Source organism: Caballeronia concitans, assembly GCF_001544615.1.
GTDB classification, from domain to species: Bacteria; Pseudomonadota; Gammaproteobacteria; order Burkholderiales; family Burkholderiaceae; genus Caballeronia; species Caballeronia concitans.
In genome coordinates this window covers 56175-112495 of record NZ_FCNV02000008.1, presented here as the reverse complement: position 1 = coordinate 112495, position 56321 = coordinate 56175, and the positions used below count along the sequence as shown (strand labels likewise).

At 62.8% G+C, this 56321-nt stretch carries 54 protein-coding genes and 2 pseudogenes (2 of these 56 cut by a window edge); 27 read left to right on the top strand and 29 right to left on the bottom strand.

Going from position 1 to position 56321, the window contains the following annotated elements:
• Together AWB72_RS18575 and AWB72_RS29190 are read right to left on the bottom strand one after the other, a co-directional pair.
• Positions 1-5 carry the start of an NADPH-dependent FMN reductase gene (locus tag AWB72_RS18575; RefSeq protein WP_040049587.1) on the bottom strand. Its footprint begins 550 nt before the window's first position, so the window shows 5 of its 555 coding nt (coding positions 1-5); its start codon is at positions 3-5; the stop codon falls past the left edge of the window.
• 308 nt (positions 6-313) lie between these two features.
• Positions 314-451 (bottom strand): hypothetical protein, encoded by a 138-nt coding sequence (locus AWB72_RS29190; RefSeq protein ID WP_167550967.1) that lies wholly within the window; start codon positions 449-451, stop codon positions 314-316.
• Between the two features lie 287 nt (positions 452-738).
• Between AWB72_RS29190 and AWB72_RS18570 the strand changes: the two genes are divergently transcribed.
• Positions 739-975: a DUF4148 domain-containing protein gene (locus tag AWB72_RS18570; RefSeq protein WP_040049586.1), complete on the top strand. Its 237-nt coding sequence runs from the start codon at positions 739-741 to the stop codon at positions 973-975.
• Positions 976-1068: 93 nt separating this feature from the next.
• On the opposite strand, the gene AWB72_RS18565 is transcribed toward AWB72_RS18570, so the two are convergent.
• Positions 1069-2022: an AEC family transporter gene (locus AWB72_RS18565; RefSeq protein ID WP_040049585.1), complete on the bottom strand. Its 954-nt coding sequence runs from the start codon at positions 2020-2022 to the stop codon at positions 1069-1071.
• 393 nt (positions 2023-2415) lie between these two features.
• Between AWB72_RS18565 and AWB72_RS18560 the strand changes: the two genes are divergently transcribed.
• Positions 2416-2985: a lipocalin family protein gene (locus AWB72_RS18560; protein ID WP_040049584.1), complete on the top strand. Its 570-nt coding sequence runs from the start codon at positions 2416-2418 to the stop codon at positions 2983-2985.
• A 7-nt stretch (positions 2986-2992) separates the two neighbouring features.
• Here AWB72_RS18560 and AWB72_RS18555 read toward each other — a convergent pair whose 3' ends face one another.
• Together AWB72_RS18555 and AWB72_RS18550 are read right to left on the bottom strand one after the other, a co-directional pair.
• Entirely contained in the window at positions 2993-3256 is a 264-nt protein-coding gene (locus tag AWB72_RS18555) for a hypothetical protein (RefSeq protein WP_084592768.1), read from the bottom strand.
• Between the two features lie 103 nt (positions 3257-3359).
• The gene (locus tag AWB72_RS18550) at positions 3360-4805 is read right to left on the bottom strand and encodes a sigma-54 interaction domain-containing protein (RefSeq protein WP_040049583.1); all 1446 of its coding nucleotides are present in this window, start codon (positions 4803-4805) and stop codon (positions 3360-3362) included.
• Between the two features lie 263 nt (positions 4806-5068).
• Here AWB72_RS18550 and AWB72_RS18545 point away from each other — a divergent pair, with 263 nt between their 5' ends.
• The 4 genes from AWB72_RS18545 to AWB72_RS18530 all read left to right on the top strand — a co-directional run bounded on the left by AWB72_RS18545 (position 5069) and on the right by AWB72_RS18530 (position 9292).
• A complete protein-coding gene (locus tag AWB72_RS18545) occupies positions 5069-6469 on the top strand; it encodes a GntP family permease (protein WP_040049582.1) in 1401 nt (466 codons plus the stop codon).
• A 24-nt stretch (positions 6470-6493) separates the two neighbouring features.
• The gene (locus tag AWB72_RS18540; RefSeq protein WP_040049581.1) at positions 6494-7285 is read left to right on the top strand and encodes a 3-hydroxybutyrate dehydrogenase; all 792 of its coding nucleotides are present in this window, start codon (positions 6494-6496) and stop codon (positions 7283-7285) included.
• 139 nt (positions 7286-7424) lie between these two features.
• Entirely contained in the window at positions 7425-9002 is a 1578-nt protein-coding gene (locus AWB72_RS18535) for a methyl-accepting chemotaxis protein (RefSeq protein ID WP_087128433.1), read from the top strand.
• 56 nt (positions 9003-9058) lie between these two features.
• Complete coding sequence (locus AWB72_RS18530; protein WP_040050611.1) at positions 9059-9292, top strand: hypothetical protein; 234 nt, start codon at positions 9059-9061, stop codon at positions 9290-9292.
• A gap of 24 nt (positions 9293-9316) precedes the next feature.
• Here AWB72_RS18530 and AWB72_RS18525 read toward each other — a convergent pair whose 3' ends face one another.
• Positions 9317-11320 (bottom strand): AI-2E family transporter, encoded by a 2004-nt coding sequence (locus AWB72_RS18525; RefSeq protein WP_040050632.1) that lies wholly within the window; start codon positions 11318-11320, stop codon positions 9317-9319.
• A gap of 160 nt (positions 11321-11480) precedes the next feature.
• Between AWB72_RS18525 and AWB72_RS18520 the strand changes: the two genes are divergently transcribed.
• The 6 genes from AWB72_RS18520 (at position 11481) to zwf (ending at position 17478) form a co-directional block, all read left to right on the top strand.
• Complete coding sequence (locus tag AWB72_RS18520) at positions 11481-11663, top strand: DUF1289 domain-containing protein (RefSeq protein WP_040050610.1); 183 nt, start codon at positions 11481-11483, stop codon at positions 11661-11663.
• Between the two features lie 19 nt (positions 11664-11682).
• Entirely contained in the window at positions 11683-11985 is a 303-nt protein-coding gene (locus AWB72_RS18515) for a hypothetical protein (RefSeq protein WP_040050609.1), read from the top strand.
• Between the two features lie 159 nt (positions 11986-12144).
• On the top strand, positions 12145-12765 hold the full coding sequence (locus AWB72_RS18510) for a glutathione S-transferase family protein (protein ID WP_040050608.1): 621 nt from the start codon (positions 12145-12147) through the stop codon (positions 12763-12765).
• Between the two features lie 23 nt (positions 12766-12788).
• Positions 12789-14837, top strand: a complete 2049-nt coding sequence (locus tag AWB72_RS18505; protein WP_040050607.1) for a 2Fe-2S iron-sulfur cluster-binding protein — start codon at positions 12789-12791, stop codon at positions 14835-14837.
• 81 nt (positions 14838-14918) lie between these two features.
• Positions 14919-15818, top strand: a complete 900-nt coding sequence (locus tag AWB72_RS18500; protein ID WP_040050631.1) for a LysR family transcriptional regulator — start codon at positions 14919-14921, stop codon at positions 15816-15818.
• A gap of 184 nt (positions 15819-16002) precedes the next feature.
• Positions 16003-17478: a glucose-6-phosphate dehydrogenase gene (gene zwf, locus AWB72_RS18495; protein ID WP_040050606.1), complete on the top strand. Its 1476-nt coding sequence runs from the start codon at positions 16003-16005 to the stop codon at positions 17476-17478.
• A 1-nt stretch (position 17479) separates the two neighbouring features.
• Here zwf and AWB72_RS18490 read toward each other — a convergent pair whose 3' ends face one another.
• Complete coding sequence (locus AWB72_RS18490) at positions 17480-18730, bottom strand: FUSC family protein (RefSeq protein WP_084592882.1); 1251 nt, start codon at positions 18728-18730, stop codon at positions 17480-17482.
• 194 nt (positions 18731-18924) lie between these two features.
• Between AWB72_RS18490 and wrbA the strand changes: the two genes are divergently transcribed.
• On the top strand, positions 18925-19527 hold the full coding sequence (gene wrbA, locus AWB72_RS18485) for an NAD(P)H:quinone oxidoreductase (RefSeq protein WP_040050605.1): 603 nt from the start codon (positions 18925-18927) through the stop codon (positions 19525-19527).
• Between the two features lie 86 nt (positions 19528-19613).
• Here wrbA and AWB72_RS18480 read toward each other — a convergent pair whose 3' ends face one another.
• The gene (locus AWB72_RS18480; protein ID WP_040050629.1) at positions 19614-20384 is read right to left on the bottom strand and encodes an IclR family transcriptional regulator domain-containing protein; all 771 of its coding nucleotides are present in this window, start codon (positions 20382-20384) and stop codon (positions 19614-19616) included.
• A gap of 244 nt (positions 20385-20628) precedes the next feature.
• On the opposite strand from AWB72_RS18480, the gene AWB72_RS18475 reads away from it, so the two are divergent.
• Positions 20629-22038: an MFS transporter gene (locus tag AWB72_RS18475; protein ID WP_040050604.1), complete on the top strand. Its 1410-nt coding sequence runs from the start codon at positions 20629-20631 to the stop codon at positions 22036-22038.
• A 294-nt stretch (positions 22039-22332) separates the two neighbouring features.
• Here AWB72_RS18475 and AWB72_RS18470 read toward each other — a convergent pair whose 3' ends face one another.
• Positions 22333-22854, bottom strand: coding sequence for a flagellar biosynthesis protein (locus AWB72_RS18470; protein ID WP_244285678.1), 522 nt, complete (start codon positions 22852-22854; stop codon positions 22333-22335).
• 540 nt (positions 22855-23394) lie between these two features.
• Between AWB72_RS18470 and AWB72_RS18465 the strand changes: the two genes are divergently transcribed.
• The 4 genes from AWB72_RS18465 to AWB72_RS18450 all read left to right on the top strand — a co-directional run bounded on the left by AWB72_RS18465 (position 23395) and on the right by AWB72_RS18450 (position 25980).
• Positions 23395-23673, top strand: a complete 279-nt coding sequence (locus AWB72_RS18465; protein ID WP_040050602.1) for a hypothetical protein — start codon at positions 23395-23397, stop codon at positions 23671-23673.
• 295 nt (positions 23674-23968) lie between these two features.
• A complete protein-coding gene (locus tag AWB72_RS18460; protein ID WP_208863156.1) occupies positions 23969-24490 on the top strand; it encodes a phospholipase D-like domain-containing protein in 522 nt (173 codons plus the stop codon).
• Positions 24477-24776: a cyclic-phosphate processing receiver domain-containing protein gene (locus AWB72_RS18455; protein ID WP_244285677.1), complete on the top strand. Its 300-nt coding sequence runs from the start codon at positions 24477-24479 to the stop codon at positions 24774-24776. Before AWB72_RS18460 ends, AWB72_RS18455 begins: the two co-directional genes overlap by 14 nt.
• 286 nt (positions 24777-25062) lie before the next feature.
• A complete protein-coding gene (locus AWB72_RS18450) occupies positions 25063-25980 on the top strand; it encodes a LysR family transcriptional regulator (RefSeq protein ID WP_040050599.1) in 918 nt (305 codons plus the stop codon).
• An 8-nt stretch (positions 25981-25988) separates the two neighbouring features.
• On the opposite strand, the gene AWB72_RS18445 is transcribed toward AWB72_RS18450, so the two are convergent.
• From AWB72_RS18445 to AWB72_RS18435, 3 genes are read right to left on the bottom strand one after another with little or no spacing between them, the layout of a single operon-like run.
• Positions 25989-26201, bottom strand: a complete 213-nt coding sequence (locus AWB72_RS18445) for a hypothetical protein (RefSeq protein ID WP_040050628.1) — start codon at positions 26199-26201, stop codon at positions 25989-25991.
• Positions 26202-26212: 11 nt separating this feature from the next.
• Entirely contained in the window at positions 26213-27598 is a 1386-nt protein-coding gene (locus tag AWB72_RS18440; RefSeq protein ID WP_040050598.1) for an ATP-binding protein, read from the bottom strand.
• A complete protein-coding gene (locus AWB72_RS18435; RefSeq protein ID WP_040050597.1) occupies positions 27595-28257 on the bottom strand; it encodes a response regulator in 663 nt (220 codons plus the stop codon). Before AWB72_RS18435 ends, AWB72_RS18440 begins: the two co-directional genes overlap by 4 nt.
• Positions 28258-28728: 471 nt before the next feature.
• Here AWB72_RS18435 and AWB72_RS18430 point away from each other — a divergent pair, with 471 nt between their 5' ends.
• On the top strand, positions 28729-29712 hold the full coding sequence (locus tag AWB72_RS18430; protein ID WP_040050596.1) for a bifunctional helix-turn-helix transcriptional regulator/GNAT family N-acetyltransferase: 984 nt from the start codon (positions 28729-28731) through the stop codon (positions 29710-29712).
• Positions 29713-29719: 7 nt separating this feature from the next.
• On the opposite strand, the gene AWB72_RS18425 is transcribed toward AWB72_RS18430, so the two are convergent.
• The 6 genes from AWB72_RS18425 to AWB72_RS18400 all read right to left on the bottom strand — a co-directional run bounded on the left by AWB72_RS18425 (position 29720) and on the right by AWB72_RS18400 (position 36309).
• Positions 29720-30049 (bottom strand): GlpM family protein, encoded by a 330-nt coding sequence (locus AWB72_RS18425; protein ID WP_040050595.1) that lies wholly within the window; start codon positions 30047-30049, stop codon positions 29720-29722.
• A 51-nt stretch (positions 30050-30100) separates the two neighbouring features.
• A complete protein-coding gene (locus AWB72_RS18420; protein ID WP_208863155.1) occupies positions 30101-31069 on the bottom strand; it encodes an NAD(P)-dependent oxidoreductase in 969 nt (322 codons plus the stop codon).
• A complete protein-coding gene (locus AWB72_RS18415; RefSeq protein WP_040050594.1) occupies positions 31066-32298 on the bottom strand; it encodes an alpha-hydroxy acid oxidase in 1233 nt (410 codons plus the stop codon). Before AWB72_RS18415 ends, AWB72_RS18420 begins: the two co-directional genes overlap by 4 nt.
• A gap of 60 nt (positions 32299-32358) precedes the next feature.
• Positions 32359-33654, bottom strand: a complete 1296-nt coding sequence (locus AWB72_RS18410) for an MFS transporter (RefSeq protein WP_040050593.1) — start codon at positions 33652-33654, stop codon at positions 32359-32361.
• An 82-nt stretch (positions 33655-33736) separates the two neighbouring features.
• A complete protein-coding gene (locus AWB72_RS18405) occupies positions 33737-34660 on the bottom strand; it encodes a dihydrodipicolinate synthase family protein (protein WP_040050592.1) in 924 nt (307 codons plus the stop codon).
• 53 nt (positions 34661-34713) lie between these two features.
• A complete protein-coding gene (locus AWB72_RS18400) occupies positions 34714-36309 on the bottom strand; it encodes a D-arabinonate dehydratase (protein WP_040050591.1) in 1596 nt (531 codons plus the stop codon).
• Positions 36310-36424: 115 nt separating this feature from the next.
• Here AWB72_RS18400 and AWB72_RS18395 point away from each other — a divergent pair, with 115 nt between their 5' ends.
• The gene (locus tag AWB72_RS18395) at positions 36425-37354 is read left to right on the top strand and encodes a LysR family transcriptional regulator (protein WP_087128441.1); all 930 of its coding nucleotides are present in this window, start codon (positions 36425-36427) and stop codon (positions 37352-37354) included.
• Between the two features lie 101 nt (positions 37355-37455).
• Here the strand turns inward: AWB72_RS18395 and AWB72_RS18390 are convergent, their stop codons facing one another.
• Positions 37456-37773: a hypothetical protein gene (locus AWB72_RS18390; protein ID WP_040050590.1), complete on the bottom strand. Its 318-nt coding sequence runs from the start codon at positions 37771-37773 to the stop codon at positions 37456-37458.
• A gap of 383 nt (positions 37774-38156) precedes the next feature.
• On the bottom strand, positions 38157-38696 hold the full coding sequence (locus AWB72_RS18385; RefSeq protein WP_374728902.1) for a hypothetical protein: 540 nt from the start codon (positions 38694-38696) through the stop codon (positions 38157-38159).
• A 169-nt stretch (positions 38697-38865) separates the two neighbouring features.
• On the opposite strand from AWB72_RS18385, the gene AWB72_RS18380 reads away from it, so the two are divergent.
• Positions 38866-39519 (top strand): YceI family protein, encoded by a 654-nt coding sequence (locus AWB72_RS18380; RefSeq protein WP_040050589.1) that lies wholly within the window; start codon positions 38866-38868, stop codon positions 39517-39519.
• Positions 39520-39630: 111 nt separating this feature from the next.
• Here AWB72_RS18380 and tdh read toward each other — a convergent pair whose 3' ends face one another.
• Complete coding sequence (tdh, locus tag AWB72_RS18375; protein WP_040050588.1) at positions 39631-40662, bottom strand: L-threonine 3-dehydrogenase; 1032 nt, start codon at positions 40660-40662, stop codon at positions 39631-39633.
• Positions 40663-40750: 88 nt separating this feature from the next.
• Complete coding sequence (locus AWB72_RS18370; protein ID WP_040050587.1) at positions 40751-41953, bottom strand: glycine C-acetyltransferase; 1203 nt, start codon at positions 41951-41953, stop codon at positions 40751-40753.
• 135 nt (positions 41954-42088) lie between these two features.
• Here AWB72_RS18370 and AWB72_RS18365 point away from each other — a divergent pair, with 135 nt between their 5' ends.
• Entirely contained in the window at positions 42089-42691 is a 603-nt protein-coding gene (locus AWB72_RS18365) for a helix-turn-helix domain-containing protein (RefSeq protein WP_040050586.1), read from the top strand.
• 130 nt (positions 42692-42821) lie between these two features.
• On the opposite strand, the gene AWB72_RS18360 is transcribed toward AWB72_RS18365, so the two are convergent.
• Positions 42822-43010 carry a CsbD family protein gene (locus AWB72_RS18360; RefSeq protein ID WP_040050585.1) on the bottom strand — a complete coding sequence of 63 codons (189 nt, stop codon included), beginning with the start codon at positions 43008-43010 and terminating at the stop codon, positions 42822-42824.
• 254 nt (positions 43011-43264) lie between these two features.
• Between AWB72_RS18360 and AWB72_RS18355 the strand changes: the two genes are divergently transcribed.
• Both AWB72_RS18355 and AWB72_RS18350 read left to right on the top strand, forming a co-directional pair.
• The gene (locus AWB72_RS18355; RefSeq protein WP_040050584.1) at positions 43265-43621 is read left to right on the top strand and encodes a DUF2471 family protein; all 357 of its coding nucleotides are present in this window, start codon (positions 43265-43267) and stop codon (positions 43619-43621) included.
• A 365-nt stretch (positions 43622-43986) separates the two neighbouring features.
• Positions 43987-44988: a tyrosine-type recombinase/integrase gene (locus AWB72_RS18350; RefSeq protein WP_052449877.1), complete on the top strand. Its 1002-nt coding sequence runs from the start codon at positions 43987-43989 to the stop codon at positions 44986-44988.
• Between the two features lie 52 nt (positions 44989-45040).
• On the opposite strand, the gene AWB72_RS18345 is transcribed toward AWB72_RS18350, so the two are convergent.
• Positions 45041-46237, bottom strand: a complete 1197-nt coding sequence (locus tag AWB72_RS18345; protein WP_040050583.1) for a DNA-binding protein — start codon at positions 46235-46237, stop codon at positions 45041-45043.
• Positions 46238-47965: 1728 nt separating this feature from the next.
• On the opposite strand from AWB72_RS18345, the gene AWB72_RS18340 reads away from it, so the two are divergent.
• Positions 47966-49330: a replication initiation protein gene (locus AWB72_RS18340; protein WP_040050582.1), complete on the top strand. Its 1365-nt coding sequence runs from the start codon at positions 47966-47968 to the stop codon at positions 49328-49330.
• Between the two features lie 24 nt (positions 49331-49354).
• On the opposite strand, the pseudogene AWB72_RS18335 reads toward AWB72_RS18340, so the two are convergent.
• From AWB72_RS18335 to parA, 3 genes and pseudogenes are all read right to left on the bottom strand, one after another.
• Positions 49355-50236, bottom strand: a pseudogene (locus AWB72_RS18335) (ParB/RepB/Spo0J family partition protein); the annotation flags it as partial.
• 77 nt (positions 50237-50313) lie between these two features.
• Positions 50314-50419, bottom strand: a pseudogene (locus AWB72_RS29800) (ParB/RepB/Spo0J family partition protein); the annotation flags it as partial.
• Between the two features lie 24 nt (positions 50420-50443).
• Entirely contained in the window at positions 50444-51106 is a 663-nt protein-coding gene (gene parA / locus AWB72_RS18330) for a ParA family partition ATPase (protein WP_040050580.1), read from the bottom strand.
• A 291-nt stretch (positions 51107-51397) separates the two neighbouring features.
• Here parA and AWB72_RS18325 point away from each other — a divergent pair, with 291 nt between their 5' ends.
• Entirely contained in the window at positions 51398-53824 is a 2427-nt protein-coding gene (locus AWB72_RS18325; protein ID WP_040050579.1) for a bifunctional acetate--CoA ligase family protein/GNAT family N-acetyltransferase, read from the top strand.
• On the opposite strand, the gene AWB72_RS18320 is transcribed toward AWB72_RS18325, so the two are convergent.
• Entirely contained in the window at positions 53821-54366 is a 546-nt protein-coding gene (locus AWB72_RS18320; RefSeq protein ID WP_040050578.1) for a hypothetical protein, read from the bottom strand. The two genes, AWB72_RS18325 and AWB72_RS18320, sit on opposite strands and share 4 nt — an antisense overlap.
• An 88-nt stretch (positions 54367-54454) precedes the next feature.
• Positions 54455-55255: an IclR family transcriptional regulator gene (locus AWB72_RS18315; RefSeq protein ID WP_040050577.1), complete on the bottom strand. Its 801-nt coding sequence runs from the start codon at positions 55253-55255 to the stop codon at positions 54455-54457.
• 264 nt (positions 55256-55519) lie between these two features.
• On the opposite strand from AWB72_RS18315, the gene AWB72_RS18310 reads away from it, so the two are divergent.
• Positions 55520-56321, top strand: partial view of an aldo/keto reductase gene (locus tag AWB72_RS18310; RefSeq protein ID WP_040050576.1) — the 5' portion only. The gene runs 248 nt beyond the window's last position; only the first 802 of its 1050 coding nucleotides appear in the window; its start codon is at positions 55520-55522; its stop codon lies off the right edge, out of view.

Here is a 56321-nt window from a genome sequence, read left to right as displayed (position 1 = left end):
GCCATGAGCTGTTCTCCGTCGATGAAAGTGAGTGACCCGCTGCCCGCTCTTCCGGGCGCGAGGAGACATCATATTCGTAACGATGAAAGCGCGTGACCCGACGCGGATTTGAGCGATTGCACCTATTTTTGTGATGAATCGCGCAGTCCAGTTCGTGCCGCGTGAATACTCGGTTTGCGGCCAGCTATCCCCAAGTTTATCCACAGAATCTGTGGATAAGTCGGGGAAAGCGCCGGCGCCGTTCAGTTTTCGATTCATTAGCGAAACAAAGCTGCCGACTGTTCCCCGAACGCGGCACGAAAACGGCCTGTTTTTACTGCCCGAAAAACACGTTGCATTGCGATGCCGGGCCCTGGCAGCTCGACGGCTGCTGCGACTCTGCCGCTTGCGCTGCGCCGGCAGCGGCAAAAAGGGCGACGGATGCGATGAGAATGGAAAGAATGCGCTTCATGTGACACCTCCTGAGGTTCGTTCGACGATCATTGCCGATCGGTGAGCGAACTTTAGCTATGGAGCGTCCGCATAAAAAGCACTGAAACCTGAAGTTATCTTTGTTGTCGACGTAATAATCGGTTCACGCCGCAGAAAGCGCCAAGCAATGGCGCCAAGCAAAGCGGCGCCCCATTCCTCCAAACCGAACAACAATGTGTTGGCGCAACCGGCGTTTCTGCCGGACGGGATTCACCCTAGACTCGTTGCCAAGCGTCAACCGGACGTAAGGCACACAAGGAGTCCACCATGAATCGCTCGCTCACCATTGGCATCGTCGTATCGGCGCTTCTCGCGGCTGCGCCTGCTTTCGCTCAATCGACGTACGGCGCGAAGTCGCGCGCGGAAGTGAAGGCAGAACTCGCGACTGCGCGCCGCGCCGGCGATCTCGACCCCATCAATCAGTTGAGCTATCCGCAGTTGCGTCCGTATCAGCAACGGCATGCCGAGTTGCGTGCCGATGCGCGTGATCGCGCGGCTCAGTAAGCATCGAACGAGGCAGTCGAACGGCCCCTCCACCACCGTCGGATAGAAGGTGGTTTTGCCCGGCGTCATGCGCGCCGGGTTTTTTTGCGCGATTCAGAGCATCACGGCCAGACAAAGCGTCACCGTGATGAGCGAAAGCACGGTCGAAAAGAGAATGGTGCTCGACGTCACGCTTCCGTCGCGCCGATAAAACTCCGCGAGCATGAACGGCCCGGTGCCCGTCGGCAGCGCGCTCAGGATCACCGCGGTTTTCGCCCAGAGCGCCGGCAACGGGAAGACGTGAACCGCGAGCCACCACGTCAAGAGCGGCTGCGCGATCAGCTTCAACGCGACGAGCACGCCGGTCGTGCGGGCATCGTGCGCCTCGCCTTTCGCGCCGAGAAAAAGCCCGAGCGCCACGAGCGCGCACGGACTCGCCGCGCCGCCGAGCAGTTTGATGAGCGTCTCGCCGCCCTGCGGCACCGTCAATCCGGACGCGTTGAACAGCGCACCCGCGACCGGCGCGACGAGCAGCGGATTCTTGCCGAGCGACTTCGCGACGCGCCACAACGTCGCGCCGATATGCTTCTCCGTCTGCAAGCCGAGTTCGATCAGCACGATCGCGACGCCGAAGAGCACGCACACGGTCAGAATCGTCGCGATGACGGCGGGCGCGAGCCCTTCCTTGCCGAACGCGAGCAGACACAGCGGCAAGCCGACGAAGCCGGTATTCGGATAGGCCGCGTTGAGCCCGTCGATGCTGGCGTCGGCGAGCGAACGCGACTGCATGCGCCGCACGCCGAGCGTCATCGCGAAAACCGCCGCCGAGCCGATGCCGAAGACCGCGATGAACGCGGGCTGATCGAGCATGGCGAGCGGCGTTTTGGCCATCGTGTCGAAAAGCAGCGCGGGCAGCGCGAGATACACGACGAAGCGATTCAGCTCCGATGCCGCCGCCGGCCCGAGCTTGTCGAGCTTGCGGCACGCATAGCCGGCGAAGATGAGACCGAAGACCGGCAGGATGATGGAGAAGAGCGGAGCGAGAAGCGCTGAAACCGGCGATGACATGTGAGCGTTTGCGGGACGCGAAAGGAGAAGAGCGCAAGGATACCGGCGATCGCCAAGGTGAGAGCTTTCGGGAGCCGCGCGACGGTGAGCGTGTGATGGCGATGCCGCCTCACTCATCTGCATCGCGAAACATTAAGAAGCGATTGCAAGTGGTTGATGCATAACGTTTCGTCCATCCGGCGCGCGATTGCGCCACGCTCGCGATTCACGTGATGACGCAACGTCAAGCATGCCCAAGTCGTTTTGCGGTGAGACGATACGGGAGCCGTCTGAAAGGCGCAGTTTGTCGATGCATGGAGCACGGCGCGGCCAAAGGTGAGAACTTTCGGGAGGCGCGGAACGCCACTTGCTCCCCAAGCCGTCCCAACGGACGCAAACAACACGCGAACATCGATGAAATTGAAAAGACCTTGGACCTACGGCGCGACGGCGCTCGTCCTGCTCGGGGGCATCGGCGCGCTGGCGGCGTATGCCTCGCAGAGCGCGAAGCAGCGCGGCAACGACCACGTGCCGAAACCGTCGAAGGCCGTGGATCTCGATCGCTATCTCGGCCACTGGTTCGAATTCGCGCGCTACGAGAATCGCTTCGAACGCAATTGCGAAGCGGCCACCGCGAACTACGCGCGTCGCGAGGACGGGCTTATCTCCGTCATCAACGCGTGCCGCCAGGGCAGCCTGTCCGGGCCGTATCGCGCGGCAGAGGGACGCGCGAAGGTCGTCGCAGGCTCCAACGGCACGAAGCTGAAAGTGTCGTTCTTCGGGCCGTTCTATGTCGGTGACTACTGGATTCTCGATCACGCCGACGACTACACGTGGTCCATCGTCGGCGAACCGTCGGGGCGCTATCTATGGATTCTGACGCGCGAGGCGCGCCCATCGGCGGAACTGCGGCGCACGCTGCTCGCTCGCGCGAGTGCGCTCGGCTACGACGTCACGATGCTGCGCGAAACGCAGCACGGCTGAAGCGCGTTCAGTTCGCCTTGCACGCAAACAGCAGCGCGTTCTGATTGTTCTCGCTCGATTGCTCGAGCGCGTCGTAGCCGCTCGGGCATGCGACTTTCGCGTTGTCGGCGCACAGTCTCCAGCCGCCATACGCAGGGCAGGTGACGAGCTGCGTGGGCCGGCCATCGGCGGAAAAAAGCGGCGGCGCGCTGCTGCATCCGCCAAGCGCCAAGGCGCCTGACGCGCCCGCCGCGAGCATCACGAATAGGCCAGTTGCTTTGCCGAGCTTCATCCCGCACCCCTTGTTTCAGGTCGTTATTTTTGATTCCGATGGATTTCGCGAGTATGCCACGCGCAGCGTTCGCGTCGATTCGATCGCGCCATCGCGGCCGATGTCACACGGCGATTCCCAGCGCCGCGATCTTCTTGTACAGCGTCGCGCGCCCGATGCCGATGCGCTGCGCCGCATCCGCGACGCGTCCGCCGCTCGCGCGCAACGCATCGGTAAGAAAGCGCCGCTCGAAGTCGTTCATTGCTTCGGCGTAGGGCATGGACGGCGCGCTTGCATCGGCCGGGGCGGCGAGCGCCGGCAGCGTCGCGGGCTTCGAATCGATGAACGGCGCGAGCGCGCGCGCATCGATATGCTCGCGCTCCGACAGCATCAGCGCGCGTTCGAGCGTGTTGCGCAGCTCGCGCACGTTCCCGGGCCACGCGCAGGACATGAGCAGGCGCAGCGCGTCGTCGTGCAGCACGAACTGGCTGATGTGGCCGGTACGCGCTTCGCCGGACAGCTCTTCGAGAATCGCATAGGCGAGCGCTTCGATATCGCCGAGACGTTCGCGCAACGGCGGCGCGTGAATCGTCAGCACGTTGAGCCGATAGAACAGGTCCGCGCGAAAGCGCCCCGCCGCCACGAGCGCCGGCAGATCCGCCGACGTCGCCGCGATGATCCGCACATCCGCGCGCACGATGCGATTCGACCCGAGCGGCTCGAACTCCTTGTCCTGCAGCACGCGCAGGAGCTTGCCCTGCAAAGGCAGCGGCATGTCGCCGATTTCGTCGAGGAAAAGCGTGCCGCCGTCCGCCAGCTCGAACTTGCCGACGCGCCCTTTGCGTTCCGCGCCCGTGTACGCGCCCGGCGCCGCGCCGAAGAATTCGACTTCGAGCAGTGTGTCCGGAATCGCCGCGACGTTCACGGTGACGAGCGGCTTGGCCGCGCGCGTCGATGCACCGTGGATCGCATGCGCGAGCAGTTCCTTGCCGGTGCCCGTCTCGCCGAGCAGCAGCACGGGCGAATCGACGAGCGCCGCACGCCGCGCCTGCCGCTTCACTTCGAGGCTCGCCGGACTCGTGCCGACGAAACTCGCGAACGTGTACTTCGCGCGCCGCGCCTGCGCGAGCGACTGCCGCGTCGCGATCAATTCCTGCTGCACGCGCGAGTAGTGCGCAAAAAGCGGCGTGAGCGCCTTCATCTCGTCGAAGAGCGCAAAGCCGATCGCGCCGACGGTCACGCCCTGATCGTCCTTCAGCGGCAGGCGCGTGACGACGAGCGGCTCGCGATCCGTTTCGAGCACGTCGAGCAGAATCGGCTTGCCAGTCGCGACGACTTCGCGCATCAGGCTGTTCGGGATCACGGCTTCGCAGTCGAGACCGATGGCGTCGTTCGGATCGGAGAAGCCGAAGCGCGCCGCATAACGCTTGTTGATCCAGACGACGCGAGCGTCCGCATCGACGATGAACGTGCCTTCGCTCGAATTCTCGAAGGTCTTGAAGAGCGATTCCATCGCGCGGCGCAGCACGTCGCCGTAATCCGCGGGCACGTTGATCCAGTCGTTGCGCATAAGCGCCGTCTCCGTTTTTCTCATAGTGGCGACAGCCTATCTCAATATCGAGACAAGAAAAAGCCTGCGACGACAAGACCAGGTGCGAATCGTTGTCTCGATTCATAGACTTTCGCTATCCCGAGACGCATAATTCCGCCACCGATGCCCGCCCGCTGGGCCTCACGGCCGTTGGCACGGAAGCTGCATTCAGCCGCCCGCCGACTGCGCCTTCACAAGAGGCGACGCGGAATCAGTGCAAAAAACAACCATTTGGAGACTCAATGTCGTTCCTCATCGTGCTCGCCGCCCTGGCGTTCCTGATGCTGGCCGCCTATCGCGGATACAGCGTCATCCTCTTCGCGCCGATCGCCGCCCTCGCGGCCGTCCTCCTGACCGATCCCGCCGCCGTCGCACCGGTGTTCACGGGCATCTTCATGGAGAAGATGGTCGGCTTCGTGAAGCTCTACTTCCCCGTCTTCCTGCTCGGCGCGGTCTTCGGCAAGGTAATCGAACTGTCGGGCTTCTCCGAGTCGATCGTCGCGGCGGCGATCCGCTACATCGGCAAGTCGCGCGTGAATGCGGTGATCGTCGCGGTGTGCGCGCTGCTCACCTATGGCGGCGTGTCGCTGTTCGTCGTCGTGTTCGCGGTGTATCCGTTCGCGGCGGAAATGTATCGCCAGAGCAATATTCCGAAGCGGCTGATGCCCGGCGCGATCGCGCTCGGCGCGTTCTCGTTCACGATGGATTCGCTGCCCGGCACGCCGCAGATTCAAAACATCATCCCGACGACGTTCTTCAAGACGACCGGCTGGGCCGCGCCGTGGCTGGGCGTGATCGGCTCGGCGTTCATCATCGTGGTCGGTCTGTCGTTCCTCGAATGGCGACGCCGCTCCGCGATGGCCAAGGGCGAAGGCTACGGCACGTCGCTCGTGAACGAGCCGGAGCGCGTCCAGTCGACGAATCTGCCGAGCCCGCTGCTCGCGATCGCACCGCTCGTGCTCGTCGGCGTCGCGAACTTCGCGCTCACGCGCTGGATTCCGACGTGGTACGGCGCGAGCTACACCGTCGCGCCCGAAGCGCTGCCGGGCGTCCACACGCCGGTTGTGACGGCGATCAAGCCGGTCATCGCGATCTGGGCCGTCGAAGGCGCGCTGCTGCTCGGCATCCTGCTCGTGTTGCTGACCGCGTTTTCGCGCGTGAAGGAGCGTTTCGCGCCGGGCACGCGCGCGGCGGTCGCGGGCGCGCTGCTCGCGGCGATGAACACCGCGTCGGAATACGGCTTCGGCGGCGTGATCGCGGCGTTGCCGGGCTTCCTGGTCGTATCCGATGCGCTCAAGAGCATTCCGAATCCGCTCGTCAACGCGGCAATTTCCGTGAGTTCGCTGGCGGGCATCACGGGGTCGGCGTCGGGCGGCATGAGCATCGCGCTCGCGGCGATGTCGGATGTCTTCGTCAAGGGCGCGGAAGCGGCGCATATTCCGCTGGAAGTGCTGCACCGCGTGGTCGCGATGGCGTCCGGCGGCATGGACACGCTGCCGCACAACGGCGCGGTCATCACGCTGCTCGCGGTGACGGGCCTGACGCACCGCGAGTCGTATCGCGACATCTTCGCCGTGACGGTCATCAAGACGCTCGCCGTGTTCTTCGTGATCGGCGTGTACTACGCGACCGGCATCGTCTGATAACTAAACAAGAGGAAGGCGCTCATGACTCAAACCGCATCGAAAACGCTCGCCGGCAAGACGGCGCTCGTGACCGGCTCGACGAGCGGCATCGGCTTAGGCATCGCCACGGCGCTCGCGAACGCGGGCGCGAATCTCGTGCTGAACGGCTTCGGCGACGTGGCCGGCGCGCTCGCGCAGATCGAGGCGACCGGCGCGAAGGCCGTGCACCATCCCGCCGACATGACGAAGCCCGACGAGATCGAAGCGATGATCGCGTTCGCGAACGAGACCTTCGGCGCGCTCGACGTGCTCGTGAACAACGCGGGCATTCAGCACGTCGCGACCATCGACGAGTTCCCGGTCGATCGCTGGGACGCGATCATCGCGATCAATCTGACTTCGGCATTCCACACGATGCGCGTCGCCCTGCCCGCGATGCGCGCGCGCAACTGGGGCCGCGTGATCAACATCGCGTCGGTGCATGGGCTGGTGGGATCGGCGGGCAAGTCGGCGTATGTCGCGGCGAAGCACGGCATTCTCGGCCTCACCAAAGTGGCCGCGCTGGAAAACGCGCGCACCGGCGTGACGGTCAACGCGATTTGCCCCGGCTTCGTGCTGACGCCGCTCGTGCAAAAGCAGATCGACGATCTCGCCGCGCGGGAATCGCTTTCGGCCGATGCCGCGCGCGCGAAGCTGCTCGGCGAGAAACAGCCGTCGGCGCAGTTCGTGACGCCGCAGCAAATCGGCGATATGACCGTGTTCCTCTGTTCCGATGCCGCGAGCGAGATGCGCGGTTCGGCGCTGCAGATCGATGGAGGCTGGAGCGCGCAGTAAGCGCGCCGGCGGTTGCGGCGTGAGTCATTCCGCCGCATTCCCCTAAAGACTGTAGGGCCATCTGCCGTTATGTCCTTGTAATGCAAAGCGCGCCGCCCGTCGTCCGGCGGCGCGCGCGAATCGAACGCACAAGGACATCATGCGCGACAACCAGCCCGTCACCCAGCAGGAATTCGACTACCCCGCCTCGGAGATGCTCGTCTCCGCGACCGATCTCTCCGGCAACATCCAGTACTGCAACCCGGCCTTCGTCTCCGTGTCGGGCTTTTCGCGCGACGAACTCATCGGCCAGCCGCACAACATCATCCGCCATCCGGACATGCCGCGCGATGCGTTCGCCGATCTCTGGTCGACGGTGCGCTCCGGCCGTGCATGGACCGCGCTCGTCAAGAATCGGCGCAAGAACGGCGATCACTACTGGGTGCGCGCGAACGTCACGCCGGTGATGGAGCACGGCAAGGCGGTCGGTTATCTGAGCGTGCGCGTGAAGCCGAGCCGCGCCGAAATCGACGAAGCCGAAGCGCTCTACGCGGCGATGCGCGCCGGGAATTCGCCGCATCGGCTCGTGCGCGGCGCGCTCGTGCGGCGCGGCATCGCGGGCAAGATCGCGGCGATCGCGCGCATGCCGGTGAGCGCGCGCGTCGCGACGGGTTTCGCCGCCGTGCCCGCCGCCACGCTGGTCGCGGCGGTGGCCGCCTGGCGCGGCGCGCCGCCGCTGCCGTTCTGGATCGCGTTCGGCGCGGGCGCGGCGGTGAGCATCGCGGGATGGCTCGCGCTCTCGCGTCAGCTCGATACCCCCGTGCGCACGATGTCCGGCTTCGCCGCGCGCATGGCCGCAGGCGATCTGACCGCCGACATTCCGGTCGCGCGTCACGACGATCTCGGCGAAGTCCAGCGCGCGCTCGGCCAGTTGAAGGCGAATCTCGCTGCAATCGTGTTCGACGTGCGCGGCCAGATCGGCGGCATGCTCGACGCCGCGCGCGAAATCTCCAGCGGCAACACGGACCTGTCGCGCCGCACCGAATTGCAGGCGGCATCGCTCGAACAGACGGCCGCGACGATGGACCAGCTCACCACGACCGTGCAAGGCAACGCCGACGCCACCGTGCGCGCGCTCGAACTCGTGAAGGAAGCGCAAGCCGCAGCCGACGACGGCGGGCGCATCGCGAGCCAGGTCGAGCAGACGATGGAGCGCATCACGGCGGCGTCGCGGCGTATCGCGGACATCACCGACGTGATCGACGGCATCGCGTTCCAGACCAACATCCTCGCGCTGAACGCCGCCGTGGAAGCCGCGCGCGCGGGCGAGGCGGGCCGCTCGTTCGCGGTCGTCGCAACCGAAGTGCGCGGCCTCGCGCAGCGCTGCGCGGCATCGGCGAAGGAAATCGAGAACGTGGTGGCGACGAGCGTCGCTGAGATCGCGGAAGGCACGAGCCTCGTGTCGCGCACGACGAGCCAGATGCGCGCGATCGACGAAGCGGTCAACCGCGTATCGACGATCATCATGGAAGTGGCGAAGGCGAGCGGCGAACAGGCCGACGGCATCGCGCAGGTGAATCAGGCCGTCGCCCATCTCGATGACTCCACGCAGCAAAACGCCGCGCTCGTCGAGCAGGCGGCGGCGACGGCCACGCGCCTGGCCGAGCGTGCCGTGGTGCTGGACGAAGCGGTGCGGCTCTTCACGGTCGCGCCGGCGCGCGAGCGGACGACGGCGTAGCCTGCAACGGCGCGTCGCTTGGTACTATCGGAGCATTGCCAACGAGGAGTGCCCCGATGACCGCTGAGAACAACCGCGTGGAAGAAGCGCGAGCGATGGAACGGATCGTGAACGCGACGAAGCAGGTGCAAACCGCGTTTCTCGGTTTGCAAAAGCAGTTTCCGCCGGAAGGCGACGGCCGCCCGTCGCAAATGGCGCTGCAGACTTTCGACGCGGCGCTGCAGGAACTGGAAGACGCCCAGGCCGCGTTCGACACCATGCTCAACGATCTCTTCGACGGAAATCGCTGACCGCGCCTCGCGGCTTCGACGCTGTCAGGCGTTGCGCAGCGCCGCGACATCCGCGCGCAAGTCGCTCTGCGCGGCATCGGCGGGCGGCAGGTCGGGGCTGGCCCACGCGACGCCATCGGTGGACTGACGACGCGCGGCGGCCACGGACGCATCGACCAGTTCCTTGAACGACACCGCCGCCGAACTCGTGCGCACGAGCACTTCGCCCTGCAGCGGACTTTCCGCGAACACGAGCCCCACGATCAGTTCCGCCGACGGCGCACGCTGATGCAGCCGGCGCAGCAGATTGCGCAGATACGGCGGCGACTCGGCGGCATCGAACGACACCACGCAGATGATCGTCACGCCGGACAGATCCACTTCGCCGAAGCGCCCGCGCGAGAATCGCTCGTAGCCCGCGAGATCCGCGCCCAGTCCGTGCTTGCGGAAAAGCTGCACGGCGATGGTCGCGGCGAGATCGTCCAGCGCGCTTCTCCCCGCGATGCACAGCACCGACGCCGTATGCCCTTCCGATTGCGCATCGAAGCGCTCGGGCGGCGTCTCGGACGCGATCTTCGCCACATCGTCCGAGGACATCGGGCTCGCGGGCGGCTCTTCCTTGCGCAACACGGCCGGCGCGATATCCTCCGTGTCCTCCAGTCCCTCGATGACGTCCAGCGCCGACTCCTTGATGCGCTTCAACTGGTCGTTCGTCACCACGCCGCGCTGCACGTCGTTGTGCGCGAGGCGCAAGCCTTCGAGCGCGACTTCATCGTAATAAGCGATCAGCGAGCGCTCCTTCAGAAGCGATTCCGCCTGCACGAGCGCCTCGTCCGGATCGTTCGCCAGGAGCCGCTGATAGAAGTTCTCGGCAGGTGTGAGCGCGGGTCGGTCGCCGAATAGCACGTCGAGAAATTCCAGGCGATCCACATGCCGCCCGAGAATCACGAGACACAGCGTGAGCGGCGTCGAGAGCACGAGGCCGATCGGCCCCCAGATCCAGCTCCAGAAAATCGCCGCGACGATCACTGCGAACGGCGAAAGCCCCGTGCTATGCCCGTACAGCAGCGGCTCGACGATCTGCCCGGCCGCGATATCGGTGACGCCGTAGAGCACGATGGTCCAGATCAGCATCGTCCATCCGGGGCCGACCGCCGCCGCGAACACCACGGCGAGGATCGCCGCGATCCACGTGCCGACATAGGGCACGAAGCGCAGCAGCGTCGTCATCACGCCGAAGAGCAGCGCGCCGGGCACGCCGATGATCGCGAGTCCGATCGCGATCACCGTCCCCACGCCCACGTTGATGCCGAGTTGCGCCAGGAAATAGCGCGAGAGGCGGCGCGCGGCCTCGTCCATCGCGGTGGTCGCGCGGTGCAGGTCGCGTGAGCCGAACAGGCGGATCAGCCGGTCGCGCAAATCCTCGCGCTGCAAGAGGATGAACACCGCGACCACGAGCACGATGCCCGTCGTCTCCAGCGGGCTGATCACCGGCGACAGGAAGCGTTGTGCGAGTTCGAGCGGCGTGGGCGTCGGCTCGTGGACTTCGACGGGCATCGGCTGATCGATCGGCGATGCAGCCGGATTGTTCTCGTCGGAGCGCGGCTCCTGCTCGCGCGCGGGCGAAATCCGCTTCAGCGCACGCGATGCGCGCCCGAGGAAGGCGTCGGCGCGGCCCACGGTCATGCGCTGGATGTTGTCGACCTTGCGCTCGACGGCCACCTGATACTTCGGCAGATCGCTTGCAAGCTGTGCCACCTGCGCGCCGATCAGCGCGCCCACTGCCGTCAGCACCGAGAGCGCGATGACCACCGCCACGATCACCGACGGCACCTGCCCGAAGCGCAGGCGTCGCAGAAAATCGACGAACGGCGCGAGCAGAAAACTCAGCAGGATGGCGAGGATGATGGGGATCATCACCGCGCGCCCGAAGTACAGCGCGCAGATGACGACAACGCCCGTCACCAGTGACGCAAGCGCGCGCAGGCCCGGCGCATCGGGCGGCAGGACTTTCGTGGGTGGCCGGCGCGGACCGGGAAGCTGGGGCATGGACATTGCGCTCGTCGGGGTGAGTCGACGATTTAAGCAAGGCATGTGCCGGTGAGCATTTTCGGGAGCGCTATCGCTGCCATCGAAACAATCCGTTGGATGCTTGCGCGTCGGCATGGGACATTGCCTATCCTTCGTTCAAAGCCGAGGTACGAAACACATGGCCGTCGATTCACCCTGCATCAACATCTGCAAATTCGATGACAAGACCGGGTTCTGCATCGGCTGCCTGCGCACCAAGGACGAATGCAAGAAGTGGAAGAAGATGAAGGACAAGCATCGCGTGTGTATCATCGATGAACGAGCCGAGCGCAAAGCGAAGCTCAAGAAGCACAAGAAGTAGCGCTTCAAAGGAGGCGATCATGCGGTCACTGGTTCATGTCTGCGGCGTCTTGCTGACGGTCGCATTGCCCGTACACGCGCAACTGCATCCGAGTCCCGAGACGGACATGCACGCGCCGAACAACAGCACGCGCATCATGCCGAACGCGCCGCTCGGCAGCGAGTATCCGACGCACGGCAACGCGCAAGCCGGCGAACTCAACCTCAATCCCACCGATCCGCGCGCGCAGTTGTCCAACGGCCTGCCGAACAACGCGAACAGCGGCGGTTATGGGTCGCCGCTGGCGGGCAGCAAGGTGAACGTTCCGACGCGCGCGGAGTAGGCAGAACGCCGCCGCTCGGCTGTGCCTTGCTGCGCTCCCACTGTTCTCGAAACGAGAATAGTCATTTGAATTTCGCTGATATTCACCTCGAAACGGCAAGAACCGATACTGCTTTCCATCGGGCCGGGACGTCTCCCGGCCGACCACTCGGGAATTGCCATGAAGCTCTATCACCATCCGCTTTCCGGTCATTCGCATCGCGCCCGCCTCTTCCTGCATCTACTGAACATCGCGCACGACGAAGAACAGGTCGATCTCGCCGCCGGCGCGCACAAGTCGCCGGAATTCCTGCGCATCAACCGCTTCGGCCAGGTGCCGGTGCTCATCGATGGCGATCGCGTCATCGCCGATTCCAACGCGATCCTCGTCTATCTCGCGAAGCGGGCCGGCGCGACGCAATGGCTGCCCGAGACGCCCGATGGCGCCGCCGCCGTGCAGCGCTGGCTCTCGGTCGCGGCGGGGCAGATCGCGTTCGGACCGGCGGCGGCGCGGCTCATTACCGTGTTCGGCAGCAAGTTCGATGCAGACGAAGTGATCGCCCGCGCGCATGCCGTGCTCAAGGTCATCGACGCGGAATTGCAAAGCCGCGAGTGGATTGCGGATACCGGCAGCGCGCATCCGACGATCGCGGATATCGCGCTCTACAGCTACATCGCGAGCGCGCCGGAAGGCAATGTCGATCTGTCCGGCTATCGCAACGTGAACGCGTGGCTGCGGCGCATCGAGGCGTTGCCCGGTTTCGTGCCGTTCCAGAAGACGGCCGCCGGACTGGCCGCCTGAATCCGCGCCGGGAGGCCACGATCATGTCTGCACCGTCTTCCACGGCGACGCCCTGGCATCGCGGCGAAATCGCGCTGCAAAAGGCCGCGGGCGCTTACGACCGCATGCGCGCGCTCGGTCAGCGCGTCGTGCGCGATTACATGCCGGAGCAGCATCGGCAGTTCTTTGCGCAGTTGCCGTTCGTCGTTGCCGGTACGGTCGATGAACACGGCGACGCGTGGGCGACGTTCCTGACCGGCCGCCCCGGCTTCCTGCACACGCCGGATGCCACGACGCTTTCCGTCGATCACACGCGCGATCCGTTCGATCCCGCCGATGCCGGCCTGCGCGATGGCGCATCGGTCGGCATGCTCGGCATCGAATTGCATACGCGCCGCCGCAATCGCGTGAACGGCGTGATTCATCGCGCGGGCGATGAAAACGCGTTCGATGTGAGCGTCGAGCAGAGCTTCGGCAATTGCCCGCAATACATTCAGCTGCGCGACTTCGCCTTTGTGCGCGACGAGCCCGCGCCGTCGAAGCCCATCGCGCTCGATGCGCAATCGCCGCGCATGCGGTCGATGATCGAGCGCGCGGATACGTTCTTCGTGGCGTCGTACTTCGACCGCGAGGACGGGCATCGCCAGGTGGATGTGTCGCATCGCGGCGGCAAGGCGGGATTCGTGCGCGTGGCCGACGACGGCGCGCTCACCATTCCCGACTTCGCGGGCAATCTGTTCTTCAACACGCTCGGCAACATTTCGGTTAACGGCAAGGCCGGCCTCGTGTTCGCGGACTTCGCCACCGGCGACGTGCTGCAACTCACCGGCGACGCGCACGTGCTTACCGATTCCCCCGAAACCGCCGCGTTCCAGGGCGCGGAGCGGTTGTGGCGCTTCACGCCGCGCCGCATCGTGTTGCGCGAGGACGCGCTGCCGCTGCGCTGGACGTTTCGCGACGAAGGCTGGTCGCCGAATTCGCTGATGACAGGCGACTGGAACGAAGCGGCGCGGCGCATGAAGGCGGCGGCGCTCGCGGATGCGTGGCGGCCGTATCGCGTGAGCAGGATCGTCGAGGAAAGCGATGTCATCCGCTCCTTCTGGCTCGATCCCGCCGATGGCGCGGGCATCGTGCCGCACGCCGCCGGCCAGCACTTGCCGGTGCGCGTGACGCTGCCGGGCGCGGCCAAGCCGCTCGTGCGCACGTACACGCTCTCGGTTGCGCCGGGCGATGGCGTCGCGCGCATCAGCGTGAAGCGCGAAGGACGCGTGTCCGCGCATCTGCACGACACGCTGAACGTGGGCGACATCGTCGAGGCGCGCGCGCCGGCGGGCAGCTTCACGATCGATGCGTTCGAAGCGCGCCCGGCCGTGCTGCTCGCGGCGGGCGTCGGCATCACGCCGATGCTCGCCATGCTGCGGCACATCGTCTACGAAGGGCTGCGCACGCGGCGCGTGCGTCCGACGTGGCTGATCGCATCGGCGCGCACGCTGGCGAATCGCGCGTTCGCCGCCGAAATCGACGCGCTCGTGCAAAGCGCAGGCGGCGCGGTCCACGTGATCCGCGTGCTGAGCGACACGCAAGGCGCGCAATTGAAGCGCGATTACGACGTGTCGGGGCGCATCGACATCGACTTGTTGACGAGCCACCTGCCGTTCAACGACTACGACTTTTATCTGTGCGGTCCGGGCGCGTTCATGCAGTCGCTCTACGACGGCTTGCGCGCGCTGAACGTCGCCAACGCGCGCATTCACGCGGAAGCGTTCGGCCCGGCGTCGCTGAATCGCGATGCCGATGACAAGCCGATGCGCCCACCCGCCACGCAAGCCGTCGCGGTGCGCTTCGCGAAGTCGGGCCGCGATGCAGCGTGGCGCCCCGAAAGCGGCAGCCTGCTCGAACTCGCGGAAGCGTGCGGTATCGATGCCGAATCGAACTGTCGGGGCGGAACGTGCGGGACATGCAGAACGCGCATCGTGAAAGGCGCGGTGACATACGACAAACAACCGGCGTTCGAAGCCGGCGAGAACGAAGCGCTGATCTGCTGCGCGATGCCGTCCGCGGACTCGAACGGCGCGCTCGAACTCGATCTCTAAACGCATAGGTTCGCGATTGCGACCCGCGCTCGCATGCCCGAGAATGCACGGCAACTCATTCGCCCGCTTCTCGCATCCGACATGGACCGCTTTCAGGCAATGTCGACCTTCGTCACGGTGGTCGAAACTGGCGGCTTCGCATCCGCCGCGCGCAAGCTGGATGTATCGCCTTCGGTCGTGAGCCGCGTCGTCACCGAGCTGGAAGAGCGGCTCGGCGTGCGGCTGCTCACGCGGACCACGCGCGTCGTGCGTCTCACGGATGCCGGCAGTGGCTTCTTCGAAGACTGCCGCCGCATTCTCGGCGAAGTCGATAACGCCGAACTCTCCGCGCGCGGCACGCACGCGGCGCCGCGCGGCGTGCTTTCGCTGACCGCGCCGACGATGTTCGGCCGCCTGCACGTGACGCCTATCGTGCTCGACTATCTCGCGCGCTACCCCGAAGCCGATGCGAACTGCTGGTTCATCGACCGCGTGGTGAATCTGGTGGATGAAGGCATCGACGTGGCCGTGCGGATCGCGCAATTGCCGGATTCGTCGTTGCAGGCGATTCCGGTAGGGCACGTGCGGCGCGTGCTGTGCGCATCGCCCGGTTATATCGCGAAGCACGGCGCGCCCGCGCATCCCGACGATCTCGAAGCGCACACAATCATCGCATCGACGGGATCGTCCACGCCGCCCGAATGGCGGCTTCGCGACGGCGACCGTCCGATTCTCGTGCGCACGCATCCACGCTTCATGACGACGACGAACGACTCCGCCATCGATGCCGCGCTCGCGGACTTCGGCATCGCGCGGCTTCTGTCGTATCAGGTCGCGCAGCATATGAGCGACGGCCGGCTCGTCATCGTGCTGCCCGAATACGAACCGCCGCCGCTGCCGATTCATCTCGTGCATCGCGAAGGACGGCACGTGACGCAAAAGGTCCGCGCGTTCCTCGATCTCGCGGTCGCCACGCTGCGCGCGGATGCATCGTTGCGCTGATCGGGCTAAACAGACGCGGGGCGCATCGCTTCGTGAATCTTTGAGGAAATCGAACGGCCGTTAGGGCGCGGGCCGTGCAAAATGACGGCAAACCATGCAACATAGCTCTCTTGCGCGTGTTGCGCCGGGCATCGTTTCCGGCGCGATGCAACGGCTCTTCCGAACTCCAACGGCTCAACGCACCATGACGAACCCGACTTCTCCCACGAACGAACGCCCGCTCGACATGATCATCTTCGGCGGCGGCGGAGACCTGGCCGCACGCAAGCTGCTGCCCGCGCTCTACATGGCGCACACGCACTGCAACCTGCCCGCCGATACGCGCATTCTCGCCATCGGCCGCAAGGACTGGACGCGCGAAGATTACCTGAAGAACTTCATGGAAAAGCAGTCGCGCCCGTTCATCGACGCGAACGCTTTCGATGCCCAGCAGTGGGACAAATTCCTCGCGCTGTTCGACTACGTGCGCGTGGATGTGGAAAACCCCGAGGACTTCAAGCGCCTCGCGGAAGCATCGCGTGACGGCGCGCAGCGCGTGTTCTATCTCTCGACGTCGCCGGAGCTTTTCACGACCATCTGCGACAACCTGGCGGCTGCCGGTATCGTCGACGATCACGCGCGCGTCGTGCTCGAAAAGCCGCTCGGTCACGATCTGGCGTCCGCGCGTGCCATCAACGACGCGGTCGGCAAGCGCTTCAAGGAAGAGCAGATTTATCGCATCGACCATTATCTCGGCAAGGAAACGGTGCAGAACCTGATGGTGCTGCGCTTCGGCAACGCCATTTTCGGTCCGCTGTGGCAGGCGCCGTATATCAAGAGCGTGCAGATCACGGTGTCGGAAACGGTGGGCGTCGGCAGCCGCGCGGGCTTCTACGACCACACCGGCGCGCTGCGCGACATGGTGCAGAACCACTTGCTGCAACTGCTGTGCATCGTCGCGATGGAGCCGCCCGTATCGCTCGATCCCGACGCCGTGCGCGACGAAAAGCTGAAGGTGTTGAAGTCGCTGCGCCCGATGAGCGTCGCCGATATCGCCCGCGACACCGTGCGCGGCCAGTACGCGGCGGGCGCGGTCGGCGGCGAGCCGGTCAAGGGCTACTTGCAGGAAGAGAACGTGCCCGCCGACAGCCGCGCGGAAACCTTCGTCGCGTTGCGCGCGCATATCAACAACTGGCGATGGGCCAACGTGCCGTTCTTCCTGCGCACCGGCAAGCGCATGCAGACGCGCAAGTCTGAGATCGTGATCGACTTCGCGGACCTGCCGTTCTCCATCATTCCGAGCGGGCCGCGCAATTACGGCAACCGTCTGATCATCACGTTGCAGCCGGAAGAGTCCATCCAGTTGCAGATGCTCGCGAAGGAACCCGGCAGCGGCATGCAGATGCTGCCCGTGAACCTCAATCTGGACTTGCAACAGGCGATGACCCAGCGTCGCGCGGAAGCGTACGAGCGCCTTCTGATCGATGTCATTCGCGGGCGTCTCACGCACTTCATGCGCCGCGACGAACTCGAAGCGGCGTGGGCGTGGGTCGAGCCGATTCTGAACGGCTGGAAGGAACTCGGCGACAAGCCGCGCGGTTATACGGCGGGCACGTTCGGTCCGGCGGCTTCGTCGGCGCTGATGGCGCGCGAGAATCTGGCCTGGGCGGAAGAGGCGTGATCTAGCGCATCGACGGTCGCATCGCGCGCCGTTTTTCGATGGCGGCGCCCGTCGCGATCACCGCAGCCAGCACCGCGATGCCGCCCACGATGCCCGCGAGCCGCATGAGCGCGGGCATCGGATCGGACGACCAGTGCGCGTCCTGCACGAACACCATGATGAACGCGATGGTGAACTGCCGTCCCACGTAGCTCGCGCCTTGCGTGCCCGTCTGCACGTGACAGCCGATCCACACGCCCGCGCAGAGCGCGAGCATGCACGCGATGGCGTTATCGCCGATGAGCGGCAACAGCGCCATGCTCGCCGCGCCCGCCAGCAGGCAGCCGACGAAGCGCTGAACCATGCGCGCGGCAATCGGCTTGCGCGTCGGCTGACCGAGCGCCGATGCGGGCAAGATCAGCACGGCGATGGCCGTGACCATCGCTTGCGGAAAGCCGGGCAAATCCCACGCATACGCCAGCGACGCGAGTATCGCCACGGACCACGCGGCGTGCCATGCGAGGCGCTTGCGCATGGCGTGCGTTGCGGCTTGCGTGTCTTGTACAGCAACGGCAGGCATGACAGGAACGACCGCCGTTTCGATGCTTGCGCTATCCACGCGATCCGCCGTCGATGCCGCCTGCGCATCATGCATCGGCGCGCCGCCGCGCGACTTGCGGTAGTGCTGCACGCTCGCATGAAAGAGCGCGGAGACGGCGACGCACGCGAACGTCCCGACGATCACCTCGGCCACGCGCAGCAACGCGAACGATGCCGTCGCGGATGCGGACGCGAGCCGATGCGCCTCGAACGTGACCATGAGCGAGGTCACCGCGCCGAGCACCCACGCATAGCCCGCATCCGACACGAACGCGCGATACACCGACACGCCCGCGATGAGCGCGAGCAGCGGCACGAAGAGCCACGGCGCGTCGCCGATGAGCGGCCCGGCCGTCGCGCCGAGCAACGCGCCCGCGACCGTCCCGAGCACGCGATGCACGCCGCGCTGCGCGGACGCGGAGAACTTCGACTGCATCACCGCGAAGCCGCTGATCGCGGCCCACCAGATGTTCGTGAGATGGAACGCATGAGCGAGTGCGACGGCGAGCGCGACGGACAGCATCGCCTGCGTGGCGAAGAGCGCGCGCGCCGACGACGGCCTGATTGCGATCAACTCGCGCCCGACCGATGCGAACGCGTCGCGCACGATATGCCCGAACGCGTCGAGGCGGTCGCTGCGGTGCGCGCGGCTGGCGGGATGATCGTTGGGCATCGTTCGTGCGATTGTCTTTGCGTCTGACTTGAGCGTAGCCGCGTATCGGCGGGGACGCAAAAAAAGGAATCGGAACAGTTGTTAAAGCGCGAATAACGTGAATGATTGCTGGTTCTGCAGCGTGCGGATGCCAGTGCTATCTTGTGCATTCGCGTCACGAAGGACTGAAGAAATAAGGGACGAAAGGACATCTCATGGCGAAAGTACTGGTTCTCTACTATTCAATGTACGGCCACGTCGAGACGATGGCGCAAGCCGTTGCCGATGGCGCGCGCGGCGTGCCGGGCGTCGAGGTGACGGTCAAGCGCGTGCCCGAAACGATTCCCGCCGATCAGGCTTCGGTCATCGGCGTGAAGCTGGATCAGCAGGCGGCGGTCGCGAGCGTCGACGAACTCGCGAACTACGACGCCATCATCTTCGGCACGCCGACGCGCTTCGGCAACATGGCGGGCCAGATGCGCACGTTCCTCGATCAGACCGGCGGCCTGTGGGTGAAAGGCGCGCTCATCGGCAAAATCGGCAGCGTGTTCACGTCGACTGCTTCACAGCACGGCGGACAAGAGACCACCATCACCTCGTTTCACACGACGCTGCTGCATCACGGCATGGTGATCGTCGGCGTTCCGTATGCGTGCCCCGCGCTCACGAACATGCAGGAGATCACGGGCGGCACGCCCTACGGCGCGACGACGATAGTCGGACCCGACGGCCAGCGGCAACCGACGCAGAACGAACTCGAGATTGCGAGCTATCAGGGCAAACATGTGGCCGAGCTTGCGGTGAAGATCGCGGGATAAGGGAGCATATTTGCTGCGTATGCATCTGAACGCGCGCCGGCTCCCGGAAACGCTCACCATCGGAGCGCTCCCGTAAGTCCTCACCGTTAGATCACGTTCAGCATGGCGAGCGCGGTCTCTTGCAAAGGCTGCAGCACGCGAGCGAGGGCGGCATCGTGCGACTCCTTTCCTATCGGCATGTTCACCGACAACGCCGCGACCACTTGCCCGTGCCGATTCTTGATCGGCACCGCCACGCCGCGCACGCCAACCTGCAACTGCTGTTCGATCGCGACGAAACCATCCGTGCGCGCCTGACGAATCTTCTCGTGCAGCTTCTCTTTGTTCGTGATGGTGAGCGGCGTGAACGGCTTGAAGTCGGTGGCGTCGAGCCACTGGCGGACGGCATCCTCGTCCGGCTTGTAGGCGAGCATCACGAGCCCGCCCGACATCAGCGCGGCCGGCACGCGCGCGCCGAGCACGAAGCCGGTGGTCATCACGCGCGTAGAGCCGTTTCGCGCGATGATGACGAGATCCCATTCGTCGAGCACGCTCACGTAGACGGATTCGTGGATGGTCGCGCTCAGCTGTTGAAGATAAGGCTGCACGATGCGCGGGAGCCGCGCCGAATCGAAATACGACCAGCCGACGCGCAACACGCGCGGCGTCAGATTGAAGAGCTTGCCGTCCGTCTGGACGTAGCCGAGATGCGCGAGCGTCAGCAGATAGCGGCGCGCCGCCGTGCGCGTCATGCCCGTGCGGGCGGCGGCTTGCGTCGGCGTCATGCGCGCGTGCTGGTCGTCGAAGGCTTCGAGGATCGCCAGGCCCTTTTCCAGCCCCGCGATCCAGTCGCGCTTGTCGAGTGCGGGTTTGTTCATCGTCGAACCTTGCAAAGAGCTAGTGCTAACCCCCAAAGCGATCGATTATCGGACACGCGCGTGCGATAATCGCGCACAATCTATTATAAATCGTTGCTGCGGAAGAGCCGCGCCCCTATTCTCCAATCACCCGGAGCGACGCGCTCGCCAACGCCGAAAGTAGGAAGTATCGGCGGACGACGAATTAGAAGAATTAAAGGCGGCACGCGAGTTCAATCGATAAACCCATTGTTCGGAGACACATATGGCTAGCCCTAAGGAAGAGGCACACGGCGGCCGCCAGGCGAAGAAGGCGACGGCGAGCGGCTGGATCGGCTCGGCGCTCGAGTACTACGACTTCTTCATTTACGCGCAGGCGGCGGCGCTGATCTTTCCACAGTTGTTCTTCCCGTCGGGCAATCCGAAGGTGGCGATCGTCGCATCGCTTGCGACATATGGCGTCGGCTATGTGGCGCGGCCGATCGGCGCGTTCGTGCTCGGGCATCTCGGCGACACGCACGGCCGCAAGAACGTGCTGCTCATCTGCATGTTCCTGATGGGCTTTTCGACGATGGCGGTCGGTCTTCTGCCGACGTATCACCAGATCGGCATGGCGGCGCCGGCATTGCTGGTCGTGCTGCGGCTGATTCAGGGCTTTGCGGTGGCGGGTGAAATCTCCGGCGCGAGTTCGATGATTCTCGAGCACGCACCGTTCGGCCGACGCGGTTATTTCGCGAGCTTCACGCTGCAGGGCGTGCAGGCGGGCCAGATTCTGGCGGCTGCCGTGTTCCTGCCGCTCGCTGCGTTCATGCCGGAAGACATGTTCAATTCGTGGGGCTGGCGCGTGCCGTTCCTGCTGTCGGCGTTCGTGCTGGTCGCGGGTTACATCATCCGTCGTGAAGTGCATGAGACGCCGGCGTTCACGGCCGAAGGCGCGCATGGCGAACTGCCCAAGTCGCCGATCAAGGAAGCGTTCGCGAACAGCACGCCCGACATGATCCGCGTGGTTTGCATGGCGCTGATGAACGTGATTCCCGTGGTCGCGACGATTTTCGGGGCGGCGTATGCGGTGCAGGCTTCGTATGGCATCGGCTTTCACAAGAGCGTTTATCTGTGGATTCCGGTCGTCGGCAATATTCTGGCGGTGGTGGTGATTCCGTATGTCGGCAATCTGTCGGATCGCATTGGACGTCGCATGCCGATGATCGTCGGATCGCTGCTCGCGGGTCTGCTTTCGTTCGCGTATCTGTATGCGATCAGCATTCGCAACGTGCCGCTTGCGATCGTGATGTCGCTGTTGATGTGGGGCGTGGTGTATCAGGGATATAACGCGATTTTCCCGAGCTTCTTCCCGGAACTGTTCCCGACGCGGTCGCGCGTCTCGGCGATGGCGATTGCGCAGAACATCGGCACGACGATCACGGCGCTGCTGCCGGCGCTGTTCGCGACGGTTGCGCCGCCGGGATCAGCGAATATTCCGATGACGATCGGGGCGCTGGCTTTCGGTGTGACGATCATCGCGGCGATTGCGGCGTGGTCGGCAAGGGAGACGTATCGGGTAAGGTTGGATGATCTCGGCAAGAAGGATGCAGTGCCGATGACCGAGCAGGAGTATGAGCGCCTGCGGGCCGATTCGATGGCGGAGACCCGGCGAGGGGGGAAGGTGCATGCTTGAGGGGTGCTGCTGACGGTGGTGAAAAAGACGGGTCCTGCGGGACCCGTTTTTGTTTGGGGGGCGGCGCGGTGGTGGACTTGAGGGCGATGGGATGAGCGTCGCAGATTGGCGCCGTCTCCGCCTTTACCAACATTGCGCTATCGACGCACGGACGGTAGCCACGTAGAGCGGACCAAAGCGACCTAGGGACATCCTCGCACGGCCGCTTGCTGGAAGACTGCGAATGCTGCGTCCATGCGTGGTGGCAGCATTGAAAGCGTTCACACCTGAACGCTTTCCTACCGGCGAATAGCGTTACTTCCCGCTAATGAAGTTCTTCGTCTGAAGCGTGATGGCTGACAAGCCCTTTTCGACGATCTCCTGCCAGTCACTCGCAGTCACCATTTGCTTGGATTCGCTCACCCGTGTCTTCAAGAGTTGATCACCGTGCAAACCGCCGACATCGCCAGACAGTCGCAGCTCTGATTTATGGTTGGTTGTTACGGACCAGAAGCCGGGCTGAAACCAAGCCCAGAAATCGATGATTTCGGCATTCACTGGAATCGCGGAAGCAAAGTTAGGATCGCCTTGCTTGACGACGATGTAACCCGCCTGCTGGAAACCGGTGGTCAGCGCGCTCTCGACCAAGCCGGACACAGTCTTTCCCTGAGGAAGCACGATGTCGCCAAGCGCCTTGCCGTAGCCGTTTCTTTTTCGACCGATTGCTCGCGCTTTAGACGCGTCGCTGGAATCCTCGTCGGGATCGAGTGACGCTATATCAGCGCTGCGGGGCGCGACGATGAAGGTTCGTTTATCCTGAGCGGTATCGATGCGCACATATTTTCCCGTGGAAGGGTTAGTGCCTTCGGGCGCCGAGACGTCGACAGTTGTACGACCCGCTGCGCATCCAGCGAGAATTGACACGATCAAGCTGCAGACAGCGATACGACTTACCAACATCTTGTTTTTCTCCCGGTTGTTTTAGACACGAGGCGGAAGTCCCATGACGTCCACTCGCTTCTACCGGGGTTTAACGGAAGCTCGCCAAAGAACTTGAGGTCGACGTTTCAGGGTTCTTGATATGTCGCTATCGCCAATCGAGGAGAACATCTCACGGGATACGAACTCAACCGCCTGCTCTTTCGTGCGTATGTCGCATTGCGCACTTTGTTTCTGAAGGCGGTACTGCACCGGCCGCGGCCTCAACTCGGCATCGTGGGCATAGGCGGACCTTTAGCGCAGAAAGGCGGCGCTAAAGATCAGACTGAGAAAGCCGTTATGCGTGAACAAGGACTCGAATCGCCGATGGGCGAACTGCTGGCGTCCCGTCCATGTCGCGCTGGATGCAGTCCTCCAACCTACATCGATACAAGCAAGATGAAACTCCCTGCCGCTCTCTCTGCGTTGGCCGTTCTGGCCGCCTGCACATCAATCTCGGAAGTTGCACCCGCTGGCGACGCAAATTACACCGTGACTACACAAGTACGCGGCGGCATGACTCCTTGGGGAGAGATCAAGGCGTCAAGCCTGAAGCGCGCCGATGAATACTGCAAGCAGCAAGGCAAGCGGATGCATCAGGTCACTATGCAGACGCATGGCGTTCGCGGTTGGACGCCGCAAGAGGCGGAACTCACGTTCGCGTGCGTCGCTGACTAACAGGCTGATGGCTTGGGCGAGGCGGAAATGGCAGCGGCGTGAGATCTATCACCGAAAGCTGCGACACAGGCGATCCCGCTATTTGTGAAGGAACGTTCTGTGTCGCATATGGCGAAGCGACAGGCGCGGGACTGTCCAGACAAGAAACGTCCGGTGCGAGTCATCGCAACGCCTCAGATCGTTCGAGCCGATAAAGCGCAGCCACGCACAGTGCCTTTCTTTCAGAAAGACGCACCGTTTCTTTCCAGCACGTCTCTTAAGGGCAAGCGTTTCCAGATAAAGGAGTAGTCAACTCATGTCGCAATTCATTTGGAATCAATCGAAAGCAGGCAACGACGGTCATCTCACGACTATCAAGAAGGAGTTGGCTGGCGCGCACATCATCTCAATGTGCTCTGGTCATTTGAAGCGCGGGGGCGTTGAAGCGCTGGCGGACGAACTGAAGATGGCCATCGACCGAGAAGCCCGCGTCATCTTCTACTCCAATGACAAACACACAGAACAGGACGCCGCTGACCGGCTAGCCACGCTCGGCGTAGAACACATTGTTGTCGATCACAGGCGAATGTATCTCCATACTAAGCTTTATTACTTTGAAGTAGGGCAACAGTATTCGGCAGTCTTTGGCTCGGCTAACATCACGGAAGCTGCACTTACGTCGAATGAGGAACTGTCTTATGTTGTTCACGGCACCAAGCAAGATTCTCAGCGCCAACAAATCGCTGCGTATCTGGCACGGTTAGACCGCAGATGCCGTCGTTACCAAGCTCCGAGGGTCGACAAAAATGGCAATGCGATACCGCTTGTTTATCGATGACATTCGCGACCCCATCGCATCCGATTGGGTGATTGCACGTACATCTTCTGACGCCCTTTCAGTTCTCGAAGCCCACGGCTGCCCATTCGAAATTTCTTTCGACCACGACCTCGGCGGTGACGACACTGCAATGATTGTGGCCAAGAAACTCGTGTCGATGGACCTCGACGCTGGCGGTGCATTTATCCCTGTCGATTTCGTCTACTCGGCTCACAGCGCGAATCCCGTCGGCAAAGCCAACATTGAGGGGTTGCTTGAGGCTTATCTGCGCCAGCGCAGGTCATAGTCGATCGTCCTCCAGCGTGCTGACCTCGGTGTCGTTGAGTACCATTGCCTCTCTACTCGATGCACGTCGATGACATGATCGTTACTCGACCGGCATAGGGGCGTCGTTTGCTGTGAATCGGTCGAGCTATCGCTCGGGCCAGCGAAATTCTTCGGTGGGCATATCTAAAGGGCAACGTGCTTTGCTGACTGGCTCAATAGGATTGTGCAGCCGCACAATGACGGTTAAACATAAGCGCCCGCTACGCGGGACCAGCCGCCTCATTCTCTCGCCGTTCCAATCCCCCATGCCCGCCCCCACCCTCATCCTCCCCGGCATCACCATCTTCACCGCCATCGTTGACACCGGCACCTTCGCCGCCGCTGCCGACAAGCTCGGCATGTCCGCACCGGGCGTCAGCCGCGCGATCGCCCGTCTCGAGACCAGACTCAACATCCGCCTTTTCGATCGCACCACGCGCACCGTCACGCTCACCGACGACGGCCGTCGCTTCTACGAGCAAGTCATGCCGCATCTCCTCGGACTCGAAGAAGCCGCCGCCACCGCATCCAGCAGCACCACCGCCGTGCGCGGCCGCTTGCGCGTCAACGTCGATCCCATCTTCTCGCGGCTCGTGCTCGGCCCGCTCCTCGAAGCATTCATGAAGGCGCATCCCGAACTCGATCTCGAACTCCTCACGCGCGACCGACTCGGCGACATCATCGCCGACGGCTTCGATCTCGCCGTGCGCTTCGGCGAGCCGCGCAATTCGAGCCTCGTCGCACGCAAGCTGCTCGATACGCCCGTGCGCACCGTCGCCGCGCCGTCCTATATCGCGCGATGCGGACGGCCCGCCACACCGCAAGCGCTCGCCACCGACGCGCACACGTGCATCGAGTTCCGCGATCCCGAAACGGGACGGCCATTCGCGTGGGAGTTTCATCGAAAGAAGAAGCGCATGACAGTGCAAACGCGCGGCCACCTCACGCTCAACGATCCCGGCACGCTGCTGAGCGCATGTCTTTCCGGCTATGGCATCGCGCAGATTTTGGAGTTGGGCCACGAGCATCTGATCGCCGAAGGCAAGCTCATCGACCTCTTTCCCGACTGGCCCGACGAACGCTTTCCGCTCTATGCGTTCCATCCGTCGCGGCATCATCCGCCCGCTAAAACAAGGGCTTTTCTCGACTTTGTGATTGCGCTGACCGGCACGCGCATCGACTGACACGCGTTCTATTGCGCACACGCATCGGGCCGGATTTTCGCGCCACGTTTATCCGGCGGCACCTTGCAATTGTCGACGCGCTGTTCATCGCTCGCCTTGTCGCCCAGGCGCTCCTTCAGCGTCTTCGCTTCCGACGCAGCAGGCGCGCTCGCGGCATCGTCGGCATGCGCGACGTTGGCCGAAAGCAATGCGATGACGACACACGGAACGATGAGCTTCATAACATCGAGCATCAACGCATCGCGACAGCCGCGCTTCCCGTTTCTTGCGCTCTTATCTCGAGCGGTGCCACCGCGCGCAATCCATGCACGGACACCGCGAGACCGCCGCCATCGCGATTGATCACCCTGAGCCGGGCATGATGCCGCTGCGCCACACGCAGCGCGATGGCAAGGCCAAGTCCGCTGCCCTGTCCTTGCGTGCCGACGCATCGATAGAAACGGTCGCACGCGCGATCGATCTCGTCTTCCGGAATGCCCGGACCCGTATCGAGCACGGTCAGCGCGATGCCGTCGGTCTCGCGCCGCAAGGTCACATCGACGTATCCGCCGGGCGGCGTATAGCGAATCGCGTTGTCGAGCAAATTGTTGACGAGAACCGAGAGCGCATGCGCGTCGCCGAGTATCGTGAACGCGTCGCGGTCGTCGTGCGTGTCTTCGAGCACGAGGCCGAGATCGATCGACTTCGCCTCCGCAATCAGCGAGAAGTCCGACACGCGCGTTTCGCACAACGAGCGCAGGCTCATCGGCGCGAAGGCGGCCTCGCGCGCCGCGTCCTCGCGCGCCATGCTGAGCAACTGCTGCGCGAGATGAATCAGCCGATTCAGCCGCCCTTCGATCTTCGCGAGCGTCGCGCCGTCCACGTTCAGCGATCCATCGCCAATCGCGCCCTGAATCTGCAGCTTCAGCGCGGTGAGCGGCGTGCGCAGTTCATGCGCGGCATCGGCGACGAAGACGCGCTGCGCCTCGGACGCATCGTTGAGGCGCACGAGCAGGCCGTTCAGTTCATCGACGAGCGGACGCAGTTCGTCCGGCAACGGCGTCGAAGCGGCAACCGGCTCGCGCGATTCAGGCGAGCGCGCGGCAAGCGATGCCGAGAGCCGGCGCACCGGCGCAAGACCGCGCGCGACGACAATGAGCACGATCACGACGATCGCCGGTATCAGCAACGCAAGCGGCCACACGATGCGCAGCGCCAGCTCGGCCGCCATATCGTCGCGTATGTAGTACGGCTGCGCGACTTGCACGAAGCGGTCCGGTAGCGAGACGCCGAACGCGCGCCAGCGATACCCTTCGCGGTCGGCATCGCGAAAGCCGTCGCCGAAGCGCGGCAGCGCGGGCTCATGCGGCGAGTGATAGACGAGACGCCCCGACAGATCCCATATGTCGATGACGAGCTGATCGTCCGCAATGCCGTGCAGGTCGTGAGCACGCCCTTCGGCGGCATCGGCAGCGGTGATGTTATGAGGCAGCGAGAGCGCGACCGTGCGCAGCTCGTAATCGAAGAGTTCGCCCGCCTCGACGCGCGCCGTGCGGAAAATACCGTAGCCCGCTATCACGCAGGCAAGCGCCAGTCCGCAGATGAGCCAGCCGAGCAGCCAGCGGCGGATGGAGTTCATCCGATCCTCTTTAATCGATACCCCACGCCGCGCACCGTCACGATCTGCTCCGCGCCGATCTTGCGCCGCAAGCTGTGCACGTGCACTTCGATGGCGTTGCTGCCGACTTCCTCGCCCCATCCATAGAGTTTCTCTTCGAGTTCGCGGCGGCGAAAGACACGCGACGGCTCTTCGATCAACGCCTGCAGCAATGCGAATTCCCGCGGCACGAGGTTAAGCGGCACGCCGTCTTTCGCGGCTTCGTGCGCGGCCGGATCGAGCGTGAGTTCGCCGTGCGAATACACGAGCTGCTTGTGGCCCGTGCGGCGCCGGAGCAGCGCGCGCACACGGGCGGCAAGCTCGTCGAGATCGAAGGGCTTCATCAGGTAATCGTCGGCGCCGGCATCGAGACCGCGAATGCGATCGTCGACGGCATCGCGCGCCGTGAGAATCATCACCGGCGCATCGCCGCCGTTCTTGCGATAAGCGCCGAGCACATCGAGGCCATCGCGCTTCGGCAACGTGAGATCGAGCAGCACGAGGTCGTACACGCCGTTCGCAAGCGAGAGTTCGGCGGCCCGGCCGTCCTGCGCCCAGTCGACGGTATAGCTTGCGTGACGCAACGCGGCCAGCACAGTTTCCGCGATCATCTCGTCGTCCTCCACCAATAGCAGGCGCATGTACGTCTCCAGGGCTTGAGTATCCCCGCCGATTGTCCTCGACGCTCGCTTAAGCGCGCCTTAACCGAGGGTTTTCCGGCGTCGAACCCGCATTGTTTCGCGCCTTGTCGCTCAAACGCTTAAGCATCGCATAAGCATGAACGCCGCACTATACCGCCTGACTCTCGGGCCTGCCGCTCCCCGGCGGCGCCAACCGGCTCTTTCAACGGATTGTCCACGCGGATGGGCGTGACTCGGAACGCGCCCGATCCGGTTCAAGCCCGGCTTCGGCCGGGCTTTTTTTTCGCCTTTCAATCGCTAAAGGTGAGCGTTTTCGGGATTCGCAGAAATCAACCGCCACGCGAAAGGCGTCCCGGCGTGCTCAAGGTGAGCGTTTTCGGGACCTCAGCAATTCGTGCTCCGCTTGCGAAAGTTGCGTATCGCAACTAAATTGGAAGACGATCTACTTCGGTTGTCTTTCAGGGAGCCGGCATGGACATCATCGATACCCCGCCGCAGTCGCGCGACAAGACCATCCTCGAACTGCGGGAGTTCTCGCGCAAGCTCGTGCGCGAACTCGGCTTCATGCGCAACACGCTCGCGGACAGCGGGCTCGCGCCATCGGCGGTGCACGCGATCATCGAGATCGGCGCGACGCCCGGCATTCCGGCACGCGACCTCGCCACGCTTCTGCGGCTCGACAAGTCCAACGCGAGCAGGCAGATCGCGCGGCTCGAAGCGGAAGGGCTCGTCGCGCGGCAGACATCGATCGACGACGCGCGATCGTCCGAGCTGTATCTCACCGCGTCCGGCCAGAAGCTGCGGCGCAAGATCGACAAATTCGCGACCGATCAAGTCTCCGATGCGCTCAGGCGTCTCGTTCCCGCCGATCAGCAAGCCCTCGTGCGTTCCCTCGCGCTTTACGCCGATGCGCTCTCGCACGGTCACGATCATGGCGACGCGCGCACGACGCCACACGCCGCGCATACGGAGAGCGCGCATATCGTCGAGGGATATCGGCCGGGATGTATCGGTGACATTGCGAGCCTGCACGCGCGCTTCTATGCGCAGCATGCGGGCTTCGGCGTGTTCTTCGAACGCAAGGTCGCCACGGAACTGGCATCGTTCGCCGAAGTGCTGCCCGCGGATGGCAAGGCGCTCTGGCTCGTGATGGAAGGCGAACGCACGCTCGGCTCGCTTGCAATCGATGGCGATATGAAGAAGCGCGTGGCGCATTTGCGCTGGTTCATCATCGACGATAGCTTGCGTGGCACCGGCATGGGCCGCCAGGTCATGTCACGCGCGATGGCCTTTGTCGATGATCAGTATCACGAAACATATCTGTGGACATTCAAGAGCCTCGACGCGGCACGGCATCTTTACGAATCGTTCGGCTTCGCGCTGACGGAAGAGGCCGAAGGAAGTCAGTGGGGCACGAAGGTGATCGAGCAGCGGTTCACGCGGCGCAAACCGTGACCGATGCTTACATGAAGCGCGGCGCAAGAAAGATGGCCAGCGCCACGACCAGCCATGCCGCGAGTCCGCCGAGAATGGCGAGCCGGTAATCGACGTAATGGATCAGCACGTAGCACGTGCCGAGAAAGACGAGATACGCGGGAATGGTCCGCGCGCCGGAGAGGCACGCGGTCGTGAAGCCGCCGCGCTCGCCTTTCGCGCCCACTGCAAGCAGCGCGATGATGGCGAAGGTGGGCGCGAGAGGCAGGATGCCGGGCAGTACGCTGCCGCGTTTCGAAGCCGTGACGATCAACGCGGTGACCAAGCCGCCGATGATGCCCTTCCACAATACGTCCATCGCGTTTCCATCGAGTGTTCAAATGCGAAGGGCGAATTATGCATCGGCGGTTCAATGCGTGTCGTTGCTCTCGCCGCGCGTCGGCGGCAAACCGTTGAGCTGCGCGAGCGCGTCGAACATGTGCGGCACGTACTTGTCGCCGTGACCGAGGTTCGTCGCGAGCACATAGATCTGTCGCACGGCTTCCGCGATGATCGCCGTCGACGACTGCGCCGACGCCAGTTGCGCATACGATCGCATGTCCTTCGCGGCATTGCGGATGGCGAACTGCTGGCCGCTGTCGTCGCCTTCGAGCAGATACGGAACGATGCGGTCGAACGTCTTGCTGTGCGCGCCGCTCAGACGGCACACCGCCGCGAACTCGTGCAAGTCGAGCTTCGCCTTCGCCGCCGTGCCGAACGCTTCGGCGAGAATCGCGCCGTTGGCCTGCGCGATGAAGTTATGAATCAGCTTCGCGCGATATCCCGACCCGTGCGCGCCCAGATGATGCACGGTCTCCGCATAAGCGGCCATCACGGGCCGCAGCAGATCGAGCACTTCGGCATCGCCGCCCACAAGCACGTTCAGCCGCCCTTCCCGCGCTTCCTTCGGCGTGCGGTTCACGGGCGCATCGAGGAAGGCAGCGCCTTGAGCGGCGAATGCGCTGGCCGCTTCATCGGCGAACTCGGGATCGGCGGTCGTGCTATCGACCACGATCAAGCCTTCATGCGCGCCCGCGAGCACGCCGTTCTCCTTGAACACGACATCGCGCACTTGCGGCGTGCCCGTCACGCAGATGATGACGGCATCCACGTTCCGCGCGAGTCCGGCGGCGCTCGTCACTTCTTTCGCGCCTTGCGACACGAGCGCTTCCAGCGCCTCGCGGCTGCGATGCCCCAGCACCGACAATTCGAAGCCCTTGCGCAACACTTGTCCCGCGATTGCGCTGCCCATCAATCCGAGTCCGATCATGCCGACGCGTTCGACGCGAGCCGGAAGCCGGATGCCCTTGCTGTTTGCCATGTCGCCCTTTGCGTTCATTGCAGTTCGAGTTCGACGCTCGCTTGTTTCGTGTGACTCGGCTGCCTTGCACCGAGCCGCGCCCATTCGATGAACCGTGTATCCAGTTCGCCGATGCTGCTCACGCCGAGCAGACCGATCACGCGATCGACCTCCGTCTTCAGAATTTCGATAGCGCGATCCACGCCCGCCCTTCCGCCCGCGCCCAGACCCCACGTCGTCGCGCGGCCGACGAGCACGGCATCCGCGCCGAGCGCCATCGCCTTCACGATGTCGGAGCCGCGTCTGAAGCCGCCGTCGAGCATGATGGCGAGACGCCCTTTCACTTCATCGACGACTTCGGGCAGGACGTCCATCGCCGAAACCGAGCCGTCAAGCTGCCGGCCGCCGTGATTCGAGAGCACGATGCCATCCGCGCCGAGCGAAACGGCACGCGCGGCATCGTCCGGATGAATCAGGCCCTTGACGATGAGCTTGCCGGGCCACAGATCGCGCAGCCAACGGATATCGTTCCACGAAAGCGATGGGTCCAGTTCCTTCGCCAGCGCCGATGCCGCGCCGCGCACGCTGTCCTGTCCCGGCGGCAGAAGATCGCCGAGATTCGCGAAGCGCGGCATGCCATGCGGCCAGAGCACGTCCATCATCCAGCGCGGATGCGCGAGCACATCGAGCGTGTTGCGGACATCGAGCTTGAGCGGCCTCGCATAGTTGCGCAGATCCCATTCGCGCTTGCCGTAGATGGCGCTATCCGTGGTCACGACGAGCGCTTCCACATTGGCCTTCTTTGCGCGCGCGGCCAGCTTCGCAACGAAGTCGCGCGTGCGATACATATAGACCTGCATCCACACGCGCCCGCCCGCGCGTTCGACGACCTGCTCCAGCGCCACCGTCGACGCATTGCTCAGAATGTACGGAACGCCCGCGGCAGCGGCGGCGCTCGCGAGCGCGATATCGCCTTCATGCGAAAGCAGCCCGCTGAAACCCGTCGGTCCGATCATGAACGGCGCATTGCTTCGTCGTCCGAACAGATTTATACCGATATCGCGCTTCGATACATCGACCAGCGAGCGCGGCCGAAACGCGATCTCGCCGAACACATCGCGATTGCGGCGTAACGTGGACTCGTCCTCCGAGCCGCCTTCCACATATTCGAAACAGAAGTTGGGCACACGCCGCCGCGCCATGCCCCGCAACTCTTCGATGCTGTGAGCGCGGCGCGGATCGTTACCCGTATAAAGACGACGTTGCACTTCACTTTCTCCTCTCGACCGGAGCGGGCATTCAATGCCTCGCCCCGATTCCATGCCCGGTCAAACCGGCAGCTTGCGTTGATAGTTGATGTTGAGTACGCACAGCACCTGAAAGATCGCCACTGCAACGAAGAACATCAGCGCGAGGAAATACGAGCCGGTCGTCTGCACGATATAGCCGATGAAGATCGGCACGAAGATGCCCGCAATATTGCCGACGAAGTTCATGATGCCGTTGAGCGTGCCGGCGCGTGCGCGGGTCGCGAGCATCGCGGGCGTCGCCCAGTTGCAGCCGCCGCACCAACGCAGGAAGAAGAGCGCGACGCACAGCAGCGCGACGACCATGAACGGTGCGCGGACATAAGCGACGCCGAGCATCGCGAGCGACACGGCGAGCGCACCGACGACCATCATCGTGCGATACACGCGATTCGCACTCGCGCCCGAGGCCTTCCATTTATCGGCCAGATTGCCGCCGAGCACTTCGCCGACGAAGCCGCAGAAGAAGATCAGGAACGTCGCGCCGCCAAGCGACTTCAGATCGAAACCGTGGACCTTGAAGAGATACGTCGGCAGCCACGTCATCAGACCGAAGAAGATCAGGTTCGTGCAGGTATGGCTCAGGCACATGCCCCACACCGAGCGGAACGCAAAGAAGCGGAGCAGCGAGCCGCCCGGCGCGACGTTCGGCTCGTTCGCGTCTTCTTCGGCGTGCGCACGTTCGATGTACGCAACTTCCTCTTCATTGATCGACGGATGCTCGCGCGGCGTATTGCGGATGTACCACCACGCCCAGATGCCGCAGAGAATCGTGCCGACGCCCGCCACGACGAACGCCGCGCGCCACGAACCGAGCACCGCCATCAGCGTCGCGACGACGACTGCGCCCACACCCGAGCCGAGTGCGCTGCCGCCATCGAGCAGCGCAGCGCCTCGCGTTCTTTCGTTTTGCGTGAGCCACAGCGCGTTCAGCTTGCCGCCGCCCGGATAGATCGGCGCTTCGGTCACGCCGAGGCCGAGACGCGTGAGCAACAGAAGGAACCAGCCCGAGCTGAACGCGCCGAGCGCTTGAAAGAAGCCCCAGCCGACCGTCGCGGCTGCGATGAGCGCGCGCGGCTTCAGCTTGTCGGCCAGCATGCCGGACGGCACCTGCATGAACAGATACGTCCAGAAAAAGGAACTCAGAATCAGGCCTTGACGCTCCGGCGTCAGATCGAATTCCTGCGCGATCGACGGCATGGCGACGGAAAGCGCCGCACGGTCGATATAGTTGATCGACACCAGCGCCAGCAACAGAAGAAAGATCTTCCATCGGACGTTGGTCATTCTCATGGACTGCACGCTGGACACGCTCATTGGTCCGGTCTCCTAATTACTGTTATTTGAAGTGCGCGGGCGTTTATTCACCCGCGATGTTACGCGGCGCTCACGCGATGCGTTATCGGCTCCAGCGCAGCACGAGCGGATCGAGACGGCGCGCGACTTCGAGCAAGCCTTCACGCGTCTTCGGATGCACGGGCGCAAACGGGTGACGAACCGCATCGGAACCAATGACGCCGCCTTCCTTCATCAGGATCTTGCAGGCCGCGAGCCCGCACTGGCGGTTCTCGTAGTTGATGAGCGGAAGCCATTGCTGATAGAGCGATGCCGCACTTTCCTTGTCGCCACTCATGTAGGCATCGACGATCTTGCGGATGCCGTCGGGATAGCCGCCGCCCGTCATCGAGCCGGTCGCGCCGGCTTCGAGATCGGGATACAGCGTGATCGCTTCTTCGCCATCCCACGGACCCACGACGCTATCGCCGCCGAGTTCGATCAACTCGCGCAGCTTCGATGCGGCCTGCGCCGTTTCGATCTTGAAGTACGCGACGTTCTCGATCTCGCGCGCCATGCGGGCAAGGAACGACGCGGACAGCGGCGTGCCGGCGACGGGCGCGTCCTGAATCATGATCGGAATGCCGATGGCGTCGGACACCTTGCCGTAGAACTCGTAGATGCCCTTCTCCGTCACGCGGATGGTCGCGCCGTGATACGGCGGCATGATCATGACCATCGCGGCGCCCGCGGCCTGCGCTGCCGCGCTGCGGCGCGCGCAGACGTCGGAGCTGAAGTGCGTCGTCGTGACGATGACGGGCACGCGCCCCGCGACGTGTTCGAGCACGACGCGCATGACGTCATCGCGTTCTTCGTCGGACAACGCGAATTGCTCGGAGAAGTTGGCGAGAATGCAGAGCCCGTTGGAGCCCGCATCGATCATGAAATCGACGCAGCGTTTCTGCCCTTCGAGGTCGAGCTTGCCGTCTTCATGGAAGATGGTCGGCACGACGGGAAACACGCCGCGATATTGGCCGCTGTTTGACATGGTGAATGATCGCAATGGTTGAGTTTGAGAGGCTGTTGAAGACCGCAAGCGATTCAGGTGATCGCGCCGATCTGCCAGGGCACGAATTCGTTCTGCCCGTAGCCGTGAATTTCGCTGCGGCTGCGCTTGCCGGACGCCGTATCGAGCATCAACTGGAACAGTTCCGCACCCATCTCTTCGATGGTCCGCTGGCCGCTCAGGATCGGACCGCAGTTGAGGTCCATGTCTTCCTGCTGACGATTCCACAGCGCGTCGTTGGTGGCGATCTTGAGCGACGGCGTCGGCGCGCAGCCGTAGGCCGATCCGCGTCCTGTCGTGAAGCAGATGAGATTGGCGCCGCCGGCAACCTGACCCGTCGCGGAGATCGGGTCGTAACCGGGCGTGTCCATGAAAACGAGGCCCTTCGCCGTGACCGGTTGCGCGTATTCGTAGACTTCGACGAGATCGGTGTTGCCCGCCTTCGCGATGCCGCCCAACGACTTTTCGAGCACCGTCGTCAAGCCGCCCGCCTTGTTGCCCGCCGACGGATTGTTGTTCATCGCGGCGCGGTTGCGCGCGCAATAGTCTTCCCACCAGTGGATGCGCGCCACGAGCTTCTCGCCGACTTCACGGCTCACCGCGCGTCGCGTGAGCAGATGCTCCGCGCCGTAGATTTCCGGCGTTTCGGAGAGGATCGCGGTGCCGCCGTGCGCAACGAGCAGATCGACCGCTGCGCCGAGCGCGGGGTTCGCCGAGATGCCGGAGTAACCATCGGAGCCGCCGCATTGCAGGCCGACGACAAGATGCGATGCCGGCACAGGCCGACGCTCCACGCGATTCGCCGCTTCGAGCATGCCCTTCACCACTTCGATGCCGTGCGCCACGGTCTTCGCGGTGCCGCCCGTCTCCTGAATGTTGAACGTCTTCAGGAACGATGCTTCGGTGAGGCCTTGCGTCTCCATCATGCGAGCGATCTGATTCGTCTCGCAACCGAGGCCGATGACGAGCACGCCCGCGAAGTTCGGATGCACCGCATAGCCGCCGAGCGTGCGCTGCAAGAGCGCGAGCCCTTCGCCTTCGGGATCGACCGCGCAACCGACGCCATGCGTCAATGCGACAACGCCATCGACGTTCGGATACGCCTCGAGGCTCGAGGGATTCGTGTCGCGGCGGAAGTGATCGGCAATGGCGCGAGCGACCGTCGCCGAGCAATTCACCGAAGTCAGAATGCCGATGTAATTGCGCGTCGCGACGCGGCCATCGGCGCGCACGATGCCATCGAATGTGGCGGACGTGTCTGCATATTGCGTCGGGCGCGAGCTTTCGCAGTAGGCGTAATCGCGATCGAACTCGGCCATCGCGATGTTATGAATGTGGACGTGCTCGCCGGGCGCGATCGGCTTGCTTGCAAAGCCGATGATCTGGCCATAGCGCCGCACTGCCTGTCCCTCTTCGAGGGCGCGCGTCGCCACTTTATGGCCGGGCGGAATGAGTCCGGATACCGTGATGCCCTCATCGGGCAACGTGGTTCCGCCGACGAGTTGTTCACGCGCGATGACGACATCGTCGTCGCGGTGAAGGCGGATAACCAAGGGGCGCGGCCGCGTGGCGGTCGGTTGATCGGGCTGGCCGCTTGAGCGCGGGCCTTTGACCTGGCTTTCGTTCTGCATGTTTTTACCCGCGTACGGGGCGATGTATGTTGTCTCCGATGCCGACTATACGTTTGCAGTCTTCCGCCTGTATATTGAATTGTTTCCATCCCCCGATCACTTTTTCTACTTGCCGATGAACACCGTCCAGACGCTGCTGTCGAGGCTCAGAATAAAGCAGCTGCAACTGCTGATCGCGCTCGACGAGCACAAGTCGCTGCACAAGGCCGCGGCGGTCATGGCGATCACGCAATCGGCGGCAAGCAAGGCACTGCACGAACTGGAAACGATGTTCGAGGCAGAGCTTTTCGAGCGGTCCGCAAGCGGGATGATTCCGAACCAATATGGCCGGCGCGTTATTCAATATGCGCGGCTGTTGACGACGGATCTCACGCTGCTCTGTCAGGACATCAGCGAGATTCAATCGGGGCGCGGCGGGCGGCTTGCGATCGGCGCCATCATGGGCGCGATACCGGCAATCGTGGTCCCTGCATTGGAGGCGCTGCATGCGGAACTGCCGAACGTGTCGATTGAAATCGTCGAAGACACGAGCGCGCGCATGCTTCTGCAACTCGATGAAGGCCGCCTCGATCTCGTGATCGGCAGATCGGCGGTGAGCGCACAGCCTTCGAAGTATCGATACGTGAAGCTCGCGGATGAACCGCTATCCGTGGTCGTGGGATATCGGCATTCGACCAAATCTCGAGGCCCGATCGAATTCGGCGATCTTGCTCATTGCCGCTGGGTGACGTATCCGAGTCATATGCCGTTGCGTGCGTTGCTCGAACGGGAGATGGATCTGGCGGGCATGAACATGCCGCCGAACACAATCTCCACGGCATCGACGTTCGTAACTGTCGCGTTGTTGAATCAGAGCAAGGATCTGGCTTCGTTGCTACCGACGGATATCGCGGAGATGTTTGCAGAGCACAAGATGCTGAGGATTCTGCCGGTGAGTTTGCGGTCGCCGTCGCAGACGTTCGGCATCGTCACGCGACGAAGCGGTGTGCTTTCGCCGATGGCGGAGCGATTTATCGCGTTGTTGAGCGAGCGGATGGGTGATTGATCTGTTTTGATTCGGGATGCTTATTCAATCGTGAGTCTACGTTTTTGCAAAAGACCACCGCCGTGAGGCAGTGGTCCTTGATTTTTCACGCTTTGGAAGCCTTATTGGCTGGAGGCCGGCGACTTCACGCTCGGCGTCGCCAGCGTGTTGTTACTCGTCGGGGGCGCGCTGGTTGTGGCATCGCCACTATTGCTGCTCGGCAAACCCGACTTGCTACCCGTACCCGACATGCCGCTGTCGGAATGGGTCATGCCCGGCGTGCCGTATCCGCCTGAAGGGTTGTTGACTTGATTCGACGGGCTCGCGGTACTTCCTGCCGTACCGCCGCCGTTCGCACCGCCGCCGGCCTGCGCATAAGCACCGCCCGACAGCGTGAGTGCGGCGACCGCCGCGATCATCGCGCTTGTTGCCTTACTCATGATCGTGCCTCCTTTGAACTGACCGGAACAGCAGGCGTTCGCCGCCTGCTTAACGTGAGCGTCGCAACGATCGTGCCGGCAATCTTCTGACTTTTTTCACGGTGGTGTAGCGCTGATGATTTGTAAGCTTGCAGATTGTTTGGGTCCCTCGCCGGTGTGACGCTTGGGCCGTCGATGTTCGGACGAAGCGTCGAGCGCGTGGTTCAGATTCAACGGAGGTTGACGTCATGTTTTATTCAGTATGCCGAAGTGATTCAAGCGTTCGATGGTATGCGGCTGTGAACGCTTGGTCTCGATGCGCAGATCTACGCGTCGCGACTGCTGCCCCATTTCGATAGGTGAGCTTTTTCGGGACTGGCTAACTTATGGCGCTCGAGCCATCGCTAGAACCCAACTTTGATCTGAAATCCGATGGTAAATGGAAGATCGCTCGACGGAATCGGCGGGATCAAAATAATGTTCGCCCCGATCCGCTTATACGACATCATCACGAGCGGCGCCGCCACCGGCCCGACCATATGATCGTGCCCGATGCCCCAGCGGCCGTAGTCGTAGCCGGAAATGAGTCCACCCATCGCGGCCAGCCGGATAAAGCCCCAATGCAGGAATTCGGGCGCCCACACGCCGCCGCCGTAGAAGGACGGCTTCGATAGCGAATTGCGAAAATAGCCCGCGGTCAGGGCCCACTGCGGCGCGACCCAGCATTCGACGCCGATGCCCGGATTGAATTGCTCGAAGTGCTTGTCGGGATGAACATGGTGCGAGCCGATCATTGCATCGACCCAGAGTCCGTCGGAGCAAAGCGCAGCGTCGGCGGAAGGCGTCCACGACAGCGCAGCAGACGTGATCGACGCTGCCATGATGGCCCGAAGGCGAGTCGATCCACTACGAAACGGCCCAAAGCGCATAAGTGTGTCCACCATCGCCCGCATGGCATGGCGCCTTTTTTTGAGATGAAGGTCGAGGCGAACTCTAACCGATCGCGTGATTTTCGTGTGAGCTTGCGAAACGAACGTGACTTTCGTTACTGCCTTTCGTCGATTTCTCGGCGAAATTTGGCAAACTCGCACATGGCATCCGAGGTTTAGCGCGATGAAATCGAAGAACTTCGTCTCAAAGCTCGCTGTAAATTCGCTCGCGTCGGTGGCGCTGCTGAGTGCCGCGTTGGCAGGGTGCACGCCGCTGCAAGTGGTGACGCATCGCGTGTCCGCCAGCGAGTCGAGCGTACCGGCGGGGCGCTACACGCTCGATCCGCATCATTGGAACGTCAGCTTCGACGTCGATCATTTCCACTATTCGCGCTTCGTCATCCGCTTCGACAAGGCGACGGCGCAGCTCGATTGGAGTGCTCGTGGCATGGAAGGCAGCGCGGTGCGCGCGACGCTCGACGCGTCGAGCGTCAACACAAACGTGCCGCTGCTTGATCGGATGCTGAAGGGACCGGATATGTTCGACGTCGCCCGTTATCCGAACATCGAGTTCGTGAGCAGGGGCTTCGAGCGCACGGGCGACGACCGGGGCAGGCTCAGCGGCGACCTCACGATTCGAGGCAGGACGCGTCCGGTTACGCTGGACGTCACTTTCAACGGCCATGCAGTGAATCCCCTTACGAAGCAGGAGACGTTAGGCTTTTCCGCCGATGGCCACTTCAGCCGCGCGCAGTTCGGCTTGACGACCTGGTACCCGGCCGTGGGCGACGACGTGCATGTCGCGATTCAGGCGGAATTCGCTAAAGTGCAGGAATGAGAACGTCGCGGGTCGTCAGCACGTGGCGACGCTCGGGCGGTTGCCTACGCGAGCGCATGGGCGGCACACTGTCCGCAGCGTTCCCCCGGGACCGCACGCCGAGCTTGGGGACTAAGCACCCGTCCAGTCGAGCACGACCTTGCCGCTGTTGCCCGAGAGCATCGTGTCGAAGGCGCGCTGATAATTGTCCACGGGAAAGGTGTGCGTCAGGATCGGCGATAAATCGAGTCCACTCTGCAGCATCGCCACCATCTTGTACCAGGTCTCGAACATTTCACGGCCGTAAATGCCTTTGATCTCGAGCCCCTTGAAGATGACCTGATTCCAGTCGATCGCGGTCTGCGCGGGAGGAATGCCGAGCAGCGCGACCTTGCCGCCGTGGTTCATCGATTCGAGCATCGACGTGAACGCGCTCGGCACGCCCGACATTTCGAGGCCGACATCGAAGCCCTCCGTCATGCCGAGTTCGTGCATGACGTCGCGCAGGTTTTCTCGCGTGACGTTGACTGCGCGCGTCGCGCCCATCTTGAGCGCGAGGTCGAGTCGATAATCGTTGACATCCGTGATTACCACGTTGCGCGCGCCCACGTGCCGCGCAATGGCTGCCGCCATCACGCCGATCGGTCCCGCTCCGGTAATCAGCACGTCCTCTCCGACGAGGTTGAACGACAGCGCGGTGTGCGTCGCGTTGCCGAACGGATCGAAGATGGCGGCGAGGTCGTCGGAAATGTCGGGCGGAATCTTGAACGCGTTGAACGCGGGTATGACGAGGTATTCGGCAAACGCGCCTTCACGATTAACGCCGACCCCAACGGTGTTGCGACACAAATGCCGCCGACCGGCGCGACAGTTGCGGCAGAAGCCGCACGTGATGTGGCCTTCGCCGGACACGCGATCGCCAATCGCAAAGCCGCGCACCTCCTGTCCCATTTCAACGATCTCGCCGACGTACTCGTGGCCGACATGCATCGGGACTGGAATCGTCTTTTGGGCCCAGTCGTCCCATTTCCAGATATGAATGTCCGTGCCGCAAATTGCGGTCTTGCGGATGCGGATGAGAACGTCGTTGTGGCCGACTTCCGGACGCTTTACCTCGGTCAACGTGAGACCCGGGGCGCGTTCGAGTTTTGCGAGAGCTTTCATTGCATGTGATCCTGAGGGTTGATCGCTGGGCTGTTGGTGGTCCGGGGCCGGCTTTATGCGCATAAAGCCGGCGCAATTCCGGGGCGCCTCATCGGATCACGCCAAGCGACCGGCCGACGCGCGCGAACGCATCCACGGCGCGGTCGATCTGTTCCGGCGTGTGCGCGGCGCTCATCTGAGTGCGGATGCGCGCGCGTCCCTTTGGCACCACCGGGTATGAGAAGCCGATCACGTACACGCCTTCGTCGAGCAGGGCGTCGGCCATCCTCGACGCAAGCTGCGCGTCGCCGAGCATTACCGGAATAATCGGGTGTTCACCGGGAACGAGGTCGAAGCCGAGCGAAGTCATCGCTTTCCGGAAACGCGCGCCGTTCTCACGGACGCGGATTCGCAAGGCGGCGCCTTCATCGCTGGCGAGTAGTTCGAGCACTTCTAGAGATGCGGCCGCGATGCTCGGCGCAAGCGTGTTTGAGAAAAGGTAGGGCCGGCTGCGCTGACGCAAGAGTTCGACAATCTCCTTGCTAGCCGCGATGTATCCGCCCGAAGCGCCGCCCAGCGCTTTCCCGAGTGTGCCGGTGATGATGTCGACGCGATCCAGCACGCTGCAATGCTCCGGCGTGCCGCGTCCGTTCTCGCCTATGAACCCGACGGCGTGCGAGTCGTCGACCATCACCAGCGCGTCATAACGGTCGGCGAGATCGCAGATGCCAGCAAGATTGGCGATGATGCCGTCCATCGAAAACACGCCATCCGTCGCGATCAGCTTGAACCGCGCACCTGCGGCATCGGCTTCCTTCAGCCGCGTCTCGAGGTCGGCCAGATCATTGTTCTTGTAGCGCAGACGTTGCGCCTTGGAGAGACGAACACCGTCGATGATGCTTGCGTGGTTCAGCTCGTCGCTGATGATGGCGTCCTCTTCGGTCAGTAGCGTTTCGAATAGGCCGCCGTTTGCGTCGAAGCAACTCGAATAAAGGATCGCGTCGTCAGTCTGAAGAAACTGCGCAATCGCTCCTTCCAGTGACTTGTGTACAGTCTGCGTCCCGCAGATAAAACGCACCGATGCCATGCCGAAACCGTCAGCATCCAGCCCCGCCTTCGCCGCCTCGATAAGACGCGCATCATCGGCAAGACCGAGATAGTTGTTCGCGCAGAAGTTGAGGACGCCCGCGCCGCTCGCGAGCCGGATTGCCGACGATTGCGGACTCGCAATCACCCGCTCCGTCTTGTAAAAGCCGGCCGCGCGGATCTCGTCGATCGTCGTGCGCAAATGAGTCAGGTATCGCTTGTTCATCGGCACTTTCCTTTTGATTTGAGCGGCCAACAAAGAGGCCTTTAGCCCTGTTATAGTCCATGCATCGCATTGGACACGTTCGATATTTCGAACTGCATTCCAGTATGTCGAACACTGTAAGGGATTGAGAGAGTCATGGCAAGCGTGCGCCCGGAAATAGCGACAGGAGAATCACCGGTTTCGGCATCGGTGCCGCCACGCGTCGGCGAGCAGATTCAGAAACTGCGCAACGAACGAAAGCTGACGCTCGATGACTTGTCGCGCGCTGCGGGTGTATCCAAGTCGATGCTGTCGGAAATCGAGCGAGATAAGGCGAACCCGACGATAGCGGTCGCGTGGCGGCTGACGAACGCGCTCGGCATCAGCCTCGATCAATTGTTTGCGCAGCAAAGACCGGTCGAGGCGATTCGCGTCTCCGGGCCGCACGAGATCCCGACGCTAAGCGGCGACAACGGTGGATATCAATTGCGCGTCTGGGGGCCAATTGAACTCGCGGGCAAATTCGAGTGGTATGAACTGACGTTACAGGCAGGTGCGTCGCTGCGGTCAAACGCGCACGAACCGGGTACAAAAGAGCATCTGACGGTGCTGAATGGCATCATCGAAGTGGAGGCGTCCAGCGCTACTCGCCGGTTGAAGGCCGGCGAGACCGCGCGCTATGCAGCCGATCAGGGCCATGCCATTCGCAACGCGGGACGGTCTGAAGCCAAAGCGCTGCTCGTGGTCATTCACGGTTGAGAGGCTGCGGTAACGGTAGACCGTCCGGAACTTTATGCGCATCAAGTCGGCGTGCCGCCGCCGCCAAGTAAAAACGGGACGCGCATGGCGTCCCGTTTAATTACCGCGTTTATGCGGCGTCGCTGACCCGTTACGGGTTCTTCTTAACGCTGTCCTTCACGTCCTCGCGGACATCGCCCGCGCCCTTCTGGATCTTGCCGGCAGCCTGTTGCATGTCACCTTTGGCTTCCTGCGCCGGATCGTTGGTCGCATTGCCGACCACTTCGTTGATCTTCCCCTTAACCTGCTTGCCGACGCCTTCAACTTGGTCCTTATTCATGCTGGATCTCCTTAAGGTTTTGCGCTCGAAATCGCGCAGTGCTTCGTTGAGATTCCTCGCGCGGTGAGCGCGAGATGTCGCTTAAAGCATGCCTTCAGAATGCGCTACTCGACTGCATGCGCGTAGCGGCGCATGTCTGAATCGCGCGTAGGCGGAATCGCACATACATCGAAGTTGAACAGGACGACGCTATTTTCATCGGAGTCGATACTGTATATTTATACAGTATTCGGAGACCGCTAGAAGGAGTGAACATGGAGTCGAATGGCGAGCATCTCAGCAAGAAGCAGTTCGAGCGCGCGGTTCGCGATCTCGAACGCATCACTCGACAAATCGCAGGGCGATACATCGAGAAAGGCGTCCCGCTCACTTGGCGTCTTTTGCACGCGATCGAAGCCGAAGCCGTCGCAGACCTGGGCTTCGCCGGCCGCCACGAGGCCGCGTTGCGTGAACTCTTTGCGAGACCTGACAATTTCCATTTCCCGGAAACGGATGACGTTGTCGACATCGCTGCGTCCGACGCATTACCGGCCGTGTTTGCGTTCGCGGTGGATGCCTACGAACGCGCCGCACGGCAAGGCCAGCCACCGCGTTCCTTCGCAGCCCGCTGATGAGTCGAAGCCTACACTGGCTTCAGTAAGCCCGAGTTGCGCTCTTGGCGATGTCGAGACGCGAAGTGCGCAGCTACGTCGGCGTCGGTGCGCGACGCGCGCTGCCGAGCCGCGCGTCCCTTTGCACGCCGTTCTTCTCACGGCCGCATGCGTCGCGGACCGTCCGTCCATTGTTCCTCGTTGTATCTCCGTCGAGGCCGATCATCGTCCTTGCTCCAGACAGTAGGCAACCGGCTGCGTACACGACAAGACAGTCGCGCGAACACTTCGACACATTTGACCGCTTCTGTACTCTTGACGTGGGCCGCATGAAGCCTGACTCTTTCCCGGACGCGATACGGCGACATCAGACGCTAACGAACATCATGCCGAACACTTCCGATCTCTTCGACCAACACCGCGCCGACTGGCAATCCGATCCGCGCGCCGCCTTCGACGCCTGGCTTGCCCAGCAGCAGTTTCGGGCATCGTCGGCCGATGTGTATCGCGCGCAATGGGGAAACTTTCTCGAATGGCTGACCGCGAAGCGCACGACGTTGCATACGGTGCAGCGCCCGGTGATCGAGCAGTTTGTCTCACAGCTCGATATTCGGCGGCCACAGCGCATGCGGTATCTGCGATTGATCGAACGCGTGCTGGATCACGTGCGCGAGGTCGAATCAGCGGCGACGAATCCGGCGCGCTTCATAGCACAGGACGGCGATGCCGCCTGGCGCAAGGCCCGCGACAATGAGCCGACCGGATTTTTGACGCACGATGAGCGCGCGTTGTTGATCGCGCATTTGTTTTCGCCGCTCGGCGCGTTGCCGGCCGGTCAGCGCTGGCGCGAGCGCCGCGATCGCGCGCTCGTCGCAGCGTTCCTCGGGGCGGGGGTGAAAACGGGCGAGGCGGCGCAACTCACCGTCGATTGTTACGCGGCCGGTGCGCCGTACGTCACGGTGGATGCATCGAACCCGCTGTTGATCCGCCAGGCGCGGCTTGCGCCGTTCGCGGTCGAGTTGCTCGACGGCTGGATCGCGGAGCGAAAGGCGGTCGGCCTCGCGGGCGAACTCCTGTTCCCCGCCGCGCCGTCCGGACGTCCGATGCACAAGGCGACGATGCTGCGCGCCGTCGACGCTGTCGTCGCGGCGTCGGGCATCGCGGCATCGCGAATCGCACGAGCGAGTCCGCAGACGCTTCGCAACACCTACGCCGCCGAGTTGTTCGACGACGGCACGGACCCGGAGCGCGTCGGCCAATGGCTGGGCTTTCAGCAGTCCATTTCCGTCCATCGCCTGCACCGGGCATGGCAGGAGTGGATGGGTGAGCAAATACGGGAGCGGGATGTCGCGCGGGCACGGGCCGGCGCGGACGACGCCGGGTCCTGAAAACGCTCACCTTTGGCGGTAGGAAGCAAAAATGCGAGTTTCTCGGCGCCGATCAGGTGGGCGCGCCCGTCGTTTTCAAGAACGCCCGAACCGCCGCCAGTTTGGATGTCACCGCGCCCGAACTTCGCTCGCAATTCGGACACGATAATTCGTATTCGTCCTCGTGCCGCTGCAGTTCGGGCTCGGCACTTTCACATGCCGGGCAGTCTCGCGGCGCGACAACGTAGGCGTCGACTTGCGTGCCGAGCGCAGCAATCTCGCTCGCGGTCAGGCGTCCTTCCGCCACGAGCGATGCGATCAGGCCGCCGACCTCTTGACTCATGCCTGCGCGGACCCGGTGCGCATCGCGTTCGCGCGTGAGTGCATCGATCTCGTCGGACTGCTCGCGTACCTGCGATTCGAGTCGATCGGCACGATTTCGGGCCGCACTAAGTTGTTGAATAAAATCGAATTCCTTTTGCCCCACCTCGCGAGCTTGAGCCTGATATGTCGCCGCCATGCCCCGCAGCGCGTCGAGTTCGACGAGCATCGGCTTGACGCGACGCTCCGCATCCTTCACCGCGTCCTTGATTTGCTGAGCGTAATGCTCCGTGTTGCGACGCAGCTCGCTCTGCAACTCGTCGATACGGTCGCGAAGCCGCGCCGCGTCGGTCTGGTCGCGTGTCAGCCGCTCCGAAAGTGCCTGATTTTCCGCCTCGAGCCGCGCGATGACGTCGCGCGAGTCATTCTGCGCATCGGTCCGGCGAGCCTGCAGCGTCCGAAGTTCCGCCTCCAGGGATGCAATTCGCGCGACGGCAGCCTCCGCACGTGCTTCGGCGCGGCGATGCGCTTGTTCGATCGCCTGGCACCGGACCTCGGCATCGCGGGTGGCCGCCTGCGCAGACTGGATGCTCGCGTCGACCCGTGCCCGATCAGCCCCGAGGGCGGCGTCGGCATGTTGGCGCGCTTCAGCGAAAAGTTCGGCAAGCAACTCGCCTGCCCGCTGCTGTAGCGCTTCCGGAATCGCGCCGGCCTCGACGCGCACGCGCAACGTCGAGCGGACTGTCTCCCAGAAAGATTCGATGTCGCGGGGAATATCGCTGGCGCTGCCTGTTTGCGTCAATTCGCGGACAGTCGTGACCGAAGGGCGGATGCCTAAATCGAAAAATAGGCGCTTGCAGGCGTGCTGAGACAGGTCCTGTCGGCGCGCGCCTGTGGCCCGCATCGTCTCCAGTTCCTGGCGCAATGAGTCGCGGATATGTCGATCCATAGTGTTGGACAGCGTGAAATGTATCAATCATAACGCTTTACGTTATGAAGAAAACGAAACGGCGACCGGGCGTCGGCGAGACGCATCATACGGGCGAAACCCGCGCGGTTAGACGTCCCTGACTAGCTGTTATAGCTGATTTTCGTGGAACGCGCGAAGAAACTGCAATTAAGTTATTGTTTTGACGTGGATTTTCAGATTCTAAGGCTTGTGGACGCTGTTCCACGGTCACACGGTCTCATGGGCTTCAGCACTTCGCGGCGATTTGGTGTTCCAGCTTCTTGCTTTGGTAGCGAGTACTCGTAGGCTCCCTTGAGAGTAATAAAAGTAAACACCTTTGAACCTTGTTGAAAACAGTTAACGCTTCGCGAAAGCCTTATGCAGTAAGGCTCTGCGAGGGACAAGGTGAGATGCTGCGGGACCAATGGTGAGGCGGTACGGGATGGAGCGGTGACGGCCTTCGGGACGTTGCGTGAGGAGAACCGGGAGACATGGTGAGCGGATTCAGGGCGACACGAATTGAAGTAGGTGAGCTAACGCAGGAACACGCAATGGCAGCCGTCCTTGTAGCGCTTGACCTCGTATGAATGGCGCGGAACATCAAAGGTGAGCTTGTTCGGGAATATAAATCGGTCCCAACTTTGTGCTCCATCTTGGTCAATTTTGCCCGACGGTGAGGCTTTTCAGGTGAAGTAGCTGCGCCGCGGTGAGATTTTTCAGGATGTTGGCTACGACTAGCGCGTCTCTGGGCGGCTTTTCGGTGTTGCGGTGAGTTTATTCAGGAGCAGGTCGCTACCGATGGCTTGCGCCATCGGTTTTCGGGTCCCCGAATAGCTCGGTCAGTGATGATAGGTGAGAGCTTTCGGGAGCTCGGATGACGCAACATGAGGCGGAAGGCCGTCGGGGCTGAGCGAATGGTGAGTCTTTTCGGGAATCGGCTCGCCTGGACAGGCTGGTGCTGCGTCGAACGCAACGCTGGCTAGCCCTCAAACCGGGTTAGCCGTGGTGCTTTCTGGCCTGCAGCGGCAATAAGGTGAGCTTGTTCGGGAGATGTTCGTCGCCGCCTTAGTCTATCGGTGAGGATTTTCGGGAGCAATTGCGATCGGACCGCCGAAATGCAGAGCACTAACCCATTGTTTTGTCGATGTTTTACAGGGTAATCCGGAGAAGGTGAGGCTTTCCGGGAGTGCAGCGGTGAGGCTCTTCGGGACATGCAAATGCACAAATGCTAAGGCCAAGGTGAGGATTTGCAGGAGATTCGAGCGGCGAGAATAAGCCGTGTCAAGGCGACGGCGCGGCGGCTCGACGATAAAGTCCGGATCCATAGGTGAGGTTTTGCAGGAGGCGAGGCGCGGACTAGGAAATCAGGCTTCAAAACGAGGCTCGATGGCGAGTCCATCCGCTGCAATAACGCTGCCATAAAGGTCCGTGAAAGCTGTGTATCCGCTGCACAACACGGAAAACCGCTCCTAAATTTTTCGTGGTGAGACTTTTCGGGAAGACAATCTTGCCCAAGAATCGAGCGCGGTAAACGCCGCAAACCGTTAACCCGCGTGGGCTTTGGCGATATAGGTCGGGCTGCGTCGGTGAGCGGTGAGGCTTTACGGGAACGCACTGCAGTGAGCGGCGGTCCACTCGTGCCGGTCACCGTGAAATGGTGAATACTTGGCCGTTTACGCGCTTCACCACACCCGGTATCCTTCTCGCAATCTCGTTCCTCCTAGACGCATGGCTACCAAGCGCGCCAAGAAAACTGACGTAGTCAGCCCTAGCTCGGCCGAATTGCGCAAAGCTGTCGAAGCCATTGCCATTCAGCCCAAGAGCGGGAAGATCACGCTGCTAACTCGCAAGCTCTTCAACGTTTTGCTTGCGGTCGCGCAACAAGCTGATGAGTCGGGCGATACCTACCGTGCGCTGCTCTCGGATATCGTGGCCAATTCGGCGTTCGATTCCAACGATACCGCCCTCGTCAAAGAGCATTTGCGACGGATGGTGTCCGTGCAGGTCGAGTGGAGCACCGGCACCTCAAGCCAAAAGCCGGGGCGCAAATGGGGCATCTCGACGCTGATTGCTGACGCTGAAATCCTCGAAGATCCGACGACGCGCCGCGTTTGGGTCGAATTCTCATTCGCGCCGAAGATCAAGAAGAAGCTGCTCGACCCGGTGCAGTATGCGCGCCTGAGCCTCCAGTTTCAAAGCCAGTTGCGAAGCAGCGCCGGTTTGGCGCTCTACGAGATCTGCGTGCGTTATCTGACGAACCCCAGCCATTTGACGATGCGCGAGACGTGGGAGTGGTGGCGGCCCATTCTGTCGGGAACGCCCGATACGGAAGCCGGCGACGAAGCCAAGCGCGAGTACAAATACTTCAAGCGAGATTACCTGCGCCCGGCGATCGCCGAAGTCAATGCGGTGACGAATATCTTCGTCGAACTGGTGGAGCATCGGGAGGGGCGACGCGTCGCCGAAATTCAGTTCCGCGTGACTGAGCGCAAGCAGCCAATGCTCGCGCTCGACGAGCATCCGAACGTCTTCGACAGTACGCTCGTGGACCGGATGGTGAAAATCGGCATTCCGCTCAAGGAAGCCCAGACGCTTTACGCCGACAGCGAGGAAAACCGCATTCGCGCCGCGCTGCAAATGACGGAGCAGCGGATGCGTAGCACCACACTCCCGGCCGTGCGCAGCGCCGCAGCGCTCTTCAAGGACGCGCTGAAGAAAGGTTACGCTCCGCCCGTCGAGGCTCTGCCGACTGCCGCAAACGGTGCGCCGGCTCGCGTCGGAGCGACCGGTGCGTCAGGTGCCGATGATCTCAAGGCGCGCTTGCTGAGCGAATTCTCCGCGTATCGGCGGAAGGAGGCTCGTGCGCTGTACGACGAGCAAGGTGAGGAAGAACGGGAACTGGCGCGGCAGAGCTTCGAAGAAACCGTGCTGCCGGAGTTGGGCGCTCACATGCGCGATGACTGGCGCAAGCGTGGCCTCGATTCGAAGTTGGCAGAAACGTCCTTTTTCGATTGGCTCGCTCGCAAAACGTGGGGCGAGCCGACCGACGGCGATTTGTTATCGTTCACGCTGAGCCAGTCACGCGCGGCCTAACGCAGACCGCGCGCGTCCGGCAGATCAACTTTTCGAGCCGTCCGGCCGAAGCATCGCTTCTATTTGATGCAGCAGTTCATCGCGTCTCTCCCGTGAAAGTCCGCGCAACCGCAGTTCGAGTCTATCTTCCCCGTAAGATTTGAGATCGCCGACGGAGATGCCATCCAGCTTGATCTCGAGGCGCTGAGCATAACGCTGGCGTCCGGCGGGTTTCGGTGCTTCCTGCGCGCTGGCGCGTCCTTTCACGATATCGGCGACTTGGCGCGTGCTCAGATCGTCGGAAGTGATCTTGTTGATGAGACGCAGCGTGGCATCGCTTCCGCGCGCGGTGTGGTATCGCGAGATCTGGTACGCCATGTTCGAGCCGAATCGGTCGGGCCGCGCCACCATCTCCTGCATGACGTTCTCGGGCAGCTTGGCGATCGACAAAGCGACCGCGATCGTCGATTCGTCGAGTCCTAGGTGATCCGCGAGTTCACGCTGACTCTGGAAATGCTGTTCATCGAGAAAGCGTCTCCAAACGACGGCGTTGTCGAACACCGTCTGCGAGTCCCGTTGAACGTTGAGGTCGTAACCCAGCTTGTAGCTTTCGATGCCCACCGGCAGATCGACCACCACTGCCTTGACTGTCTCCTTGTTCGCCTCCTTCAACGCACGCACACGGCGGCCACCGTCGCTCACGAAGAACATGCCCGGATTCACGTAATCGGGAATGACATGAATTGCCTGCTGCTGACCTTGCTTCGCGAGGTTCACGGCCAATTCGGCAATCGATGCCTTGAGATAGAAATGGCGCGGGTTGAACGGACTCGGCTTAATGGCCTTCAACGGCAACTCGATGATCTGCCCCGCGGTATATCGGTTAGCCCGGCGCCAGGCGCGATATTCCTCGGACTCCGGCCCCGCAACCGCTTCGGCCTGCTCATCTGCGGCGAACGCGCTTGAGCGACCGTTGGTGGCGGTCTGGGAGGCGTGCTGTATGTCGACGATGCCATCGATCGCATTCAATCGATCCAGCGCAGTCCGCTTCTCGCTGCTGGTCGTATCGGGACGGGCTTTGAAGCCCTTGGCAAACTGCGACGGTTTCATTCAGGGTCCTTTATGCGCATAAAGTCACGGGAGCATGGCGAGGATTTCGTCGGCACACGCGCGTATCTCTGCCGCAGCCAATCGTGCACCCCGGTCGCTCATCTGCAGGACAGTTTGGCCGAGGGCCATCGCCTGCTTGTAGCACTCCCGTGTCGGGATCTGGGTCTTGAGCAGTGGAAAGCCGAGTTCTTCGAGCGCGACCTTGAGTTCACGCGTCAGCATCCGCTTCTCTTCTGTCTTGTTGAGCAGGAAAACGGCGCGCAAGTCTTCGTTCATGACTTGAGCTTGCTGCACGAGTTTCACTAGTCCGACGCTCGACCAGTAATCAGCCGGCGACGACGACGTCGGAATCACCGCGATGCTCGCCGCAAGCAGCACGACGCCTGACACCTTTTCTGTGATGGACGGCGGACAATCGACGACGATGATGTCGTAGTCGTTGACGAATTTCTTGATCTCTCGGTGAATTTGCCCGCCTGCTTCGGAGAGATTGACGACCGGGAACGGGATACCGTTGTTGTCGTCCGACGCCGCGCTGGACCAATGAATCAGTGTGTTCTGACCATCCGCATCGACCACGAGCACGCGCTTCTTCTTTTCGTGAAGGGCCGCGCCAAGATGCATGGCGATGGTGCTCTTGCCCACGCCGCCCTTCTGCTGCGTGATCGCTATGATTTCCGCCGCCACAGTAGACTCCGAAATTGATTGCGTTTGAATTCTACATTGCGACGGAAATATATCTAGTCGTTGTTGTAGAAACCTTAACGCGTTAGCCATTCGGCAGAGGACGGCAGCGGCTTTATGCGCATAAAGCCGGGTGAACTCGCGGCGGCTTTGCGCCCGCGTTGCGGCTGCCTTTATGCGCATAAAGTCTCCACCGCCCGCCTCAAACCACAAGACTTTGACCCCACCGCACCCGCCTGCGGGGGAACATCGCCTATCCTTATCGGTGACGCATAACTTCGTGAAGCGCCGCTGATGACCGTACGCAACCTTGACATCCTGTTCGCCCCGAAATCGATCGCAGTGATCGGCGCATCGTCACGCCCAGGCACCATCGGTGAAATGGTCTGGACGCGCATGCTTTGCGCGGGTTTCGCCGGCCCGGTGTGGCCGGTGAACCCCAGACACGAGTTCCTTGGCGCGGAGCGGGTCTTTGCCGATATCAGTCAGTTACCCGAGTCGCCGGCGGTCGCCGTGATATGCACGCGGCCGCAGACGTGGCCATCGCTCGTCGAACAACTGGGCCGGCGCGGGACGAAAGCAGTGGTCATCGTGGGCGAGGCCCGTCGCCGCGAAAGCCGTCATCGGCATAAGCGTTCCGCGTCCAGCGACAGCGACGAATGGACCGCACGCACCCTCGCCGCTGCGCGACCTTTTCTTCTGCGCATCGTCGGTCCGGCGAGTCTCGGTGTCGTGTCGCCGTCGATTAATGCGTGCCTCGGCGCGCCTTCATGCAACGTCAAGCCCGGTGGCGTTGCTTGGGTCTCCGGTTCCAACGCATTGACAAACGGTGTGCTCGGCTGGGCGAGGGCGCGAGGGCTCGGCTTTTCGCGGATCGTCGCGTTGGGCGATGAAGCCGATGTCGACTCCGGCGATGTTCTCGACTACTTGGCGAGCGACGCATCGACGCGAGCGATCCTGCTTGCGGTCGAAGAGATCACGTCCGCGCGCAAGTTCATGTCCGCCGCGCGCGCGGCTGCGAGGAACAAGCCCGTCCTCGTTTTGCGCACGGGCCGTGACGATCCCTTCGACCGCCTTTACGGCGCCGCTTTCCGCCGCGCAGGTCTCGTTCGCGTCGATTCGCTTGACGACCTGCTCGATGAGATCGAAACGCTCGGTATAGGCCGGGTGGCAACGGGCGATGTCGCGACTGTCGTCACGAGCGATCGCGGCGTCGGTGCGTTGACGATGGACGCATTCAGCGCCGCCGGCGATGGTTTCGCGCCGTGGTCCGTCGATGTACGCGACGCCGTTGCCGCCGCGCTGCCTCGCGCTGTAACGGGAAATCCGCTCCTGCTCGGCGATGATGCATCGCCTGCGGATTTCGGCGCTGCGCTGGAAGCGCTCGCGCCGCATCGCGAGACCGGGACCGTGTTCATCGTGCATGCGCCGACGCACAGCGCGCCCGTCGCCGATGTCGCGCGCACGCTGATTGCCGAGCGGCGGCATGCTTACCGCGGCTTGCTCGCGTGCTTCTTCGGTTGCGTCGATGCCGCTACCCGCGACGAGTTGCACGCCAACGGCATTCCCGTTCACACGACGCCGCATCGCCTCGCGCGCGGCTTCGCGCGTCTCGTCGATTTCAGAGAGGGCCGTGAGTTGCTCATGCAGACACCCGACGGCCTTCCTGCGGACGTGCCGAAAGACATCGACGATGCGCAGAGCGAGATTCGCATCGCGCTCGAAAACGGTATCGCCGAACTGAACGGTGAGCGCGCGGCTCGAGTGTTATCGCGCTTCGGTCTCACGGTGGAGCCGGGACCGACCGACTCGCTTTCCAGTGATGCGATCCACGTCGATACGCGCCTTCTGAATCACCGCGTCTTCGGCCCTGTGTTCGAATTCAAGACTGCGGGCGCGCTGGGCCTTGCCGATGCGCTTCATGAATTCGCGCTGCCGCCGCTTAATCCCGTGCTCGCGCGCGACCTCATTGCGCGCTTGCCGCGTGCGCGGGAATTGCCGGCGGAGAGGTTGCTGGATACGCTGACGGCGCTGTCGCAACTCGTTTGCTATATCGATGAAATCGTCGCGCTGCGGCTGACCATTCGCGTTACGCGCGACTCCGTCGCCGTGCACGAACCGCAACTCACGCTCGGCGCGCATCGCAAGCCACTCGCGATCGTGCCGTATCCGCGGGCGATGGAAGAGACGCTCGACTGGCGCGGCATGCGCATCACGGTCCGGCCGATACGCCCGGAAGACGAGGACGCGCATCGCGCGTTCGTCGCCGCGAATACCGCCGAAGATTTGCGTTTGCGCTTTTTCGGCGCGGTGCGCAGCTTCGATCATTCACAGCTGGCGCGGATGACGCAGATCGATTACGACCGCGAAATGGCGCTGATCGTCACGCGTCAGAAAGACGACGGAACGCACGAGACGCTCGGCGTCGCCCGCGCGATCGCCGATCCGGACAATGAGACTGCCGAATTCGCGCTCGCCGCGCGCTCGGACATGAAAGGGCAAGGACTGGGATGGCTGCTGCTCTCGCGGCTCATCGATTACGAGCGAAAACGCGGGACGCGATGGATGATCGGCGAGGCGCTGCGCGAGAACGCCGGCATGATCGCGCTGGCGCGCAAGGCTGGTTTTGAATTGACGAAGACGGAAGATCCCGGCGTCGTCGGATTCAGGATGCGGCTGTGCGGTGCGCCGGCACAGCCACCGGAAAACGCGCGGAGTTAGGCCGACAGCTTGGCGAGCGCGTCGTCGACCTGTGCGCGCGACAACGACAGCTCTTCCAGCAATGCTTCGGCATACGAACTTCCCGTTTCCCGTTCCAGCCGGGCGATGGTCAGCGCGCAGCGCGAGGCGTCCTTCGGTGTCGCGATGAACGCCTTCACCGACTGTCCCGCCGTGAACGCCTCGAACAACGGCTCGCGGATTTCATCGGGCAGCGAGCGCGACGTCCACTGATACGGCTTGCCGTTGTGCGTCAGTTGCGGCGGCAGCGTGCGCTCCTTCTTCGCAGCGGGAATCAGTCCGTAGGTCCGCGCCGCGTCGCCGATTTGCTCGGGCGAGAATAGCTCGTCGGGACTGATGTCGAATTGCGCGATATGCGCTTCGATCGCCTGCATGGCGGCCGCGCGGTCGTCGCGCTTCTTCTGCGCACGCGCGACGATATCGCGAAGTTCGTCGGCTTCATCGGATGTGATCGTGAAGCTCGCCTGCTTTTGCTGAAGTTCGGAAAAACGCTGGAATTCGGAATCGGAAAGAAGTTTCGCCATGAGCAATGCGTGAGATGGAGCGGCGGCCCGCATTCGCGCAGGCCGCCTTTTTGAGAGGGCCGCCATTCTAACGCGAGGCGTCCGCCGATCAGTCGCGCGTCATCGAGAGCGCAGCGGCGGCATCTTTGAGCAAGGCGGTCACGTCTTCCACGGAAGGCGCCACGTAATCGTCGATGCGTCGCATATATGGACACGTGAGCGCCGCAATCGCCTGGCCGGACGGCCCGAGCAGCGGAAACGCGACATCGACGACGCCGAACGTTTGCTGACTGTCCTTCTTCCAGTAGCCGAGTTCGCGGACGCGCCGATGCTCGGCTTCGAGCACTGCGTGATCGACCGCGAGTTCGCCTTTCACCTTTGTGTGCTCCGCGAGCATGTGTTCGCGCTGCTCGTCGGTCTGAAACGCGAGCATGATGCGGCCCGATCCGGTGTCGATCAGGCCGACGCGCGACCCGAGCCGCACCGAAATGCCCCACGTTCCCGGCCCGTCCACTTGCGCGATGACGAGCAGATTGCCGCGATCGTAGACGGCGAGATGCACGGATTGCTCGGCGGCATCGGCGAACCGCTGCATCACGGGCAGCGCTTCCGCGATTAGCCGCTCGGTCGGCGGATGCCGATGCGCGAGCGCATACAGCTTCAGGCTCAGCGAGTAGCGGTCGCCTTCCGGCGAGCGCACGACGTACTGCCGCGCGACGAGCCGCTCGAGCATCCGATACATCTCGCTCGCATTGCGCCCGAGCCGCTTCGTGATTTCGGCGCGCGTGAGCGCGGACTTTTGCTCCGACAGCAGTTCGAGGATGTCGAGCCCTTTGTCGAGCGCGGGCGCGCGGTAGCGTTCGGCGTCGTTGTCGTCTGCGTCAACGGCGGTGAGCGTGCGTCGATTCATGAAGGCGCGGAGTTCGAGGAATACGTTCGACGTCGCCGGGCGACGGCTTCTAGGGAAATCACCGACGGCGGTGTCCGCCACAATTCTTGACTTCGGTTTGTGCGAATATGAATAATACGTTCATTGATAAACCGTTGCATCGATGGTTTCCCTCGTAGCGCGCGCCGACGATGACGCACGCTTTGTCACGATGGTCACGCCGCAGTAGACGCCACCGCATCGGCTTCGCCGAACGCCACCGCATCAATCGACCGAGGTTTGCACATGAGCGCAGAATCGCAGGAGGTCGTTTTACGTCGACGCAAGATCGGGCGCACGTCGCTCGAAGTGACGGCGCTGTCCCTCGGCACCGCGCCGCTCGGCGGCCTTTATCACGAGCTGACTGAAGAAGAAGCGCGCGCGACCGTCGATGCCGCGTGGCGCGCAGGCATGCGCTTCTTCGATACCGCGCCGCACTACGGCCACACGAAGGCCGAGCATCGTCTGGGCGATGCGCTGCGGCGTTATCCACGCGCCGACTTCGTGCTCTCGACCAAAGTGGGCCGTCGCTTCGTGCCGCGCACGACGCCCGACGACGGCAGCGAAGGCTGGGCGAATCCGTTGCCCTTTCAGGCGATCTACGACTACACCTACGACGGCATCCTCCGCTCTTTCGAGGACAGCCAGCAGCGGCTCGGCATGATTGACATCGATATCGTGCTGATCCACGACATCGGCCGCTACACGCACGGCGAAAAGAACGCGCGTTACTGGCGGCAACTGACCGATGAAGGCGGCTTTCGCGCGCTCGACGAACTGAAGCAATCGCGTGGCGTGAAAGCGGTCGGCCTCGGCGTGAACGAAAGCGCGGCGGTCATGGAAGCGATGGCCGAATACGACATTGACTGCGCCCTGCTCGCCGGCCGCTACACGTTGCTCGAACAAAATCCGCTCGACGACTTGTTGCCCGAGTGCGAAAAACGCGGTGTGAGCATCCTGCTCGGCGGCGCGTTCAATTCCGGCATTCTTGCGCGCGGTCTCGATGCCAACGCGCACGGTGACCTCAAGTTCAACTACGGCGATGCGC

What these genes read in the sequence shown, in the direction of transcription:
- AWB72_RS29190 (WP_167550967.1), bottom strand. Translation starts at nt 451, where the DNA reads ATGAAGCGCATTCTTTCCATTCTCATCGCATCCGTCGCCCTTTTTGCC.
- AWB72_RS18570 (WP_040049586.1), top strand. Translation starts at nt 739, where the DNA reads ATGAATCGCTCGCTCACCATTGGCATCGTCGTATCGGCGCTTCTCGCG.
- AWB72_RS18565 (WP_040049585.1), bottom strand. Translation starts at nt 2,022, where the DNA reads ATGTCATCGCCGGTTTCAGCGCTTCTCGCTCCGCTCTTCTCCATCATC.
- AWB72_RS18560 (WP_040049584.1), top strand. Translation starts at nt 2,416, where the DNA reads ATGAAATTGAAAAGACCTTGGACCTACGGCGCGACGGCGCTCGTCCTG.
- AWB72_RS18555 (WP_084592768.1), bottom strand. Translation starts at nt 3,256, where the DNA reads ATGAAGCTCGGCAAAGCAACTGGCCTATTCGTGATGCTCGCGGCGGGC.
- AWB72_RS18550 (WP_040049583.1), bottom strand. Translation starts at nt 4,805, where the DNA reads ATGCGCAACGACTGGATCAACGTGCCCGCGGATTACGGCGACGTGCTG.
- AWB72_RS18545 (WP_040049582.1), top strand. Translation starts at nt 5,069, where the DNA reads ATGTCGTTCCTCATCGTGCTCGCCGCCCTGGCGTTCCTGATGCTGGCC.
- AWB72_RS18540 (WP_040049581.1), top strand. Translation starts at nt 6,494, where the DNA reads ATGACTCAAACCGCATCGAAAACGCTCGCCGGCAAGACGGCGCTCGTG.
- AWB72_RS18535 (WP_087128433.1), top strand. Translation starts at nt 7,425, where the DNA reads ATGCGCGACAACCAGCCCGTCACCCAGCAGGAATTCGACTACCCCGCC.
- AWB72_RS18530 (WP_040050611.1), top strand. Translation starts at nt 9,059, where the DNA reads ATGACCGCTGAGAACAACCGCGTGGAAGAAGCGCGAGCGATGGAACGG.
- AWB72_RS18525 (WP_040050632.1), bottom strand. Translation starts at nt 11,320, where the DNA reads ATGCCCCAGCTTCCCGGTCCGCGCCGGCCACCCACGAAAGTCCTGCCG.
- AWB72_RS18520 (WP_040050610.1), top strand. Translation starts at nt 11,481, where the DNA reads ATGGCCGTCGATTCACCCTGCATCAACATCTGCAAATTCGATGACAAG.
- AWB72_RS18515 (WP_040050609.1), top strand. Translation starts at nt 11,683, where the DNA reads ATGCGGTCACTGGTTCATGTCTGCGGCGTCTTGCTGACGGTCGCATTG.
- AWB72_RS18510 (WP_040050608.1), top strand. Translation starts at nt 12,145, where the DNA reads ATGAAGCTCTATCACCATCCGCTTTCCGGTCATTCGCATCGCGCCCGC.
- AWB72_RS18505 (WP_040050607.1), top strand. Translation starts at nt 12,789, where the DNA reads ATGTCTGCACCGTCTTCCACGGCGACGCCCTGGCATCGCGGCGAAATC.
- AWB72_RS18500 (WP_040050631.1), top strand. Translation starts at nt 14,919, where the DNA reads ATGGACCGCTTTCAGGCAATGTCGACCTTCGTCACGGTGGTCGAAACT.
- zwf (WP_040050606.1), top strand. Translation starts at nt 16,003, where the DNA reads ATGACGAACCCGACTTCTCCCACGAACGAACGCCCGCTCGACATGATC.
- AWB72_RS18490 (WP_084592882.1), bottom strand. Translation starts at nt 18,730, where the DNA reads ATGCCCAACGATCATCCCGCCAGCCGCGCGCACCGCAGCGACCGCCTC.
- wrbA (WP_040050605.1), top strand. Translation starts at nt 18,925, where the DNA reads ATGGCGAAAGTACTGGTTCTCTACTATTCAATGTACGGCCACGTCGAG.
- AWB72_RS18480 (WP_040050629.1), bottom strand. Translation starts at nt 20,384, where the DNA reads ATGAACAAACCCGCACTCGACAAGCGCGACTGGATCGCGGGGCTGGAA.
- AWB72_RS18475 (WP_040050604.1), top strand. Translation starts at nt 20,629, where the DNA reads ATGGCTAGCCCTAAGGAAGAGGCACACGGCGGCCGCCAGGCGAAGAAG.
- AWB72_RS18465 (WP_040050602.1), top strand. Translation starts at nt 23,395, where the DNA reads ATGAAACTCCCTGCCGCTCTCTCTGCGTTGGCCGTTCTGGCCGCCTGC.
- AWB72_RS18460 (WP_208863156.1), top strand. Translation starts at nt 23,969, where the DNA reads ATGTCGCAATTCATTTGGAATCAATCGAAAGCAGGCAACGACGGTCAT.
- AWB72_RS18450 (WP_040050599.1), top strand. Translation starts at nt 25,063, where the DNA reads ATGCCCGCCCCCACCCTCATCCTCCCCGGCATCACCATCTTCACCGCC.
- AWB72_RS18445 (WP_040050628.1), bottom strand. Translation starts at nt 26,201, where the DNA reads ATGAAGCTCATCGTTCCGTGTGTCGTCATCGCATTGCTTTCGGCCAAC.
- AWB72_RS18440 (WP_040050598.1), bottom strand. Translation starts at nt 27,598, where the DNA reads ATGAACTCCATCCGCCGCTGGCTGCTCGGCTGGCTCATCTGCGGACTG.
- AWB72_RS18435 (WP_040050597.1), bottom strand. Translation starts at nt 28,257, where the DNA reads ATGCGCCTGCTATTGGTGGAGGACGACGAGATGATCGCGGAAACTGTG.
- AWB72_RS18430 (WP_040050596.1), top strand. Translation starts at nt 28,729, where the DNA reads ATGGACATCATCGATACCCCGCCGCAGTCGCGCGACAAGACCATCCTC.
- AWB72_RS18425 (WP_040050595.1), bottom strand. Translation starts at nt 30,049, where the DNA reads ATGGACGTATTGTGGAAGGGCATCATCGGCGGCTTGGTCACCGCGTTG.
- AWB72_RS18420 (WP_208863155.1), bottom strand. Translation starts at nt 31,069, where the DNA reads ATGAACGCAAAGGGCGACATGGCAAACAGCAAGGGCATCCGGCTTCCG.
- AWB72_RS18410 (WP_040050593.1), bottom strand. Translation starts at nt 33,654, where the DNA reads ATGAGCGTGTCCAGCGTGCAGTCCATGAGAATGACCAACGTCCGATGG.
- AWB72_RS18405 (WP_040050592.1), bottom strand. Translation starts at nt 34,660, where the DNA reads ATGTCAAACAGCGGCCAATATCGCGGCGTGTTTCCCGTCGTGCCGACC.
- AWB72_RS18400 (WP_040050591.1), bottom strand. Translation starts at nt 36,309, where the DNA reads ATGCAGAACGAAAGCCAGGTCAAAGGCCCGCGCTCAAGCGGCCAGCCC.
- AWB72_RS18395 (WP_087128441.1), top strand. Translation starts at nt 36,425, where the DNA reads ATGAACACCGTCCAGACGCTGCTGTCGAGGCTCAGAATAAAGCAGCTG.
- AWB72_RS18390 (WP_040050590.1), bottom strand. Translation starts at nt 37,773, where the DNA reads ATGAGTAAGGCAACAAGCGCGATGATCGCGGCGGTCGCCGCACTCACG.
- AWB72_RS18385 (WP_374728902.1), bottom strand. Translation starts at nt 38,696, where the DNA reads ATGGTGGACACACTTATGCGCTTTGGGCCGTTTCGTAGTGGATCGACT.
- AWB72_RS18380 (WP_040050589.1), top strand. Translation starts at nt 38,866, where the DNA reads ATGAAATCGAAGAACTTCGTCTCAAAGCTCGCTGTAAATTCGCTCGCG.
- tdh (WP_040050588.1), bottom strand. Translation starts at nt 40,662, where the DNA reads ATGAAAGCTCTCGCAAAACTCGAACGCGCCCCGGGTCTCACGTTGACC.
- AWB72_RS18370 (WP_040050587.1), bottom strand. Translation starts at nt 41,953, where the DNA reads ATGAACAAGCGATACCTGACTCATTTGCGCACGACGATCGACGAGATC.
- AWB72_RS18365 (WP_040050586.1), top strand. Translation starts at nt 42,089, where the DNA reads ATGGCAAGCGTGCGCCCGGAAATAGCGACAGGAGAATCACCGGTTTCG.
- AWB72_RS18360 (WP_040050585.1), bottom strand. Translation starts at nt 43,010, where the DNA reads ATGAATAAGGACCAAGTTGAAGGCGTCGGCAAGCAGGTTAAGGGGAAG.
- AWB72_RS18355 (WP_040050584.1), top strand. Translation starts at nt 43,265, where the DNA reads ATGGAGTCGAATGGCGAGCATCTCAGCAAGAAGCAGTTCGAGCGCGCG.
- AWB72_RS18350 (WP_052449877.1), top strand. Translation starts at nt 43,987, where the DNA reads ATGCCGAACACTTCCGATCTCTTCGACCAACACCGCGCCGACTGGCAA.
- AWB72_RS18345 (WP_040050583.1), bottom strand. Translation starts at nt 46,237, where the DNA reads ATGGATCGACATATCCGCGACTCATTGCGCCAGGAACTGGAGACGATG.
- AWB72_RS18340 (WP_040050582.1), top strand. Translation starts at nt 47,966, where the DNA reads ATGGCTACCAAGCGCGCCAAGAAAACTGACGTAGTCAGCCCTAGCTCG.
- AWB72_RS18325 (WP_040050579.1), top strand. Translation starts at nt 51,398, where the DNA reads ATGACCGTACGCAACCTTGACATCCTGTTCGCCCCGAAATCGATCGCA.
- AWB72_RS18320 (WP_040050578.1), bottom strand. Translation starts at nt 54,366, where the DNA reads ATGGCGAAACTTCTTTCCGATTCCGAATTCCAGCGTTTTTCCGAACTT.
- AWB72_RS18315 (WP_040050577.1), bottom strand. Translation starts at nt 55,255, where the DNA reads ATGAATCGACGCACGCTCACCGCCGTTGACGCAGACGACAACGACGCC.